Annotated in this window: 57 protein-coding genes and 3 tRNA genes (2 of these 60 running past the window's edge); 29 read left to right on the top strand and 31 right to left on the bottom strand. The window is 71.7% G+C overall.

Features of this window, described 5'->3' with window-relative positions; translation table 11 throughout:
* Positions 1 to 818, top strand: partial view of an alpha/beta fold hydrolase gene (locus tag KZI27_RS09745; RefSeq protein ID WP_222660917.1) — the 3' portion only. Its footprint begins 181 nt before the window's first position; 818 of the gene's 999 nt are visible here — the last part of the coding sequence; its start codon lies beyond the left edge, outside the window; it ends in the stop codon at positions 816 to 818.
* Here KZI27_RS09745 and KZI27_RS09740 read toward each other — a convergent pair.
* Both KZI27_RS09740 and KZI27_RS09735 read right to left on the bottom strand, forming a co-directional pair.
* Complete coding sequence (locus tag KZI27_RS09740; RefSeq protein WP_205462286.1) at positions 812 to 1,066, bottom strand: Rho termination factor N-terminal domain-containing protein; 255 nt, start codon at positions 1,064 to 1,066, stop codon at positions 812 to 814. The two genes, KZI27_RS09745 and KZI27_RS09740, sit on opposite strands and share 7 nt — an antisense overlap.
* A gap of 52 nt (positions 1,067 to 1,118) precedes the next feature.
* Positions 1,119 to 1,457 (bottom strand): DUF3140 domain-containing protein, encoded by a 339-nt coding sequence (locus KZI27_RS09735; RefSeq protein WP_222660916.1) that lies wholly within the window; start codon positions 1,455 to 1,457, stop codon positions 1,119 to 1,121.
* A gap of 108 nt (positions 1,458 to 1,565) precedes the next feature.
* Between KZI27_RS09735 and KZI27_RS09730 the strand changes: the two genes are divergently transcribed.
* The 3 genes from KZI27_RS09730 (at position 1,566) to KZI27_RS09720 (ending at position 3,711) form a co-directional block, all read left to right on the top strand.
* Positions 1,566 to 2,465: an SDR family oxidoreductase gene (locus KZI27_RS09730; protein ID WP_222660915.1), complete on the top strand. Its 900-nt coding sequence runs from the start codon at positions 1,566 to 1,568 to the stop codon at positions 2,463 to 2,465.
* A 100-nt stretch (positions 2,466 to 2,565) separates the two neighbouring features.
* On the top strand, positions 2,566 to 2,703 hold the full coding sequence (locus KZI27_RS09725) for a hypothetical protein (protein WP_222660914.1): 138 nt from the start codon (positions 2,566 to 2,568) through the stop codon (positions 2,701 to 2,703).
* Positions 2,704 to 2,745: 42 nt separating this feature from the next.
* A complete protein-coding gene (locus tag KZI27_RS09720) occupies positions 2,746 to 3,711 on the top strand; it encodes a methyltransferase family protein (protein WP_222660913.1) in 966 nt (321 codons plus the stop codon).
* Here the strand turns inward: KZI27_RS09720 and KZI27_RS09715 are convergent.
* From KZI27_RS09715 to KZI27_RS09705, 3 genes are all read right to left on the bottom strand, one after another.
* Positions 3,692 to 3,919, bottom strand: coding sequence for a VOC family protein (locus KZI27_RS09715; RefSeq protein WP_222660912.1), 228 nt, complete (start codon positions 3,917 to 3,919; stop codon positions 3,692 to 3,694). The two genes, KZI27_RS09720 and KZI27_RS09715, sit on opposite strands and share 20 nt — an antisense overlap.
* 212 nt (positions 3,920 to 4,131) lie before the next feature.
* Positions 4,132 to 4,713 (bottom strand): DapH/DapD/GlmU-related protein, encoded by a 582-nt coding sequence (locus tag KZI27_RS09710; protein ID WP_222660911.1) that lies wholly within the window; start codon positions 4,711 to 4,713, stop codon positions 4,132 to 4,134.
* 120 nt (positions 4,714 to 4,833) lie between these two features.
* Positions 4,834 to 5,769 (bottom strand): AraC family transcriptional regulator, encoded by a 936-nt coding sequence (locus KZI27_RS09705; RefSeq protein ID WP_261784228.1) that lies wholly within the window; start codon positions 5,767 to 5,769, stop codon positions 4,834 to 4,836.
* 104 nt (positions 5,770 to 5,873) lie between these two features.
* Here KZI27_RS09705 and KZI27_RS09700 point away from each other — a divergent pair, with 104 nt between their 5' ends.
* Together KZI27_RS09700 and KZI27_RS09695 are read left to right on the top strand one after the other, a co-directional pair.
* Positions 5,874 to 6,206, top strand: coding sequence for a hypothetical protein (locus KZI27_RS09700; RefSeq protein WP_222660907.1), 333 nt, complete (start codon positions 5,874 to 5,876; stop codon positions 6,204 to 6,206).
* A gap of 257 nt (positions 6,207 to 6,463) precedes the next feature.
* A complete protein-coding gene (locus KZI27_RS09695) occupies positions 6,464 to 7,300 on the top strand; it encodes an alpha/beta fold hydrolase (RefSeq protein WP_222660905.1) in 837 nt (278 codons plus the stop codon).
* An 83-nt stretch (positions 7,301 to 7,383) separates the two neighbouring features.
* Here KZI27_RS09695 and KZI27_RS09690 read toward each other — a convergent pair whose 3' ends face one another.
* From KZI27_RS09690 to KZI27_RS09660, 7 genes are read right to left on the bottom strand one after another with little or no spacing between them, the layout of a single operon-like run.
* Positions 7,384 to 9,000 carry an ATP-binding cassette domain-containing protein gene (locus tag KZI27_RS09690; protein WP_222660903.1) on the bottom strand — a complete coding sequence of 539 codons (1,617 nt, stop codon included), beginning with the start codon at positions 8,998 to 9,000 and terminating at the stop codon, positions 7,384 to 7,386.
* On the bottom strand, positions 8,997 to 9,893 hold the full coding sequence (locus KZI27_RS09685; protein ID WP_222660901.1) for an ABC transporter permease: 897 nt from the start codon (positions 9,891 to 9,893) through the stop codon (positions 8,997 to 8,999). The genes KZI27_RS09690 and KZI27_RS09685 overlap by 4 nt, the downstream gene beginning before the upstream one ends.
* Positions 9,890 to 10,873, bottom strand: a complete 984-nt coding sequence (locus tag KZI27_RS09680) for an ABC transporter permease (protein ID WP_111085670.1) — start codon at positions 10,871 to 10,873, stop codon at positions 9,890 to 9,892. The genes KZI27_RS09685 and KZI27_RS09680 overlap by 4 nt, the downstream gene beginning before the upstream one ends.
* Entirely contained in the window at positions 10,870 to 12,432 is a 1,563-nt protein-coding gene (locus tag KZI27_RS09675) for an ABC transporter substrate-binding protein (protein WP_222660899.1), read from the bottom strand. Before KZI27_RS09675 ends, KZI27_RS09680 begins: the two co-directional genes overlap by 4 nt.
* Positions 12,433 to 12,489: 57 nt before the next feature.
* Positions 12,490 to 13,812 carry an NtaA/DmoA family FMN-dependent monooxygenase gene (locus KZI27_RS09670; RefSeq protein ID WP_222660897.1) on the bottom strand — a complete coding sequence of 441 codons (1,323 nt, stop codon included), beginning with the start codon at positions 13,810 to 13,812 and terminating at the stop codon, positions 12,490 to 12,492.
* Complete coding sequence (locus tag KZI27_RS09665) at positions 13,809 to 15,179, bottom strand: LLM class flavin-dependent oxidoreductase (RefSeq protein WP_222660895.1); 1,371 nt, start codon at positions 15,177 to 15,179, stop codon at positions 13,809 to 13,811. Before KZI27_RS09665 ends, KZI27_RS09670 begins: the two co-directional genes overlap by 4 nt.
* Complete coding sequence (locus tag KZI27_RS09660; protein WP_222660893.1) at positions 15,176 to 16,216, bottom strand: LLM class flavin-dependent oxidoreductase; 1,041 nt, start codon at positions 16,214 to 16,216, stop codon at positions 15,176 to 15,178. Before KZI27_RS09660 ends, KZI27_RS09665 begins: the two co-directional genes overlap by 4 nt.
* Positions 16,217 to 16,451: 235 nt before the next feature.
* On the opposite strand from KZI27_RS09660, the gene KZI27_RS09655 reads away from it, so the two are divergent.
* Both KZI27_RS09655 and KZI27_RS09650 read left to right on the top strand, forming a co-directional pair.
* Positions 16,452 to 17,459 carry a helix-turn-helix transcriptional regulator gene (locus KZI27_RS09655; protein WP_222660891.1) on the top strand — a complete coding sequence of 336 codons (1,008 nt, stop codon included), beginning with the start codon at positions 16,452 to 16,454 and terminating at the stop codon, positions 17,457 to 17,459.
* Positions 17,460 to 17,535: 76 nt separating this feature from the next.
* Positions 17,536 to 18,039, top strand: coding sequence for a hypothetical protein (locus KZI27_RS09650; protein ID WP_222660889.1), 504 nt, complete (start codon positions 17,536 to 17,538; stop codon positions 18,037 to 18,039).
* A gap of 109 nt (positions 18,040 to 18,148) precedes the next feature.
* Here KZI27_RS09650 and KZI27_RS09645 read toward each other — a convergent pair whose 3' ends face one another.
* Entirely contained in the window at positions 18,149 to 18,496 is a 348-nt protein-coding gene (locus tag KZI27_RS09645; RefSeq protein WP_261784207.1) for an ASCH domain-containing protein, read from the bottom strand.
* Positions 18,497 to 18,524: 28 nt separating this feature from the next.
* On the opposite strand from KZI27_RS09645, the gene KZI27_RS09640 reads away from it, so the two are divergent.
* Together KZI27_RS09640 and KZI27_RS09635 are read left to right on the top strand one after the other, a co-directional pair.
* Complete coding sequence (locus KZI27_RS09640; RefSeq protein ID WP_222660885.1) at positions 18,525 to 19,226, top strand: HAD family hydrolase; 702 nt, start codon at positions 18,525 to 18,527, stop codon at positions 19,224 to 19,226.
* 56 nt (positions 19,227 to 19,282) lie between these two features.
* A complete protein-coding gene (locus KZI27_RS09635) occupies positions 19,283 to 20,449 on the top strand; it encodes a N(5)-(carboxyethyl)ornithine synthase (protein ID WP_222660883.1) in 1,167 nt (388 codons plus the stop codon).
* Between the two features lie 87 nt (positions 20,450 to 20,536).
* Here KZI27_RS09635 and KZI27_RS09630 read toward each other — a convergent pair whose 3' ends face one another.
* Positions 20,537 to 21,115, bottom strand: a complete 579-nt coding sequence (locus KZI27_RS09630) for a TetR/AcrR family transcriptional regulator (protein ID WP_222660881.1) — start codon at positions 21,113 to 21,115, stop codon at positions 20,537 to 20,539.
* An 81-nt stretch (positions 21,116 to 21,196) separates the two neighbouring features.
* Here KZI27_RS09630 and KZI27_RS09625 point away from each other — a divergent pair, with 81 nt between their 5' ends.
* On the top strand, positions 21,197 to 22,078 hold the full coding sequence (locus KZI27_RS09625; protein WP_222660879.1) for an NAD-dependent epimerase/dehydratase family protein: 882 nt from the start codon (positions 21,197 to 21,199) through the stop codon (positions 22,076 to 22,078).
* Positions 22,079 to 22,376: 298 nt separating this feature from the next.
* Here the strand turns inward: KZI27_RS09625 and KZI27_RS09620 are convergent.
* Positions 22,377 to 22,449, bottom strand: a tRNA-Val gene (locus KZI27_RS09620).
* A gap of 111 nt (positions 22,450 to 22,560) precedes the next feature.
* On the opposite strand from KZI27_RS09620, the gene KZI27_RS09615 reads away from it, so the two are divergent.
* Both KZI27_RS09615 and KZI27_RS09610 read left to right on the top strand, forming a co-directional pair.
* Positions 22,561 to 23,205, top strand: coding sequence for a SatD family protein (locus KZI27_RS09615; RefSeq protein WP_222660877.1), 645 nt, complete (start codon positions 22,561 to 22,563; stop codon positions 23,203 to 23,205).
* Positions 23,205 to 24,062, top strand: a complete 858-nt coding sequence (locus KZI27_RS09610; protein WP_222660876.1) for a hypothetical protein — start codon at positions 23,205 to 23,207, stop codon at positions 24,060 to 24,062. The genes KZI27_RS09615 and KZI27_RS09610 overlap by 1 nt, the downstream gene beginning before the upstream one ends.
* A gap of 167 nt (positions 24,063 to 24,229) precedes the next feature.
* Here KZI27_RS09610 and KZI27_RS09605 read toward each other — a convergent pair whose 3' ends face one another.
* Positions 24,230 to 24,985, bottom strand: coding sequence for a hypothetical protein (locus tag KZI27_RS09605; protein ID WP_222660874.1), 756 nt, complete (start codon positions 24,983 to 24,985; stop codon positions 24,230 to 24,232).
* A gap of 394 nt (positions 24,986 to 25,379) precedes the next feature.
* On the opposite strand from KZI27_RS09605, the gene KZI27_RS09600 reads away from it, so the two are divergent.
* Genes KZI27_RS09600 through KZI27_RS09590 form a run of 3 tightly spaced genes read left to right on the top strand, consistent with a single transcriptional unit; the run spans position 25,380 to position 27,496 of the window.
* A complete protein-coding gene (locus KZI27_RS09600) occupies positions 25,380 to 25,907 on the top strand; it encodes a hypothetical protein (protein ID WP_222660872.1) in 528 nt (175 codons plus the stop codon).
* A gap of 60 nt (positions 25,908 to 25,967) precedes the next feature.
* Positions 25,968 to 26,948 carry an aldo/keto reductase gene (locus KZI27_RS09595; protein ID WP_222660870.1) on the top strand — a complete coding sequence of 327 codons (981 nt, stop codon included), beginning with the start codon at positions 25,968 to 25,970 and terminating at the stop codon, positions 26,946 to 26,948.
* The gene (locus KZI27_RS09590; RefSeq protein ID WP_222660868.1) at positions 26,945 to 27,496 is read left to right on the top strand and encodes a hypothetical protein; all 552 of its coding nucleotides are present in this window, start codon (positions 26,945 to 26,947) and stop codon (positions 27,494 to 27,496) included. Before KZI27_RS09595 ends, KZI27_RS09590 begins: the two co-directional genes overlap by 4 nt.
* 33 nt (positions 27,497 to 27,529) lie before the next feature.
* On the opposite strand, the gene KZI27_RS09585 is transcribed toward KZI27_RS09590, so the two are convergent.
* Entirely contained in the window at positions 27,530 to 29,113 is a 1,584-nt protein-coding gene (locus tag KZI27_RS09585) for a CoF synthetase (protein ID WP_261784204.1), read from the bottom strand.
* Positions 29,110 to 30,159, bottom strand: a complete 1,050-nt coding sequence (locus tag KZI27_RS09580) for a hypothetical protein (RefSeq protein WP_222660866.1) — start codon at positions 30,157 to 30,159, stop codon at positions 29,110 to 29,112. Before KZI27_RS09580 ends, KZI27_RS09585 begins: the two co-directional genes overlap by 4 nt.
* 103 nt (positions 30,160 to 30,262) lie before the next feature.
* On the opposite strand from KZI27_RS09580, the gene KZI27_RS09575 reads away from it, so the two are divergent.
* The 5 genes from KZI27_RS09575 to KZI27_RS09555 all read left to right on the top strand — a co-directional run bounded on the left by KZI27_RS09575 (position 30,263) and on the right by KZI27_RS09555 (position 34,734).
* On the top strand, positions 30,263 to 30,640 hold the full coding sequence (locus tag KZI27_RS09575; protein WP_123312862.1) for a holo-ACP synthase: 378 nt from the start codon (positions 30,263 to 30,265) through the stop codon (positions 30,638 to 30,640).
* Positions 30,641 to 30,741: 101 nt separating this feature from the next.
* On the top strand, positions 30,742 to 31,029 hold the full coding sequence (locus KZI27_RS09570; protein WP_222660863.1) for an acyl carrier protein: 288 nt from the start codon (positions 30,742 to 30,744) through the stop codon (positions 31,027 to 31,029).
* Positions 31,026 to 32,201, top strand: a complete 1,176-nt coding sequence (locus tag KZI27_RS09565; RefSeq protein ID WP_222660861.1) for an acyl-CoA dehydrogenase family protein — start codon at positions 31,026 to 31,028, stop codon at positions 32,199 to 32,201. The genes KZI27_RS09570 and KZI27_RS09565 overlap by 4 nt, the downstream gene beginning before the upstream one ends.
* Positions 32,198 to 33,151: an amino acid--[acyl-carrier-protein] ligase gene (locus KZI27_RS09560; RefSeq protein WP_222660859.1), complete on the top strand. Its 954-nt coding sequence runs from the start codon at positions 32,198 to 32,200 to the stop codon at positions 33,149 to 33,151. Before KZI27_RS09565 ends, KZI27_RS09560 begins: the two co-directional genes overlap by 4 nt.
* The gene (locus KZI27_RS09555; RefSeq protein WP_222660857.1) at positions 33,148 to 34,734 is read left to right on the top strand and encodes an alpha/beta hydrolase; all 1,587 of its coding nucleotides are present in this window, start codon (positions 33,148 to 33,150) and stop codon (positions 34,732 to 34,734) included. Before KZI27_RS09560 ends, KZI27_RS09555 begins: the two co-directional genes overlap by 4 nt.
* A gap of 173 nt (positions 34,735 to 34,907) precedes the next feature.
* Here KZI27_RS09555 and KZI27_RS09550 read toward each other — a convergent pair whose 3' ends face one another.
* Positions 34,908 to 35,834, bottom strand: coding sequence for an alpha/beta fold hydrolase (locus tag KZI27_RS09550; protein WP_222660856.1), 927 nt, complete (start codon positions 35,832 to 35,834; stop codon positions 34,908 to 34,910).
* A 53-nt stretch (positions 35,835 to 35,887) separates the two neighbouring features.
* A complete protein-coding gene (locus tag KZI27_RS09545) occupies positions 35,888 to 36,376 on the bottom strand; it encodes a peroxiredoxin (protein ID WP_222660854.1) in 489 nt (162 codons plus the stop codon).
* A 242-nt stretch (positions 36,377 to 36,618) separates the two neighbouring features.
* Between KZI27_RS09545 and aceE the strand changes: the two genes are divergently transcribed.
* The 6 genes from aceE (at position 36,619) to KZI27_RS09515 (ending at position 44,324) form a co-directional block, all read left to right on the top strand.
* A complete protein-coding gene (aceE, locus tag KZI27_RS09540) occupies positions 36,619 to 39,363 on the top strand; it encodes a pyruvate dehydrogenase (acetyl-transferring), homodimeric type (RefSeq protein ID WP_222660852.1) in 2,745 nt (914 codons plus the stop codon).
* A 37-nt stretch (positions 39,364 to 39,400) separates the two neighbouring features.
* The gene (locus KZI27_RS09535) at positions 39,401 to 40,615 is read left to right on the top strand and encodes a PucR family transcriptional regulator (RefSeq protein WP_222661300.1); all 1,215 of its coding nucleotides are present in this window, start codon (positions 39,401 to 39,403) and stop codon (positions 40,613 to 40,615) included.
* Between the two features lie 78 nt (positions 40,616 to 40,693).
* Positions 40,694 to 41,635, top strand: a complete 942-nt coding sequence (locus KZI27_RS09530) for an ACP S-malonyltransferase (protein WP_222660850.1) — start codon at positions 40,694 to 40,696, stop codon at positions 41,633 to 41,635.
* On the top strand, positions 41,632 to 42,636 hold the full coding sequence (locus tag KZI27_RS09525; protein WP_222660848.1) for a beta-ketoacyl-ACP synthase III: 1,005 nt from the start codon (positions 41,632 to 41,634) through the stop codon (positions 42,634 to 42,636). The genes KZI27_RS09530 and KZI27_RS09525 overlap by 4 nt, the downstream gene beginning before the upstream one ends.
* 111 nt (positions 42,637 to 42,747) lie before the next feature.
* Positions 42,748 to 42,996 (top strand): acyl carrier protein, encoded by a 249-nt coding sequence (locus tag KZI27_RS09520; RefSeq protein WP_017886710.1) that lies wholly within the window; start codon positions 42,748 to 42,750, stop codon positions 42,994 to 42,996.
* 83 nt (positions 42,997 to 43,079) lie between these two features.
* Entirely contained in the window at positions 43,080 to 44,324 is a 1,245-nt protein-coding gene (locus KZI27_RS09515; protein WP_123312870.1) for a beta-ketoacyl-[acyl-carrier-protein] synthase family protein, read from the top strand.
* A gap of 100 nt (positions 44,325 to 44,424) precedes the next feature.
* On the opposite strand, the gene KZI27_RS09510 is transcribed toward KZI27_RS09515, so the two are convergent.
* The 6 genes from KZI27_RS09510 to KZI27_RS09485 form a co-directional block, all read right to left on the bottom strand.
* The gene (locus KZI27_RS09510; protein ID WP_222661298.1) at positions 44,425 to 44,904 is read right to left on the bottom strand and encodes a DUF3145 domain-containing protein; all 480 of its coding nucleotides are present in this window, start codon (positions 44,902 to 44,904) and stop codon (positions 44,425 to 44,427) included.
* A gap of 191 nt (positions 44,905 to 45,095) precedes the next feature.
* The gene (locus KZI27_RS09505; protein WP_222660846.1) at positions 45,096 to 45,920 is read right to left on the bottom strand and encodes a DUF1684 domain-containing protein; all 825 of its coding nucleotides are present in this window, start codon (positions 45,918 to 45,920) and stop codon (positions 45,096 to 45,098) included.
* Positions 45,917 to 46,990 carry an AI-2E family transporter gene (locus KZI27_RS09500; protein WP_311316883.1) on the bottom strand — a complete coding sequence of 358 codons (1,074 nt, stop codon included), beginning with the start codon at positions 46,988 to 46,990 and terminating at the stop codon, positions 45,917 to 45,919. Before KZI27_RS09500 ends, KZI27_RS09505 begins: the two co-directional genes overlap by 4 nt.
* Before the next feature lie 61 nt (positions 46,991 to 47,051).
* Positions 47,052 to 47,126 (bottom strand) — tRNA-Ile (locus tag KZI27_RS09495).
* A 10-nt stretch (positions 47,127 to 47,136) separates the two neighbouring features.
* Positions 47,137 to 48,348: a glycosyltransferase gene (locus KZI27_RS09490; RefSeq protein WP_222660843.1), complete on the bottom strand. Its 1,212-nt coding sequence runs from the start codon at positions 48,346 to 48,348 to the stop codon at positions 47,137 to 47,139.
* 145 nt (positions 48,349 to 48,493) lie between these two features.
* Entirely contained in the window at positions 48,494 to 49,408 is a 915-nt protein-coding gene (locus KZI27_RS09485; protein ID WP_222660841.1) for a DMT family transporter, read from the bottom strand.
* Between the two features lie 39 nt (positions 49,409 to 49,447).
* On the opposite strand from KZI27_RS09485, the gene def reads away from it, so the two are divergent.
* Entirely contained in the window at positions 49,448 to 50,023 is a 576-nt protein-coding gene (def, locus tag KZI27_RS09480; RefSeq protein ID WP_123312874.1) for a peptide deformylase, read from the top strand.
* Between the two features lie 17 nt (positions 50,024 to 50,040).
* Here the strand turns inward: def and KZI27_RS09475 are convergent, their stop codons facing one another.
* Positions 50,041 to 50,529, bottom strand: coding sequence for a hypothetical protein (locus tag KZI27_RS09475; RefSeq protein ID WP_123312875.1), 489 nt, complete (start codon positions 50,527 to 50,529; stop codon positions 50,041 to 50,043).
* A gap of 129 nt (positions 50,530 to 50,658) precedes the next feature.
* Between KZI27_RS09475 and KZI27_RS09470 the strand changes: the two genes are divergently transcribed.
* Complete coding sequence (locus KZI27_RS09470; protein WP_222660839.1) at positions 50,659 to 52,089, top strand: ArnT family glycosyltransferase; 1,431 nt, start codon at positions 50,659 to 50,661, stop codon at positions 52,087 to 52,089.
* A gap of 100 nt (positions 52,090 to 52,189) precedes the next feature.
* On the opposite strand, the gene KZI27_RS09465 is transcribed toward KZI27_RS09470, so the two are convergent.
* From KZI27_RS09465 to KZI27_RS09450, 4 genes are all read right to left on the bottom strand, one after another.
* A tRNA-Asn gene (locus KZI27_RS09465) sits at positions 52,190 to 52,262 on the bottom strand.
* Positions 52,263 to 52,388: 126 nt separating this feature from the next.
* A complete protein-coding gene (locus tag KZI27_RS09460; protein ID WP_261784199.1) occupies positions 52,389 to 53,390 on the bottom strand; it encodes a D-isomer specific 2-hydroxyacid dehydrogenase family protein in 1,002 nt (333 codons plus the stop codon).
* Positions 53,387 to 54,316, bottom strand: coding sequence for an ATP-binding cassette domain-containing protein (locus KZI27_RS09455; RefSeq protein ID WP_222660837.1), 930 nt, complete (start codon positions 54,314 to 54,316; stop codon positions 53,387 to 53,389). The genes KZI27_RS09460 and KZI27_RS09455 overlap by 4 nt, the downstream gene beginning before the upstream one ends.
* A gap of 148 nt (positions 54,317 to 54,464) precedes the next feature.
* Positions 54,465 to 55,893, bottom strand: partial view of an ABC transporter ATP-binding protein gene (locus tag KZI27_RS09450; protein ID WP_222660835.1) — the 3' portion only. Its footprint extends 248 nt past the window's final position; only the last 1,429 of its 1,677 coding nucleotides appear in the window; its start codon lies off the right edge, out of view; the stop codon is at positions 54,465 to 54,467.

Raw genomic sequence — 55,893 nt, 5'->3', positions numbered from 1 at the left:
TCCGCCCCTACGGCGAACTCGTCCCCGTCACCGGCGGCCGGGTGAACGTCGCCGTCACCGGGTCCGGGGCGTCGACCGTCGTGCTGCTGCCCGGCTTCGGCACGGCGTCCCCCGTCATCGACTTCGCCCCGCTCGTCGACCGGCTGGAGGACACCCACCGGGTGGTCGTGGTCGAGCCGCTCGGGTACGGCCTGAGCGACGGCACGGACCGACCACGGACCAGCGCGAACATCGTCGACGAGGTGCACCAGGCGCTGTCGACGCTCGGCATCGACCGGTACGTGCTCGCCGGGCACTCGGTCGCCGGGATCTACGCGCTCGAGTACACGAACGCGTACCCGGACGAGGTGCAGGCGTTCGTCGGCATCGACAGCAGCGTGCCGACGCAGCCCGGCATCGACGAGGCCGTCGGGTCCGGCCTGTTCCGCTTCGTGAAGGCCACCGGGCTCGCCCGCGTGCTCACCACCGTGTCCGGCGACGCGTACGCCGGGCTGCCCTACACCGATGCGCAGAAGGAGCAGATGACCCTGCTGTCACACCGCACCAGCATGCGCGCGACGTACCTGGACGAGTACGAGCACCTCGGCGCGAACTTCCGGTACGCCCGCAGCCTCGCGTTCCCCGCCGATCTGCCGGTCCGCCTGTTCGTCGTGGGCGACGACCCGGAGGTGCCGGGGTGGGAGCGTCTGCACCGTGAGCAGGCAGCGTCGGTGGTCGACGGCCAGGTTGTCCTGCTCGACGGCGGGCACTACCTGCACCACACGCACGCAGCGGAGATCGCCGAGGGCATCGACGCGGTCGCCGACCTCGGTCAGTGATCCCGGAGCGCCTCGACGAGTTCGGCCTTGCGCTTCGACGAGTACCCGGTCAGGCCGAGCTCCTTCGCCCGCTTCCGGAGGTCGGCGACGGTCCAGTCGTCGTAGGAGCCGGACTCGCCGCCCTTCTTCCCGACTGCCTCCTCGCCGCGGGCCGCTGCGGCGTTGCTGATCCGCGCGGACTTCTCCTTCGAGTTGCCCTCCTTGCGGAGCTCCTCGTACATGTCCGGCTTCTTGAGTTGGTTCGGCATGGTGCGTCACGGTACGCGCGCCGGCCCGGCGTCGTTCCGAGCCGGCGGCGGCTCAGCGCTTCTCGGGGTCGTGGCCCCAGTTCATCAGGGACCACCGCCACGGGGTGTCGTGCACGTCGCCGTCCGGCCGCTGCTCCGAGTGCCGGGCGACGTAGCCGATCACCTTCCGCATGTGGGCGTGGTCGTCGTCGGTCCGGTCCGCCTTGTGCTTCTCGAGGATCCGGATGACGTGCCGCCCGCTCTCGTGCCCGGTCGACTCGCCGCCCCCAGGGGGCTTCTGCCCGACGTGCTTCGACTCGTCGGAGTCGAGCCACGCCCGGAGCTCCGACGGGGTCATGTTCACCGCGTCGGCGAAGTCGCGCTCGGTCTGCTGGTCGTCGTCGTCGCTCATGCCCCGAGGCAACGCCCCGGCCCTGGACGAGTGCGCAGGACGGACGGCGCTCCGGCTTCCCCCAGCGCCGACGGGTTCGGTGGTCACGAGCCAGCAGGAAGGAACCCCATGCCCACCGACCAGTACGAACACGGCGACCCGCGCACCCGCTACCCCGATGTCCAGCCGGAGCCGCAGACCCAGGACGAGCCGGGCCTCCAGTCCGCCATGGACCCGGTCCCCGACCTGGGCGAGACGAGCTACCGGGGCACCGGTCGGCTCGCCGGCCGCAAGGCGCTGATCACCGGCGGTGACTCCGGCATCGGCGGCGCCGTCGCGATCGCGTTCGCCCGCGAGGGCGCCGACGTCGCGATCGCCTATCTGCCGGAGGAACAGTCCGACGCCGACCACGTGCTCGAGCAGATCCGTGCCGCCGGACGCACCGCCGTGGCGATCCCCGGCGACCTGCGCGACAAGGCGTACGCGCAGGAGCTCGTCGACCAGGCGGTCGCCGGACTCGGCGGGCTCGACGCCCTCGTGAGCGTCGCCGGCAAGCAGCGGTGGCAGCCCGACGTGCTCGACATCACGGACGACCAGTTCGAGGCGACCTTCGACGTGAACGTCTTCGGGCTGTTCCGCCTCGTGAAGGCGGCACTGCCGCACCTGCAGCCCGGTGCGACGATCACCACCACGGCCTCGATGGAGGCCTACAAGCCGGCGCCCGACCGGCTCGACTACGCGGCGTCGAAGGGCGCGATCAACAACCTGTCGAAGGGGCTGTCGCAGCTGCTCGTCGAACGCGGCATCCGCGTGAACGTCGTCGCTCCCGGGCCGACGTGGACGGTCCTGCAGCCGAGCGGCGGCGTCGACCCGTCGACGTTGCCGGAGTTCGGCAGCAGCGAGTCGCCGATGGGTCGCGCCGGGCAGCCGGCCGAACTCGCCCCGGCCTACGTGTTCCTGGCGTCGGACGAGTCGAGCTACGTGGTCGGCGAGACGCTCAACGTGAACGGCGGCATGGTCACGCCCTGACCGGCACCGCTCGCCGACGACACGGCAGCGGGTGGGAATGGATCGGACCCGCCCGCTGTCGGACTCTGCACCGATCACGAAGACCACGAAGGAGCACACCATGAGCCTCGAACCCCACAAGGGCGCAGCGATCGTCGACGAGCGCACCTGCACGCCGAAGCCCGTCCTGACCAAGCTGCACGACGCCCGCACTCCGGCGTTCGGCCGGTGGCTCGGGCAGATCAACCGCCAGGACTGAGGCGCCGTCCGGCGCACCGCGTCGCCCTGCTAGCGTGCAGACGTGTCCCGGGGCCGGCTCTACTTCGCACTGCAGGCCCTCGGTGGCGCTGTCTGGTGGATCACCGTCGCGACCGTCCCGGGCATCCAGACGCTCACCCTCGGCTCGCTCGACCCGGTCGCCGTCGCGGCCGTCGACGTCCCGTTGTTCGTGGTCGCGTCGGCGATCGCGGCGTCGTCGGCCAGTGCCCTCGGCCGGGCCGCAGCGATCGTCGCCACCGGCTGGACGGCGGTCGTCCTCGCGGCTCTCGCCGTCTGGGCCACCGTCACCGGTGAGGCCGGCTGGGGAGTCCTGGTCATGGCCGCGGCCACCGTCGGCTCCGGGCTGGCCCTCGCGCTCGTCCTGCTCGGCCGGGTGCCGACCGAGTGGTTGACGTCCGGTCCGCTGCGGTTCCGCACCGCCGACCCGGGTGCCGCGACGTCACGGCACGTGGTCGCGACGGCGCTGCAGATCGTCGTCTTCTGGGGACTCTTCCTCGGCGTGTTCCCCGTGGTCATCGCCGCCGCCGAGCACCGCTGGCGGCTGCACCCGGCACTGCCCGGACCGGTCGTGACCGCGCTGCTGGTGGCCGGGCTCGTCGTCCTCGCGCTCGCCAGCGCCCTCGGCATCGCGTCGGCGGCGGCGATGTCGACGAAGGGGGCGGGGACGCCGCTGCCCTCCGCCAGCGCGAACCGGTTGGTCGTCGCCGGCCCGTACCGCTCGGTCCGCAACCCGATGGCACTCGCCGGCATCACGCAGGGCGTCGCCGTCGGGCTGCTGCTCGGGTCGTGGATGGTCGTCGTCTACGCGCTCGCCGGCTCGATCGTGTGGAACTGCGTCGTCCGACCGCTCGAGGAGGCCGACCTCGAGGTCCGCTTCGGCGACGACTTCCGCCGCTACGCCGCGCGGGTCCGGTGCTGGGTGCCGCGGTGGCCGATCGCCGCGAGCGTGGGCGGCGTGCCCGTCGCCGTCAGCTCGTCGAGCCGCTGATGTCCACGAGCCACGTGACCCGGAACCGGTCGGTGAGCGTCCCGAACGTGTCGCCGCACGGCGCCTTCGTCAGCGGTTCGATGATCGTCGCCCCGTCGGCGAGCCCGTTCCAGTAGCGGGTCAGCGCCTCGTCGTCGTCGCCGCTGAGCGACAGCGAGATGGTGCTCTCCGACGGCGTCTCCATGCCGGTCGGCGCGTCCGACGCCATCAGCAGCAGGCCGTTCTCGCCCTCGAGCGGAAGCCGAGGTACGGGTTGAGACGCACGGACACGGAGGACTCCTCACGACGGGCGGGCGTCGTCGCCCGCTGCGCGCCCATCGTCGCAGACGGCGGGTGTGCACGGAAGGACGCGGGGCACTGGGACGCTCGCGGAAGGCGGACGGGAGGCCCGTGGCGGGGCCGCCCCGCGCCTCCAGGCCGTCAGGTGGTCGCGGTGCGGTCTGTGGCCGCGTCCGCACCGGCCAGGTCGCGGATGCGCTTCGCCGGCACGCCGGCGTAGACACCGTGCGCCAGCAGGCGCCCGGTGACGACCGCGCCGGCCGCGACGACCACGTCGTGCTCGATGTGCGCGCCGGGCAGGACCGTCGCACGGCCGCCGATCCACACGCGGTCCTCGATGACGACCGGCCGACCGGTCGCGGTGTCGCTCCACCGGCCGTCGGCGTCGATCGCGTGGTGGCTCGTCATGATGAGGACCTGCATGCCGATCGCGGCGTTCGCACCGATGGTGACGGGTGCGATGGCCTCGATGGTCGTGCCGCGGTTGAAGTAGACGCCGCGCGCGACCGACAGGTTGCGCGGGTCGCCGGTCAGTGAGAACCCGGGACCGGGAGCCGACTCGGCACGGGCGCCTGCGGCGTTCAGCAGCAGCCGTCGCACCACCCGCGGCAGGAACGGCGAGCCGAGCAGGGCGGTGAGGAGGACGTGCTCCCGGGCGTGCGCGGCGTCCTCGCGCAGGCGTCGGACGAACGTGGAGGGGACGGGGACGGCTGGCGCGGTCATGCGGCCTCCTGGGTTCGACGGTTCGTGCGATGTCGCACAGCCGAAACGTAGGCGCTGCCGGGCGACCCGACAACGGACACCGAGGCGGTTGCGTGATCCTTGCGGTAACGCCCCGGCCCGCTACTCCCGCGCCGCCAGCGCCGTCTGCCGCGGCAGCTCCCCGAACTCCTGCCGGTAGCTGCCGGCGAACCGGCCCAGGTGCGCGAACCCCGTCGCCCGGGCGATCTCGGCGACGCTGCGGCCGTCGCCGGCCTCGAGCTGCTCCCGGGCGAGCAGGAGGCGGATCCGGCGCAGGTACATCGTCGGCGTGATGCCGTGGTGCCGCTGGAACGCAGCCTGGACACCGCGGACGCTCAGGCCCGCGGCCTCGGCGACGTCGTTGACCGTGATCTGCTCGGTCGCGTGGTCGAGCAGGAACGTCTCGGCGCGGGCGAACCGGGCGGTCGAGGCCATCACCGGTTCGTGCTGCCCCACCGGCCAGTGCGGGATCGCGGTCAGCAGCCCACCGGCGGCGAACCGGGCGAGCTCGCGCTCACGTTCCACCGGCACGTCGGCCGGGCCCTGCAGCACCTCCTGCGCGACCGACCGGACCATCAGCCACCACGCGGCCAACGGCGCACCCTCGGGTACGTGTCGCGGACGGAACTCCAACGGACCCGGTGCCCAGTCGCCACGCTCGGCGGCGACCTGCTCGACGATCGTCCGGTCGATGCGCAGCACGTCGTGCTGGACGTCCACCCACCGGAAGCGCTGGGGGTCCTGCCGGTAGAGCACCGGGCGGCCGACCTTGACGGGGTTGTCGTCGACGACCGCGGAGCCGGACTTCACCCAGACGATCATCATCGCCCGACCGGGCTCGACCGCGCCGCTCAGGATGCCCGTGCACCGCGTCGACTCGAGCGACAACAGGGCGGTCCCCCGCACGCGTTCCTCGAAGACGAACCCCTCGCCGGTGCCCTCGACGGTGAGGCCGTGGGTCACGTGGGTCACCGAGAGTGCCTCGGCGGCGACCGACGGCTCGTCGGTCCGGACCTGCCGCTGCGTGCGGTGCATCATCTCGGGCACAGGACGATCCTCGCGACATGTCGGCATCCGCGCAACGCACGACGCGCCGGGTTCCTCGGAAGACAGCCAGCATCCGCGCGTTTGACTGATGGGCCATGAAGTACATCCAGTACGACCGCTCGACGATCCTGACCAGCGACGACGTCGCCGATGCCGTGATCGAGTACGCCGCGGCGCTCGCCGGCGGCAACCGGGCCGACGCCATCGCGATCCCGGCCGTGGCGGAGGACGGCACCATGACCACGACGAAGATGCTCATCGGTCCGTCGAGCGAGATCGTCGTCGCCGATGCGGACGAGGACGAGCTCGAGGTCGAGAACGGCGAGTTCGTCGCCCGTCTGCGTGCGGCAGCGAACACGTTCGAGCACCCGGAGACGATCCACGCGGACACCCGCTCCGACCTGACGGGCGAGACGCCGGTCGCCTGACCGCAGCGCGGTCGTCGCCGGACGGACCCCGCGGAGTCGACGCACTTCATCGGTGCTCCCTCGTGACGAGGGGCACCCGCCGCCCTGACGGTTCCCCGATCCTGCTGGACAGGAGAACGTGGTCACCGCGCGCGTCACGGACAGCGCCTCCGGCGACGGCCCCGAGGGGTCTGTCCACTCCGCGCTGTCGCTCGGGATCCCGCTGGTAGCAACGAGGTGCGTGCCGCCACCCGTGCGGCGCGGGAAGGAAGCGACTCTTGACCGAGATCACGGCCCACCACGGGCTCTTCAAGGACACGAACCTGCACGTCGACGACACCGGCGGTTCCGGCCGCACCGTCGTCCTGATCCACGGCTGGCCGCTGTCCGGCGAGTCCTGGAGCAAGCAGGTCCCGGCGTTCGTCGACGCCGGCTACCGCGTCGTCACGTACGACCGTCGCGGCTTCGGTCGCAGCGACAAGCCGAAGACCGGCTACGACTACGACCACCTCACCGAGGACCTGCACACGATCCTCACCGAGCTCGACCTGCAGGACGTCACCCTCGTCGGCTTCTCGATGGGCGGCGGCGAGGTCGCCCGCTACTTCTCGAAGTACGGCACCGAGCGGCTGCACAGCGTCGTCTTCGCCTCGGCCGTGCCGCCGTACCTGCTGCAGACCTCGGACAACCCGGACGGCCCGCTGCCGAAGGAGCAGGCGGCCGAGATGACCGCGGGCCTGACCAAGGACGAGGACGCGTTCTACGACCAGTTCACGACCGACTTCTTCTCGGTGGACGGCACCCTGGTCGTCTCCGAGGAGGACCGGCAGCAGGCGCTCACGCTCGCGAAGCAGGCGTCGAAGACCGCCGCGCTCGAGGCGATGGCGTCCTTCGCGAACACCGACTTCCGTGACGACCTGCCGAAGGTCACCGTGCCGACGCTCGTCATCCACGGTGACGGCGACGCGACCGTGCCGTACGAGGGCTCGGGGGCCCGCACGCACGCCGCGGTCGCCGGCTCCGAGCTGCACGTCGTCGCCGGCGGCCCGCACGGCGTCAACGTCAGCCACCCGGACGAGTGGAACCGCGTCGTGCTGGCGTTCCTCGCGAAGTAGCGGCGAGACGGGGCGGACGGGAGGCCCGTGGCGGGTCCGCCACGGGCCTGCCGTCCGCCCCGTGCGCACGTCCCGGGCCCCGCTCAGGCCGCGGGAGCCACCAGACCGGCGCGCCGGCGCAGGTCGAGCGCGGCCGCGACGAGCTCGCGGGTGCGCGGGTGCGCGCCCGCGTCGAACAGCCGCTCCGCGGGGCCGACGTCGACGACGCGACCGCCGTCGAAGACCGCGATGCGGTCGGCGACCCGGCGCACGACGGCGAGGTCGTGTGAGATGAACACGCAGGTCGTGCCGGTGGTGCGCTGCAGGTCGAGCACCAGGTCGAGGATCCGTGCCTGCACCGAGACGTCGAGGGCGGACGTGGGTTCGTCGCACACCACGAGCGGCACCGGTCCGGCGAACGCCCGGGCGATGGCCACGCGCTGCTTCTGCCCGCCGGACAGCTGGGCGGGCCGGCGGTCCAGGACGTCGGCGGGCAGGCCGACACGCGCCGCGAGCTGTTCGGCGGTGCCGTCCCCGTGCAGCAGCCGGATCGCCCGTCCGAGCACCTGTCGGACCGTGCGCCGCGGGTTGAGCGAGGCGTCCGCGTTCTGGAACACGACCTGCACGGGCGGGGTGCCGGTCGGCATCTGGTCGCCGGCGTCCAGCGTGATCGTGCCGTCGTGTCGGACCAGTCCGGCGAGGGCTCGGCCGAAGGTCGTCTTGCCGGAGCCGGACTCCCCCACGACGCCCAACACCTCACCGCGGCGCAGCTCGAGGTCGATGCCGTCGAGGGCGACGGCGCCGTCGTACTCCTTGCGGAGGCCCCTGATCGTCGCGAGCACGTCGTGCCGCGCGGTCTCGGCCGACGGGCCAGCCTCGCCCGTCGTTCCCGCCTCGCCCGTCGTTCCCGCCTTGCCCGTCGTGATGTCGGGCAGGGCGTCGACGAGCTGCTTGGTGTACGGCTCCGTGGGGTGGAGCAGCACCTGGGTCGCGGTGCCCTCCTCGACGAGCACCCCGTGGCGGAGCACCCCGACCCGGCCGCAGTGCGCCGCGACCAGGGGCAGGTTGTGGCTGATGAGCAGGGTCGCGAAGCCGATCTCGGTCCGGAGCTCGTCGATGAGCGCCATGATTCCCGCCTCGACCGTGCTGTCCAGGCCGGTGGTGGGTTCGTCGAGCACGAGCAGGCGCGGGCGCGCCACCAGTGCCATGGCGATCGCGACGCGCTGCTGCTGACCGCCGGACAGCTCGTGCGGGTACCGCACGCCGATCGTCGTCGGCGAGGGCAGCCCGACCCGCGTGAACGCCTCGATCGTCGCGGTGTCCGCCGCCGCGCGGCCGGAGCCCGTGGCGCGCAGGACCTCGGCGACCTGGCGTCCGACCGTCATCGTCGGGTTGAGGGCGAGACCGGGTTCCTGGTGGACGACCGCCACGACGTCGCGCCGGAACCGCCGGAGGCGCTCTCCGCGCAGGGACGCGACGTCGACGCCGTCGACGACCAGCGCCGACGACCCGACGGCGGCGTCCGGGCCGAGCGACGCGGTCAGCGTGCCGGCCACGGTGCTCTTGCCGGAACCGGACTCGCCCACGAGCCCGTACGAGCCACCGGGCTCGATCACGAACGCGACGTCGTCGACCACCCGGGTGCCGCGGTACGACACGGTGAGCCCCTCGACGCGGACCAGTGCGTCGGTCGTACCGGTGGCCCGGGGCTGCTCGCTCACTCGGAGACCTCCTTGAGGTTGTCGGCGATCAGGTTCGCGGACACGACGATCGACGCCACGGCGACACCCGGGAACACGACGGTCCACCACGCGGCCTGCAGGTAGGCGCGGTTCGCGTTGATGTCGAGCCCCCAGTCGGCGGCCGGTGGCTGCGAACCGAGCCCGAGGAACGACAGCGACGCGGTGATGAAGATCGCGGCACCGAGGCTCAGGACCGCCTGGATCACGAAGACCCCGATCACGTTCGGCAGCAATTCGCTGACCATCGCCCGGACGGCGCTCTCGCCCTGCAGCCGTGCGGCCTGGACGTAGGACTTGCCCATCTCGACGAGCACCGCGGCCCGGACGATCCGCGCGATGCCCGGGGCGAAGAGCACGCCGACGATGAGGACGAGCGCGGGCGTCGACACCCCGAACGCACCGACGAGCACGACCAGGAAGATCAGGCTGGGCAACGCGAGCAGCACGTCGAAGAACCGCATCAGGGCGGTGTCGACCCAGCCGCGGTGGTAGCCGGCGAGCAGACCGAGGGTGCCGCCGACGACGGTCGCCAGCGCCGCGCCGAACGGGCCGATGACGAGCGCCGGCCGGGCTCCGGCGGCGACGCGGGCGAAGACGTCGCGGCCGAGCGAGTCGGTGCCGAACCAGTGCGCGGCGCTCGGTGCCTGCAGGAGCTCGCCGGTGCGGGCGAAGGGCTGCAGGCCGAGCAGGTGCCAGCCCACGGCCAGGACGACCCACCAGAGCAGGATCGCCACGGAGACCAGGAATGTGGGACGCCGGAGGAGTCCGCGCCATCCGCGGCGCGTGACCCGCGCCGTGCCCGTGCTGGTCGACGCCGACGGACGTCCGGCGAGGGCGTCGGTCTCGACGGCACCGGGGACGACGGCGGTCATGCGGTGGCCGCCCGTTCGAAGCGGATCCGGGGATCGACCACCACGAACAGCAGGTCGGTGAGCAGGAGCGCGCCGAGCGAGAGCGCCCCGGCGAGCATCACCCCGCTCTCGAGCAGCAGGGCGTCCTTGCGCTCGGCGGCCGACACGAGCAGCGCGCCGAGGCCCGGGTAGGAGAACAGGGTCTCGACGATGACGCTGCCGCCGAGCAGGGTGCCGAGGTAGATGCCGAGCACCGAGAACGTCGGGATGAGCGCGTTGCGGACGACGTGGCGGCGGACGACCTGGCCGGTGGTCAGCCCCTTCAGCACGGCGGTGCGGTGGAACTGCGACCGGATCGTCTCGATCGTCCCCGCACGCACCATCCGGGTCAGGACGGCGAGGTACGCCAGGGCGAGCACCACGGCGGGCAGCGTGAGCACCCGGAGCCGCTCGCCGAACCCGGCGTCGAGCGCACCGGACGCCTGCACGGGCACCACCCGCAACCAGACCGCGAAGACGAGCAGCAGCACGATCCCGACGACGAACTCCGGCACCGCCGAGATCGTCAGCAGCCCGACCGTGACGGCCCGGTCGGAGCGGCGACCCTGCCGGTACGCCTGCACGGCGCCGAGGGTGATCGCGACCGGCACCATGATGACGAACGCGTACGCGCCGAGCAGCAGGGAGTTGCCGAGACGGCCGAGCACCAGGTCGCGGACCGGCTCAGAGTAGACGAAGCTCGTGCCCCAGTCCCCCGTGACGAACCCGCCGATCCAGTGCAGGTACCGGCTGACGAGGGACCCGTCGAGCCCGTGGTCGACGTTCCACGCGCGCACCTGCGCCGCCGTCGCGTACTGCCCGAGGGCGTTCCGGCCCGGGTCACCCGGCACGACCTGGACGAGCCAGAACGTCAGGACGGAGACCACGACCAGGACGAGCGGGATCTGGACGACCCGTTGCCCGACCAGGGTCAGCAGACGACGGCGGCGCGCGGTGCTCATGACGCGGTGACCCCGATGCCCCGGAAGTCGAACCCGCCCGGGAAGTCCTGCCCCGACCGGAAGGTGCCCGTGACGCGCTTCTGCAGCAGGATGCTGCTCGACGCGAACGCGGGGACGATCACGGGCAGGTCGGTCCACTCGATCTCGGCGATCTGGTTCGCCAGGTCCTGCCGCTCCGAGTCGTCGGTCGTCGACTCGTACCGGTCGGTCAGCTGCTCGAGCTCCGGGCTCGAGTACTTCGACGCGTTCCAGACGGCGCCGTCGCGGTAGATCAGGTCGACGTACTGCGCGGGCAGGCGCTGCGCCCAGTTCGTGATCGTCACCGGGGCGTTCAGCCACGGGGTGTCGTCGCCGTCGGCGTAGTACTGCGCGCTCGTCAACACCTTGAGGGTGACGTCGAACCCGCCGACCGCCTCGAGCTGCTGCTGCACCACCTGGGCGAGGGCCTTCTCGGCGTCGAGCGTCGTGATCTCGAAGGACACGGTCGTGCCGCCGAGCAGGTCCGCGACCTTCGCCTTGTCCTGCTCGCGCTGTTCGAGCCCCTTCGGCTGGATCGCCGAACTCGGGAAGAACGTGGTGTCGTTGCCGACCTCGGCTGCGCCGCCGTAGACCGTCTTGACGATCTCCTCACGGTCGAGCGCGAGGGCGAAGGCCTCACGGACCTTCGGGTCGTCGAAGGGCGCCTTGGTGACGTCGAGGAAGATGCCGTCGAACTTGTTGAAGTACGGCTCGGTCTCGGTGTAGTCCGAGGCCTGCAGGGTCGACGTCGCGGTCGGGCTGGCGGCGATCTGGTCGATCTCCCCGCTCTGGAACGCGAGCAGCTGGGCCTGGTCGTCGGCGTAGAACTTCACGTCGACCTGCTGCAGGTCCACGTCCTTCGCGTCCCAGTAGTCCGGGTTCTTCGTGAACGTGGCGCCCTGGCCGGCCGCGTACTTCGTCAGCACGAACTGTCCGGCGCCGACGGGCTGCTTGGCCCAGTTCGTCGACGCGTCGAAGCCCGCCGGCTGGATGGTCGTGTTCGAGCCCGTGAGCAGGGAGGGGAAGTCGGCGTACGGCTTGGCGAGCGTGAAGTCGACGGTCGAGGCACCGTCCGCGGCGACCGACTGCAGGATGCCGTCGAAGCTCGACTTGCCGGGCGACTGGCTGTCCTTGCCGATGATCGAGTCGAACGTCGCGACGACGTCCTTGCTCGTGAGCGCTGCGCCGTCGGAGAACTGCAGGTCGTCGCGGAGCTGCACCGTCCAGGTGCGTCCGTCGGACGACGCCTTCCACGAGTCGGCCAGACGGCCCTCGAGCTTGCCCTTCGCGTCCTGACTGAGCAGGCCCTCGGACGCCAACCCCACGATGAACATCGCGTTGTAGTCCGAGGTGGTGAGGGGGTTGATCGTGCTGTCGGGCTCCTGGAGTCCGAGCGTGTAGGTGCCGGTGTCCGAGGACGATCCGGGCGAGGCGTCGCCGCCGGACGAGCACGCGGCGAGCGTGAGGGCGAGGGCGGACGCGGTGGCCGCGAGGGCGAGGCGCTTGAGGCGACGCCGCCGCGACGTGAGGTCGACGGTCACGGATGACTCCTAGGGGGTTCGGGTTGCAGGGGTGCGGTGCTGGGAGGGGTGGGGCGGTCAGCGGTGCGCGCGGTCCGGCACCCGGGGGTGGTCGAAGCGCTCGCGCAGGGTGCGGTCGTCGTACGCCGTGGCGGTCCGGCCGCGGCGCTGCAGTTCTGGCACGACGTGGTCGACGAACCGGTCGATCCCGCCGGGCAGGTACGGGAACTGCACGATGAAGCCGTCGGCGCCACCGTCGTCGGCGAGCTCCTCGAACCGGTCGGCGATCTCCGGTCCGGTGCCCGTCAGCAGGCTGCGGCGGTACGACCACGCGTAGACGTCGCGGGGCGTCGCGGGGCCGTCGGCGAGCAGCCGATCGACCGCGGGCTTCGGCGAGCGGGTCTCGTTCGAGGTGTCGAACTCCTCGGCGTAGTCGAACGGCACGTCGACGTCGCGGCCGGACAGGTCCTGCCCGATCTGGTGCGACACGTCCTCGAGGATGAGGGCGTCCGGCGTCAGGGCGAGGATCGCGTCCGCCTCGGCTCGGGCGTCGGCGGCGGTCTCCCCCACGACCGGCATCACCGACGGCATGATCTTCACCGCGTCGGCGGAGCGGCCGTGCCGGACGGCGCGGGCGCGCAGGTCGTCGACGAAGCGTCGGACGTCCGCGGTGGAACCGCCACGGGTGAACACCGCGTCGGCCGTGTTCGCGGCGAGCTCCAGCCCGGACTCGGACCCGCCGGCCTGGAACAGCAGCGGGTGACCCTGCGGCGGCCGGGCGATGTTGAGCGGCCCGCGCACCCGGAAGAACTCGCCCTCGTGGTCGAGACGGTGCAGGCCGTCGCGGTGCGCGAAGACCCCGGACGCCGGGTCGGCCACGATCGCGTCGTCGTCCCAGCTGTCCAGCAGTCCGTTCACGACGTCGACGAACTCGCGACCGCGCTCGTACCGCCGGGAGTGGTCGATGTGGGTGTCACCACCGAAGTTGCGGGCCTCTTCGTCGTACCGGCTCGTGACGAGGTTCCACGCGGCCCGCCCACCGCTGAGGTGGTCGAGCGAGGCGAGGGTCCTGGCCACGTGGTACGGCTCGTTGTACGTCGTCGACACGGTCGCGGCGAGGCCGATCCGCGACGTCACCTGGGACAGCGCGGCGAGCAGCGTGAACGGTTCGGGCCGCAGTGCCCCGTAGTGGTCGACGCCCGACGGGTACCGGTCCCAGAAGTACAGGCCGTCGGCGAGGAAGAGCGTGTCGAACACCCCGCGCTCGGCGGTCTGCGCGATGTGCCGGTGGTGCCGGATGCTCAGGTGCTCGGCGGGGCGCGAGGACGGGTGCCGCCACCCGGTGACGTGCGCGCCACCCGGGTGGAAGGCGAAGGCGCCCAGCAGGATGCGGTCGCTCATGCTGACGCCTCCTGGTCGACCGCCGCGGGCGCGGGCGCCGAATCGTCGTACCGACTCGCCGGTCGCGCCAGTCCGAGGTGCTCCCGCAGGGTGTCGCCGCGGTACGTGCGGTCGTACACGCCACGGCGTTCGAGCTCCGGCACGACCTGGTCGACGAACCGGTCGACGCTCACCGGGATCGACGAGAACGCGAGCATGTAGCCGTCGGCGGCGTCCTGCTCGTAGCGCTCGGTCAGCCAGTCGGCGATCTGTTCGGGCGTGCCCGGCAGGAACCGACGGCGCAGGATCGTCCGGTAGACCTCGCGGAGCGTGGTGGCCTCGGCGGCGATGCGGCGGATCGACTCGTAGACGGACTTCGACTGGTTGATCGCCGTCTCGTCGAAGACGTGCTCGAACGGTGCGTCGAGCGGCCGGTCGGACAGGTCGGTCTGCAGGTAGTGCGACAGCAGGTCGAGCGAGACGCGGTCCGGTGTCAGCTCCTCGATCTCGTCGAGCTGCCGCAGCGCGTCGGCCTCGGTGTCGCCGATCACCGGCGACACCGCCGGCAGGATCAGCATCGACGACGCATCACGTCCGTGCTCGACGGCGCGGCGCTTGTAGTCGGCGTACAGGGCCTGCGCGTCGGCGAGGTCGTCCTGCCAGAGGGTGAAGACGCCCTCGGCCTTCGCACCGGCCAGCGCACGGCCGGCCTCGGACGCCCCGGCTTGGAACAGCACCGGGTGGGCCTGTGGCGGCCGGGCGATGTTGAGCGGCCCGCGCACCCGGAAGAACTCGCCCTCGTGGTCGAGCACGTGCAGTCCGTCGCGCTTCGCGAAGTAGCCGGACTCCTGGTCGTACAGGAACGCGTCGTCGTCCCAGCTGTCCCAGAGGCCCTGCACGACGTCGACGAACTCGGCACCCCGGCGGTAGCGGACGGCGTGGTCGAGGTTCGCGTCGCGACCGAAGTTCCAGGCTTCTTCGTCCGAGGCGCTCGTGACGAGGTTCCAGGCGGCGCGGCCCTCGCTCAGGTGGTCGATCGAGGCCAGCTTCCGGGCCACGTGGTACGGCTCGTTGTACGTGGTCGAGACCGTCGCCGCGAGCCCGATGTGCTCGGTCCGCTGCGACAGGGCACCGAGCAGGGTGAAGGGCTCGGTGCGGATGTTCACGGCGTGGTCGATGCCCGACGCGAAGCGGTCCCAGACGTACAGCTCGTCGGCGATGAACAGCGTCGCGAACCCACCGCGCTCGAGGGTCTGCGCGAACCGGGCGTAGTACTCGACGTCCAGGTAGGCATCCGGTTCGCTGCCCGGCAGGCGCCAGCTCGTGACGTGCTCGCCGCCGGGGTAGAACACCATGCCGCCGAGCACCAGGCCGTTGTCGCGGGTCATGCCGTCACCGCCTCGTGGGCCAGGACGGCGCCCAGCTGCGGGGCAACCTGTTCGGCGAACAGGGCGAGGGCGTCCGAGCGCGCGCCGACGTCGGCGTAGCCGTCGTCGACCTGCACGTTGAGCTGCGTCGCGTACCGGGCGTACGGCTTCGACGCGATCGACTCCGCGATGTCGTCAGCCGTGCCGTAGTGCAGGTTGAGCGACGCGGCCTTCTCGGCCAGGGTGGTCGCCGGTGGCAGGAACGACTCGCCCCACGCGTACTTCGCCTCGATGCCCGCACGCGCCTCACGCAACGCGGTCTCGCGGTCCGGGGCCGGGTAGATCGCCGTCGAGAGTGCGACCCGGGGAACCGCACCGTCCGGCAGTGCGGCGTAGTAGGCGTCCGCGGTGACCTCGGCCGGCACGGTCTGCGTGGTGCCGATCAGCACCCCGTGCCCCCGACGAGCGGCGATGGCGGCGCTCTCGGCGCTGAGCGTGGCGTCCCAGATCCGGTCGAGCAGCCCGCTGCCGTCCGGGTTGAGGCGTGCGGTCCCCGTGCCGAGTGACGCACCGCGCAGTGCGTCGAGCAGCCGTGCGAGCTGCTCGTCGAACGCGGCACGACGGACGTCGTGGTCGGCCCCGACCAGACCGGGCGCGAAGACGTCGAGGGTCTCCGGGCCGCCGCCGTTCGCGACGCCGAGTTCCACCCGTCCGTCGCTGATCGCGTCGAGGACCGCCGCGTCCTCGGCGACACGGACCGGGTCCTCGTGCGGCAGCGTGACCGCGCCGAGCCCGAGCCGCAGGGTGGAGGTCCGTTCGGCGAGGGCGGCGAAGAAGACGAACGGGGACGGCAGCCCGCCGCGAGCCGGTGCGTCGTCGTGCCGGAAGTGGAACTGGCGGACCCAGGCCCCGTCGTACCCGAGGCGTTCCGCCGCGGTGAACAGCTCGAGCTCCTCGCGGTACGCCCGGGTCGCCGGCGGCGCCTCGGTACCGTGCGAGAACACCGCGATCCGCAGCGGCACCGTGGCCGCGCGGGCGGTGCGTTCGACGTGCGTCATGCAACACTCCCTCGTCAGTGCAGCGATGCAAACACGAGCGAGCGACGCGCACGAGCGGCGACGTAACGCAGCGCAGTGATTCGTCACGGAACGTAGGAGAGCGCGCGCAGCTCGGGACAGGAGCATGATCGCCGCTCTTGTGCCCGGAGCAGGACCGACGTAGCTTTGCGGCAGCTGCCCCGGACCCTGGTCGCCGGAACTCCTGTGTTCCTCGAGACGATCAGGGATACCCATCGTGCCGCAGCAATCCGTCGACGAGACGTCATCCGCGAACACCACCGAGCAGACCACCGTGACCGCGGTCGCACCGGTCCGCCTGGAAGCCTCGGCGTCCTCGCCCGAACAGGCCCTCGAGCAGTTGCCGGGCCTCGTCACGGGCACCGCCTGGCAGACCCGTCCGACCACCGGGGCGTACTCGTTCCGGTACCTCGCCGTCGGTGACGGCAACGTGACGCTCCGCCGGTCGCAGATGCGCGGCTACGTCCGCGGCACCGTGGCTCCCGACGACGCGTTCGTCGTCGTCCTGGTGCTCGGCGGGGTCGTCACGCTCGACCTGCTCCGCGGGGCCGGGCCGGTCGACAACGGCGTGCCGGCACTGATGCCGACCGAACGACACGCCGTGGTCGAGGCGCGCAACCACGACGCCGTTGTGGTGCACCTCGACCGTTCCTTCGTCCGGACCGTCGCCGAGGAGCGCCACGGCCTGCCGTCCGGCGGTCTGCACCTCGACGAACGCGCGGTCCCCTCCGCCGACGCCGTCGCCCACTGGCGGCAGGTCCTCGAGTCCGCTCGTCGGGCCCTCGCGGAACACGGTGTCGCCTCCAGTGCCTGGTCGGACGCCACCCGGGCCGTCGCCGTGGCGTTCCTCACGCTGTACCCGCCCAAGGCCGCCGGGCTGTCGAGCGCCCTGTGGGCTCCGCGGAACGCCCGGATCCGGCGAGCCGTCGACCACGTGCACGAGCACGCGGCGGAACCGATCGCCGTGTCGGACCTCGCCGCCGTGTCGGGCTTGAGCGTCCGCGCCGTGCAGGAGTCGTTCCAGCGGCTGTTCGGGATGCCGCCCTCGGCCTACGTCCGCTCCGTGCGTCTCCAGCGCGTCCGAGGTGATCTGCTGCGACTCGACTCCACGTCCACCTCGGTGAGCGAGGTCGCCCGCCGCTGGGGGTTCGCCCACCTCGGCCGGTTCTCGGCGGAGTACACGAGCCGCTACGGGGAGTACCCGAAGGCCACGCTGCACCGGTGACGGTCGGATCGCCGCACCACCGGCCGTCGCGGGCACCTGGGTCGCCGCGCACCCGTGCTCGCCTACCGTCACGTCCATGTCCACGCTGACGAAGACCGCCACGGCGCTGTTCGGTGCCGCCACCATCGCACTGCTGCTCACCGCCTGCGACCCCGGCGGCGCCCAGAACCCGAACCCCGTCGGGCAGCTGCCCGGTTCCGAGGAGAAGTCCCAGGCCGCCGAGTGCGACCTCGCCTCGGGTGCCGCGGTCGACCTGATCGCGGACGCCGTCGGGCCGGACGACACCGTCACCGCCGCCAACATCCAGAAGGGCGACGGCGGCTGGTACCTCGGTGCGACGATCATGCCGAAGGGCGACGACGACACGAACGAGGACGACGAAGAGGACGCCGTGTCGGTCTGGGCGAGCACCGCCGACCCGACCGCAGACGACTTCGACGGCCCGCTCTACGCCGTCAACGACACCGCGCGGGACGCGGTGTCGGACACCGCCGCGACCGCGGCGCCGAGCTCGTTCAGTGACGACTCGCAGCTCGCGCAGCAGGTCGAGAACTGCGTCGACGGCGAGACCGACGGCTGATCGCCACCACGCGCCCTGGGCGCGACCGACGGGCGGACGGGAGGCACGGGGCGGGCCCGGACCGCGCCTCCCGTCCGTCAGGTCGTGGCGTCCACCGCCCTGGCGGACGTCATGCAGGCGGTGTCGCGTCGAGCGCGATGACCGCGACCTGGACCACCGCGTCGTCCGGCATGTCCGGGTAGTAGTTGGCGCGCAGCTGCCGGGCGAAGTCGACCATGTCGGTGTCGGCCGGCTGGTGCGCCGCCCGAGGGGTGAGTTCCGTCAACCGGTGGTCGGTCACCTCGGTGACCTGGCCGGCCAGCGGGGTCGCCGAGGGGCGCTCGTCGAAGACGAACACCGCGGGGCCGGTGCGGACGTTCTCGTTCCAGCGCACCGTCGTGACCTTGTCGCCGCGCTGGACGGCGTCGTGGTGCTTCTGGTGGAAGTGGATCGTCTGTGGTGCTGCGGTGGGAGACACTGCTCCAGTCTTGCGCCATCCTGGGCTCATGACGAACCGATCGCCGTCGGGGCTCCGCGCGGTCGGGTTCGACCTCGACGGGACGCTGTTCGACCACCGTGGCGCAGCGACCACCGGTGCCGCCCGGTTCCTCGAGTCACTCGGCATCCCGGTCTCGGTGTCCGCAATCGACCGCTGGTTCGCCGCCGAGACCGAGCAGTTCGAGCGGTGGCGAGTCGGGCAGATCAGCTTCCCCGAGCAGCGGCGCGAACGGCTGCGGGCCGTCCTGCCCGCGCTCGGTGTCCCGACTCCCACTGACCGGCAGGAGCTCGATGAGCTCTTCGACGCGTACCGGCACCACTACGAGGCATCGTGGCGCGCGTACCCGGACAGCTTGCCGCTGCTGCGGACGCTGCGAGCGCAGGGGTACCGCATCGGCGTGCTGACGAACGGCACCGAGACGCAGCAGGTCGACAAGCTGCGCCGGACCGGCCTGCTCGACGCGATCGACGTCGTGTGCACCTCGGAGCGGATCGGGGTGCAGAAACCGGACCGCCGAGCATTCGAGACCCTGTCGGCCGAACTCGGCGTCGAGCCGAGCGGCTGCTTGTTCGTCGGGGACAGTGTCGCGCACGACGTGGAGGCGGCTCGGGCCGCCGGGATGCACGGACTGTTGATCGACCACGGGGCTCAGGACGGCCCCGACATGGAGACCCTGGTGCTCACGGCGCTCGCCGACCGCCGCGGGTGACGTGGCCGCTCGGCCGCTCGGCCGCTCGGCCGCGGCCAGCGGCCGTAGAGTGCACCATGACCCAAACACCGGCAGCATCGCCGCTGCTGCACCTCGGGGTGCTGGCCGAGTCGCGGAAACCCGACGAACGCCGCCTCCCGATCCATCCCGCCCACTTCGAGCGCATCGACCCCGACCTGCGCGCGAACATCATCCTGGAACGCGGGTACGGTCGACGCTTCGGCGTCACGGACGACCAGCTCGAACCCGTCGTCGGCGCCATGGCGGACCGTGACGAAGTCATCGCCGCGTCGGACGTCGTGCTGCTGCCCAAACCCCAGGTGTCCGACCTCGAGGACCTGCGGGACGGACAAGTCCTGTGGGGCTGGCCGCACTGCGTGCAGGACCCCGCCCTCACCCAGGTCGCGATCGACAAGCGCCTGACCCTCATCGCGTGGGAGTCGATGAACCACTGGCGGTCGGACGGCGGGTTCGGCCTGCACGTGTTCCACAAGAACAACGAGCTCGCGGGCTACTGCTCCGTCATCCACGCCCTGCAGCTCTGCGGCTCCACCGGGGACTACGGCCGCCGCCTCACCGCGGTCGTGATCGGCTTCGGGGCCACCGCCCGCGGTGCCGTCACCGCGCTGAACGCCCACGGGATCCACGACGTCCGCGTCCTGACCAACCGCGACATCGCGGCCGTGGGGTCGCCGATCCCCTCCGTCGACATGCTGCAGATCAGCCAGGACGACCACGACCCCAGCGGCAACACGGTGAAGACCGAGGACGGTCCGGTGCCACTGGCGCCGTACCTGGCCGAGAACGACATCGTCGTGAACTGCACGCTCCAGGACCCGAACGCCCCGCTCACGTACCTGCGGACCGAGGACCTGGGCGTGTTCCGTCCGGGCAGCCTCATCGTCGATGTCTCGATCGACGTGGGGATGGGGTTCGAGTGGGCGCAGGCGACGACCTTCGCGGAACCGATGACCACCGTCGGCGAGAGCACGAACTACTACGCCGTCGACCACAGCCCGTCGCTGCTCTGGAACTCGACGACGTGGGAGATCAGCGAGGCGCTCATGCCGTTCCTCCGACCGGTCATGGAGGGCCCGTCGTCGTGGGCAGACTCGGACACGGTCCGACGCGCCGTCGAGATCGAGGACGGCCACGTGCGCAACCCGGCGATCCTCGCGTTCCAGGGGCGTTCGGACGAGTACCCGCACGTCGTGGCCGGCTGACGCGGGCGCTGGTCGGCACTGACCCGATGCGGAACGACGAGGTCGACGTCGTGCGACAACGGCCTCGTCGTACCGCGTCGGCGGTGCTCACCGGAGCGCCGCAGCAGCCTCCCGCAGCTCGGCGAACGCTGCGAGCGCATGACCCGCGAGTCCGTCGTCATCAGCGCGTGCCGCTCCGGCCCACCGGTCGAACCCCTGCTTGAAGGCGAGCACGCCCATCTCGCTCGCGAGCCGGGCCGTCGGTTCCGCGACCCCGCGCTCGATGAGCGCATCGGTCATCGCGGCGGCCATCCCGACGCTCTTCAGGGCATCGCGCTCCTGCAGCTCGCCGCTCGCGGCGACCGCGGCCTTGAGTCGCGGTCCCAGCTCGCGGTTCATCGGACCCATCTCGCCCGATGCTCGTTCGAGCCCAGCGGCGACGGCGTCGAGCGGTGAACGTTCGGGCGCTGCGTCGGTGATCCCCTCGGACAACAAACGGCTCAGCGTCTCCTGCCCGGCGACGAGCAGTTCGCGCTTGTCCGGGAAGTGTCGGAAGAAGGTGCTCTTCGTGACCCCCGCTCGCTCGGCGATCTGCGTCACGGTCGTCTCGTCGTACCCCTGCTCGGAGAACAGGTCGACGGCGGCCAGGACCAGCCGTTCCCGAGCTCCCGGTTCCCATCGCGCCATGGGAGCATCCTACGCGACGGGACAATTGTCTCATCACGGGTGTACGGTGATGAGACACTTGTCCCATCACTGGAGGATCCCATGCGCGTCTTCATCACCGGCGGCACCGGCACCATCGGAACGGCCGTCGTCGCCGAACTCATCGCCGCAGGCCACAGCGTCACTGCGCTCGCCCGCTCGGAACGCTCGGCTGCAGCCCTCACCGCGGCGGGCGCCGAACCGGTCCAGGGCGGTCTCAGCGACCTCGACGTCCTCCGTGCCGGTGCGCGCGCCGCCGACGGCGTCGTCAGCCTCGCGTTCTCGAACGACTTCAGCTCGCCGGAAGCCCTGAGCCGGGGCATCGCCGAGGAAGCGGCTGCGATGGCCGTACTCGGCGAGGAACTCGTCGGCTCCGACCGCCCGTTCGTCGTCGTGTCCGGCACGCCGTGGGTCCCGGGCAGGGCGTCGACCGAGGCCGACCCCCTGCCCCTCGAGGGACCGGTCGCAGGCCGCGCCCGATCGGTCCTCGCCGCACTCGAGCTCGCGGAGCGCGGCGTCCGGGTGTCGGCGATCCGCCTGCCGCGGACCGTGCACGCCGACGGCACGGGCGGCTTCGCAGGCATCCTCACCGAGACAGCCCGAGGCAGCGGTGTGGCCGGGTACCCCGGAGACGGCGAACAGCGCTGGCCCGCCGTGCACGCTCGGGACGCTGCCGTGCTCTTCCGGCTGGCACTGGAGGTCGCACCGGCCGGCACGGTCTGGCACGCCGTGGCCGACGAGGGCGACCGGGTGCGCGACCTCGCCGAGGTGATCGGCCGACGGCTCGGACTGCCGGTCGAGCGGGTCGCGGACGAGACGTTCGGGGCGTTCGCCCCGATCTTCGTGATGGACCAGCCGGCGTCGAGCGAGCACACGCGGCGCACGCTCGGTTGGGAGCCGGTCCACGAATCACTGCTGGCGGACCTGGAACACGTCGAGCGCTGACGTCGCGCCCTGGGCGCGACGTCAGGGACGGACGGGAGGCGCGGTGCAGGCCCGCACCGTGCCTCCCGTCCGCCGTCGGCGCACGCCACCCGCCCCGCGTCGGTCGCGCGGACCGGTGCGGTCGGTCAGGCGGTGCGGTCGGTCAGGCGTGACGGATGGGACCCTGTCCGGGCTGGTGGTCGCGCTGGAACGGCGCGACCGGGTTCCCACTCGTTCCCGGCAGGAAGTCAACCGAGTGCTGTCGGACCGGTTCGTGTCGTCGGCCGTTCATCGGACTCCCCCGTGATCGCGTCTGCGGTGGGCTCTGGCGGGCTCGAACCGCCGACCACTTCGGTGTAAACGAAGTGCTCTACCAACTGAGCTAAGAGCCCGCGACTCGATCCTAGAGGTCGATCCCCCGTATCGTTGCGCTGGACAGCCCGGTCGCGAGCTAGTTCAGCGCTCGGCTTCATTTCGCCGATAGTAAGCCGTACACTTAACCCATGTCGGACGAGCCCATCTACGCCGTGATCCTCGATCTCGTCGACTCCCGCACGCTCGACGACCGCCCCGCCGCACAGCGCGACGTCGAGCGGGCGTTCCGCGAGACGACCGACGTCACCCCGGTGGACCCGGTGCACGCGACCGTCGGCGACGAGTTCCAGGTGATCTACGCAACGCTCACCGACGCGCTCGTCGCCAGCACCGCCGCGATGCTCGCGCTGCCGCCGACGGTGCAGGTCCGACTCGGGATGGGGCGCGGGACCGTGCGGACCGTCGGCTCCGGTACGAGCGGCCCGCTCCAGGACGGCCCGGCGTGGTGGTCCGCCCGCGACGCCATCAACGAGACGCACCGCCGCGAAGACGGCCGGACGTCCTTCCTCCGGTCGTGGTTCCACGCGTCCGACGACCGCCACGGCACCGAGGAGCGACTCGTGAACGCCTACTTCCTCAGCCGCGACCACGTCGTGGCCCGCCTGACACCACGGGCCCGACGCATCGCGCTCGGACTCGTCCAGGGCCGGACCCAGGCGCAGATCGCCGCGGCCGAGGGCATCACGCCGTCAGCGGTCTCCCAGTCGGTGCAGAAGTCGGGCGTGGCCGCGATCGTCGAGGGTCTCCGGGTCCTCGCGGGACAGGAACGCTGATGCTCGCCGGGATCCTCCTCGCACTCATCGGGCTGGGCGACGTCGTCCGGGCACGCACCGGTACTGACACGCACCGACCGCGTACGTTGACCACCATCGCGGTCGTCGTGCTGTGGGCCGGGGTGTCCGCCGTGGCCTGGCTCGGTCTGGGTGTCCCCGTGTGGAGCGTCCTCGTCACGGTGGTGCTCGCGGCGGCGTGGATCGCCACGACCGCGCCGGTCCGAGCCGGTGGCGGGACCGCGGACGGCGACCGTGGTGAACCGGCGGCCCAGGGGCTGCTGCGACGGTCGGGGTCCTGGCCCGCGGTCCTGCTCGCCGTCGCCGTGGCCGTGTTGCTGCTCTGGGGGCCGCTGCCCGACGGCACGGGCTTCGTGGTCGACTGGCACGACGGCTCGGGCCTGGCGTTCGTCGACGCCGTTCCGCTCGCCGCCGTCGTGGGCGGAGTCGGCTCGGCGCTGTTCCTCGTCGACTCCGCGAACGTGGTCGTCGCCCAGGCACTCCCGCCGGGACTCCAGCGCGGAGCCGTCACGGGCGCCGAGGCCGACGACCTCCGCCGCCGGTTCGGGCGACGCCGACGCTCCGACCCCGACGACGAACAGCCCGCGGACAGCACGGTGCGCCTCAAGGGCGGTCGCCTGATCGGCCCGATCGAACGACTGCTGCTGGCCGGGTTCGCGGTGGCGGGGGCCTTCCCGGTGGTCGCTGCGCTGATCGCGGCCAAGGGCATCGTCCGGTTCCCCGAGATCCGGCGCGAGACGACCGGCTACCAGGCGGAGTACTTCCTGATCGGCAGCCTGGTGAGCTGGGCGATGGCCTTCGCCGCCGCCGGCATGTGCTGGCTCCTGGCCCACAGCTGACCCCCGCCGAGCCCGTCGGCCACTTCCGCCCGTCCCCCGAGGTTCCGAAATCTTGGCATCTCGTGGCCCCGAGCACGCCGCTGTGGAACCTCGGCGACGAACGCACGGCGAGTTGTGGAACCTCGGCGCAGCGAGTCAGCCCGGCATCGGGCCGCTTCGGAGCCGCGTCAGGCCGCGCGGCGAGCCCGACCCTCGACCTGGCGCTGGACGAAGGCCTGTCGCAGTCGCTCGAACAACACTGCCGGACGCCCGGTGTCGGCGGATGTTGCGTGGATGACGATCCAGCCGTTCACCGCGAAGCCGTTCGCCCGGCGTTGATCGTGCTGGAAGGTCCGGCGGTCACGGTGGTGGTCACCGTCGTACTCGAGGGCGATCCGGAGCGCCGGCCAGGCGAGGTCTGCTCGGCCGAGGAAGGAACCGTGGTCGTCCACGACGTCGACGTTCACCTCGGGCTCCGGGAACCCCGCATCGACCACGCCGAGCCGGAGTCGGGTCTCCATCGGCGACTCGACTCCGGTCCGCACCCTGTCGAGTGCGGCTCGCGCTCGTCGTGCGGAGCGACTCCCGGCGACGATCGCGGCCGCCAGTCCGTCGATGGTGGCGAGCCCGCTCGGACCGACGAGATAGTCCCCCAGGACGACGAGTTCGACGACGGTGAGCAGTGACGCGGATTCGAACCACGCGCGCGCTGGCGGGCTGACAGGGATGCCGCGGACGCGTTCCGGCCGGAAGCCCTCGATCCGAAGCCGGTGCGGGACGACCTGCGGACGACGCATGATCGGCGCGGTCCCGATCGACGTCACGTGCACGAGTTCGTCGTCGAGCCGCGACGGGAGCGGCGCGCCCCAGAGCCGAGCGGCCGTGGTGTGGCTGACGAACTGGTCACTCCGGAGGACGACGGCGATCGCTTCCACGACCGTCACGGGGACGTCTGCTCGGACTCGGACGCCGTGGACCGGAGCCCTGAGGTCGCGGCGGGTCAGCCGTGATGGGCTCACTCCGGCCGCCAGCGCCTCTCGCACCGGGAACGGATTCGGCGATTGGTCGACGCGTGCTCGGTTCCCCATGACGAGAGCATCGCGCACGAGGTGCCGGGCCCGGCCACGGTCGGACGCATCTGTGGAGAACGACGCGGGACGGGCCTCCAGTCCGAACCCGACGGACGCGGTGAGGTTTCAGGACATGCCGCGCGATGATCACCGAGGTGCCGATCCCGGCCGAACAGCGGCCCGAGATGCCGAGATTTCGGAACCTCGGGGCAGCACGGACCGACGGACGGACGACGGGCGGGCAGCAACGGCGCGTACCCTCTCCCTCGTGAACGGTGCCGATGTCCTCGACGAATCCGGGCGGCTGCGGCTCCTCGGCTCCGGGGTGACGGGTGCCGCGTTCGCGGTCGTCCTCGTCATGCTCGTGTTGTCGTCGTGGACCGAGGCGACCACCACCGTCCTGGTCTCCGTCGGCATCCCGTCCGCGGTGGCGGGTGCGGCCATCGCCGTGTACCTGCAGCTGCGCGCCTGGCGCGCCGAGGGCGGGTACGAGCGCTCGGTCCTCGTCCGCGACTGGATCGCCGAGGGCCGGATCCCGGTCGGAGTACCCGCCGAGCTGTGGATCCCGCTGGTCCAGGCGCAGGCCGACCGCGAGGGCGCTGGCTGGGGCAAGGTCGTCCTCGGCACGCTGTGGATCGCGATGACGTGGTCGATGCGCGACCAGCACGATGCCCTCATCACGACGATGTTGATCCTGCTCTGGGCCGGCATGGTCCTGTGGGCGGCCGTCTGGGTCATCCCCCGCGCTCGGGCAGCCCGTGCGCTGCTCCGCCGCGGGGTCTCGACCATCGGCTGAACGACCGCGCGAAACCATCGGCTGAACGACCGCGCGAACCCGCTGACTACGATCGGCGCCATGCAGAGTCGCACCCTCGGCCGTACCGGCCGCGAAGTCTCCCCCATCGGTCTCGGCACGTGGCAGTTCGGCGGTGACTGGGGTCCGGTGAGCGACGCGGACGCGAACGCCGTGATGGACGCCTCGGTCGAGTCCGGTGTCACGCTCTTCGACACCGCCGACGTGTACGGCGACGGTCGCAGCGAGCAGCTCATCGGTGCGTGGCGTGCGACGAACCCCGACGTGCCGCTGACGGTCACGACGAAGATGGGCCGCCGCGCCGAGCAGGTCCCGTCGAACTACGTGGCGGCGAACTTCCGCGAGTGGGTGGACCGCTCGCGCACGAACCTGCGGCAGGACACGCTCGACCTGGTGCAGCTGCACTGCCCGCCGTCCGAGGTCATCGGCGACGACGCCGTGTACGACGCCCTCGACGCGCTGGTCGCGGACGGCTCGGTCGCCGCCTACGGCGTCAGTGTCGAGACGGCCGACCAGGCGTTGGCCGCGATCGCCCGGCCCGGCGTCGCGAGTGTCCAGATCATCCTCAACGCGTTCCGGCTCAAGCCGCTGGACCGCGTGCTGCCGGCAGCCCGGGAGGCAGGGGTCGGCATCCTCGCGCGCGTCCCGTTGGCCTCGGGGTTGCTGTCCGGCAAGTACACGACGGAGACGTCGTTCGCCGAGGGTGACCACCGCAACTACAACCGGCACGGCGAGGCCTTCGACCAGGGCGAGACGTTCAGCGGTGTGGACTACGACGACGGCGTGCGCGCGGCGCAGACCTTCGCGGCATCCCTGCCCGACGCCGTCTCCGTGCCGCAGGCGGCGCTGGCGTGGGTCGTCGCGCAGGACGGCGTCACCGCGGCGATCCCCGGCGCCCGCAACCCGGAGCAGGCCCGGTCGAACGCGGCGGCCGGCGATCTGCCGGAGATCGACGGCCTGGACGCCACGGTCCGCGACCTGTACGACACGTGGTTCCGCGCCACGGTCCACGACCGCTGGTGAGGACCCGCGTCGTCGCGGTCGCGGTGGCCGCACTCCTGCTGCTGTCGGGCTGTGCCGCGCCGGGGGCGGAGACGTCGCGCGACGCTCCGCCCTGGCCACGGCCGACCGACCTGTCCGCCCGTGCCGACGCGGCGGGGCTGCGGAACGTGTGGGGCGAGCGGCTCGCCGAGCACGTCCACACCCACCTGACGATCCTGGACGGCGACACCCCGGTGACGGTCCCGGCGAACATCGGGCACTCGGACCGGGGGAAGTTCGCCGCCGAGATCCACACGCACGACACCTCGGGCATCGTGCACGTCGAGTCCCCCACCGAGCAGACCTTCACGCTCGGGCAGTTCTTCGACGAGTGGGGTGTCTCGCTCGGTCCGGAGCACGTCGGGGGCCTGCGTGGCGAGCTCACCGTGTGGGTGGACGGCCACCGCCGGATCGGGAACCCGCGTTCGATCGAGCTGACGAACCGGCGCGAGGTCGTCCTCATCGTGACGACGATCGGCGAGGTCCCGCACCTGCCCGCCCCCTTCGACTGGCCACCGCAGTACGGCTAGCGAGCACCGGCCCGCCCCGCGCGGCGTGCCCGCTCAGGCCTCCTGCGGCGCGACCCATGCCAGGTCGAGCTCCCACTGGTCCACCGAGCCGGCGGGCAGCTGCCAGACGTACTCGTTCTTGAGCTTCTTGCCGTCCTCGCGGAACGGCCCCGTCCGGTACGGGTAGAACGCCACCGTGGGCAGGGTGCCGGGCGGCGCCGTCCGGATCGCGTTCGAGAAGTCCTTGTTCAACCGCCGCAGCTCGGCGATGACCGCAGGGCGCGCCGCGTCCGAGTCGAAGGACCCGGCGCCCGCAGCGAGCTGGAACGCGATGTGCAGTTGTCGGTCGCCCCGGTCGTCCTCGTAGCTGATCAGCCGGTGGTTCTCGACGGCCTCGAGCAGCTCGGGGTCGTCGTAGACCACGTCGCGCACGACGTCGGGCGCGACGACCGCACCGTTGTAGTCGACGGACAGGTCGGAGCGGCCGTAGTGGAACAGCAAGGGCAGGTCGAGCTCGGCGGCGTCAGCGAGCTCGTCGAAGCCGTGTGCGCGCAGCGTCCGGCGCAGCGACCGCATCCGCACGACGTGCCCGCGGTCGTGGATGTTGTACCGGATCCGTGGACTGATGTTCTCGGACCGGGTGATGGTGACGACGAGTTCGCCGAGGTCGTTCGTCTCGATCAGGTACCCGAACGGGTTGAACTGGAACACCATCGGCAGCACGCCGTACTCGGCCTGCTTCGTCAGCGCTGCGGACAGCTCGGATGAGGCTGCGATCGCCCGGCGCAGCTGCACGCTGAACGGCGTCTCGATGCCGAGGTTGATCTCGAGGTCGCTCGCCCCGTAGGAACCGAGGACGGCCTGCGCGTACTGCTCGATGTGGGCGCGCATGTTCTCGCTGATGCCCTCGCCACCGAACGCCGCGACGATCGTGTACTCGCTCCAGTCGAGCCGGTCGTCCTCGAACAGCGCCTTCAGGAACGGCGGGTAGCTGCAGATGATGTAGGTGAAGTCGGTGCCGAACTCGCGCATCGTCTGCACGATCTTGTCGCGGTCCGGCCCGATCGACTTGATCATCGACGACTCGGTGAGCGACGCGGTCACGTTCATGCCCGTGGCCCACGCCCCGAGCGAGAAGGCGTTGAGCACGAACGGCTGCTTCGGCAGGTCCTTCGCGGTGCGCGAGAACCCGAGCTGCAGCAGTTGCCGGGTGGCCTGCCGTTCGTCGGGACCGCGGACCCAGCTGGTCGGCGTGCCGCTCGACCCGCTCGACTCGTCGACGACCACGCCGCGCCGTGGCAGCCGCCCGTCGACGCAGCGTTCGGGGATGCTCCACCGCTTGACGTAGGAGTCCTTGTCCATCTCGGGCAGGCCCGAGATCGCCGCGGCGATCCCGCCACGCGTGTCGAGACGGAACGGACGGGAGGCCCGTCCCGCCTCCGCCAGGAACGCCCCGTAGGCGGGTACCCGCTTCGCAGCCCGCTCCACGGTCCGCCAGGCACGCCAGCGTCCGAGGGTCCAGCGGAGCGGCTCGATGCCCGGCGTGAGCAGGAGCTTGTGGGTGCCGACGCGGGGCATGAACAGCGCCACGAAGGTCTCGACGACCCACACGACGGTGAAGACCGCCGCGCGCTTCACCGTGCACCCCCGAGCGTCATGGCGGCCGCCGGTCTGCGGTGCGCCAGGGGCGGTGGATCGCTGTGTCCGAAGCGGAACAGCATCCAGGCCATCCGGCCGTCGGACTCGTCGACGCCGGCACGTGCGACGAAGGCGGCGTGCGACCGTGGGTTCGTGATCACGGTGCCGAACGGGTGCAGGGCGATCCCCCGCGTGCTGAACTCGAGCCAGATCCGCATGAACACCCGGCCGGCCTCGACGTAGTCGGCCGGCGTGCGGAAGGGCCCCTCGAGCCACCCGAGCTGCCGGACCCCGCGCATCGTCGACAGGTACACCCGCTTGAAGACCGCGCCGACACCGGGTGCCTCCCACAGCCCACGGTGCTCCATCGCGAACCGCAGGACCGGTCCGGGCATGAGCATCGTCTCCGCCGACAGCCCGTCGCCGGTGGTCACCGCCTGCCGCTTCGAGAACCGCAGCCAGTGCAGGATCTCGTCGTGCACGGCGTCGTGCTGCAGGTCGTCGAACAGGGTCTCCTGGTTGACCCGGACGATCTCGTCGACGGTCGGCCGGTCGGACGTGGTGCGGAACCGCTGCCCGGCGGCCGACGCGATGGCGGACGCGGCGTCCACGGCGGCGTCGTCCACCAGGGTCGCGTCGTAGGGCCTGCGCGAGGTGCGCCGTGCCAGGAAGACGGCCAGGGCCTCCCGGTCGTCGGCGGTGACCGCCCGCGGACGCAGGCGCACCGTGCCCAACCGGTGCAGGTGGTCGTCCGCCGCCCCGGAGTCGCCGGCGTCGAGCCGGCCGAAGTCCATCTCGGCGTGGTCGAGCCGCTCCTGCACGGCGAAGCCGTGCGCTCGGGCCACGACCTCGAGCCCGGCCAGGAACACCCCGGCGCAGACGTGCCCGAACGGGATGCCGAACGACTCCGCCGGCAACCCCCGCCGCAGGTCGTAGAAGACGGTCGCGGTGCGGTCGTCCTCGACGCGCACGACGATCGGTTGCGAGTTGTGCGGCGACGGGTAGTGTCGCGCGTCCTCGATGATGCCGGTCCACGGTGATGCCATCGGTTCCCCCTCGGTGGTCTCTCGCACCGATCATACGAACCGCCCCCGACGCCCATGCCGCTGCGGGCATGCGGTGCCGCCGCGACCTGCGTAGCCTGCAGCCATGAGCACGATCCGGACCGGGACCGACCTCGCCGCGGTCGAGGACGTGGTGGCGGGCATCTCGGCGCACGGCGAGCGGTACCTGGACCGGCTCTTCACCGTCCGGGAGCGCACCGACGCGGGCGACGACCCGGAGCGCCTGGCCGCCCGGTTCGCGGGCAAGGAGGCCGTGGTGAAGCTCCTCCGCCCCGCACCGGACCAGGCGATCCCGCTGCGCGAGGTGGCGATCGTCCTCGACGACCACGGCGCGCCGACGGTGGAGCTGACCGGGACCGCCGCTGCCCTGGCCGATGCGATCGGGTGCGGCGCGATCGCGGTGTCCCTCGCGCACGAACGGGGTCTGGCCGTCGCCACGGCGGTGGCGCTCTCCGACCGCTGACGTCCCCGCCTGTGCCGCGGCACAGGCGGTGCGGATCGCGTGCGGTTTCCCGCACCCGCACGGCGGTTTCCCGAGGCCCGGTTCTCCTTATGGTTGCCAGCATGGACCAGGAACCACAGCACTCGAGCACGACCGCGACGCTGCTCGACCCCACGATCGAACAGGCCGTGCGCCGCGCACTCGCCGACCACGGGCGCCTGACCGTGGACGCACAGGACGTCGCCTCGATCGCCGACCTGTACGCACTCGGGCTGTCGTCGCACGCCACCGTGAACGTCATGCTCGCGGTCGAGTCCGAGCTCGACGTCGAGTTCCCCGACTCGGTCCTGAACCGCTCCACCTTCGCCACCGTCGAGTCGATCGTCGCCGCTGCGGAGCTCGCCTCGTGACCCTGACCCTGCCGACGACACCGATCGTCGACCGCTTCGCCGAGCGCGCCGCCGCCGTGGCCGCGGTCGCCGCCCAGTTCGCGGACGAGGTCGACCGCGACGCCCGCCCGCCGCGCGAGGCCATCGCGGCCATGCGCGAGTACGGTCTGCTCGCCGCCGCGGTCCCCACGGAGCACGGTGGCGAGGGCGCGTCCGTGTCCGAACTCTCGGCGATCGCCACCGAGCTCGGCCGGGCCTGCGCCGCCACCGGCATGGTCTTCGCGATGCACCAGGGCCAGGTCATGGCGCTCTGGCGGCACGGCGGCGACGGTGCCGGCGTGCTCGACACGATCGCCGCGGTCCGGGACGGCGCGCTCGTCGCCTCGGCCACGACGGAGCGCGGGGTCGGCGGCGACGCCCGCCGTTCGACCTGCTCGATCGAGGCCACCGACGACGGCCGCATCCGCCTGCGCAAGGACGCGCCGGTGATCTCGTACGCGACCGAGGCCGACGCGGTGTTCGTCACCGCCCGCCGCGACCCAGACGCCCCGGCCTCCGACCAGCGCCTGCTCATCTGCCGGACCGACTCGATGGTGCTCTCGCAGACCTCGACCTGGGACACGATGGGGCTGCGTGGGACCTGCAGCAACGGCTGGATCCTCGACACCGAGACCACCGTCGACCGGGTGTTCCGCGACGACTACGCGGCGATCTCGGCGCAGACGGTCCTGCCGGTCTCGCACGTGCTCTGGGCCTCGGTCTGGCTCGGCATCGCCGCCTCGGCGAGCGAGCGCGCCCGGACCGCGGTCCGCGAGCAGGCGCGTGCCGCGATCGGGACGACCCCGCCCGGAGCGCTCCGGCTCGCCGAGCTCCTGGTCGACCTGCAGGCCCTCGCCGACTCGGTCCGGCACGCCGCGGAGCGGTTCGACGCTGCGGCCGACGACCCCGAGGTGCTCGCCTCGAGCGCCTACGCCCTCGCCGCGAACGCCCTCAAGATCGGTGCGTCCGAGCGCGTCACCGACATCGTCACGAAGGCGCTCCGCATCGTCGGGATCGCGGGGTACGCGGCCTCCGGCCCGATGAGCATCGCCCGACACCTCCGAGACGCCCACGGTGCCGCCGTCATGGTGAGCAACGACCGTCTCCTCAAGAACGACGCCGACCTGGCCCTCATGACGGGAGTGATCCTGTGACCATCACGGACCCCACCACCAGCACGACCACCGCGCCGGACCTCGACGCCGCGCGGGCCGCCCTCCGCGCCCGCCTGCTCGCCGACCGCGTGCTCATCGACCTCGGCTCCCCCGGGCTGTACGGCCGGACCGGCGTGTTCGAGCGCGTGTACACGGCCGTCGACGCCGCGGCCGTCCGCAGCCAGCAGGACCTCGACGCCGAGGTGCTGCGGTTCCCGCCGGTCGAGCCGCTCGCCGCGTTCGAGCGCACCGACTACATCGCGTCGTTCCCGGACCTCGCCGCGTCGATCTCCGGCTTCACCGGCGACGACCGCACGCACCGGGCACTGCTCGCCGCCCGCGAGCGCGGTGAGCGGTGGGAGGGCTTCCTCGAGCCCGCCGACCTCATGCTCACCCCCGCGGTCTGCCACCCGGTGTACGGCCTGGTCGGCGACACGATCCCGCAGGAGGGCCGGTTCTTCGACATCGTCGGCGACTCGTTCCGCCGCGAGCCGTCGCTCGACCCGATGCGCCTGCAGGCCTTCCACATGCACGAGTTCGTGCACATCGGCACGCCGGCGTCGGCCCAGCAGCACCGCGACGGCCGGATCCCGGTGATGCGCGAGCTGCTCGAGTCGTTCGGGCTCGAGATCGACGTGGTCCCCGCCAATGACCCCTTCTTCGGTCGCGTCGGGCAGATGCTCGCCCGCAACCAGGTCGAGCAGGCGCTGAAGTTCGAGTTCGTCACGCCCGTCTACGGCGACGACCACCCGACCACGGCGATCAGCTCGGCGAACCTGCACGAGGACCACTTCGGCACCTCGTTCGGTCTCCGCACCGCCGACGGCGAGGTCGCCCACAGCGCCTGCATCGCCTTCGGACTGGAGCGCATCACCATCGCCCTGTTCGCCGCACACGGCACGGACGTCGACGCCTGGCCGGCGCCGGTCCGCGCGGCGCTCGCGCTGTGACGACGCTGCACGGGTGGTCCGGTTCGCCGGCCGTCCGCGCCGCCGTGCAGCTGCCGCCCGCTGCGCGGGCCGGGGTCGTCATCTGCCCGCCGCTCGGGCAGGAGGGCGTCATCGCCTACCGCACGCTCCGCCTGCTCGCAGACCGCCTGGAGGCCCGTGGCATCGCCTCGGTGCGCTACGACCCGTCCGGACGTGGTGACGGCGCACCCGACACCGACCCCGACGCGCAGGTCCGGTCCGCGCGCCACGCGGCCGCCGTGCTCCGCACGTCCGGGGTCCGGCACGTCGCGTTCGTCGGACTCGCCTCGGCCGCCCTCGTCGCCGCGACCGCCGCCGAGGAGACCGACGCCCTGCTCGTCTGGGACGCCCCGGCCTCGGGCCGCGGCTGGCTCCGCCGGCAGCGCGCGCTGGCGACCATCACCATCGGCACCGAGCGGTTCGTGGACGGCGTCGAGAGCCTGATCGGCATCGAGGTCGAACCGGACGAGGCGGCAGCGCTCTCCGCCCTGGCGTTCGCGCCGCGCACCGGTCCGACCGTGGCGCTCGTGCGACCGGAGACCCGTGCCCCGAAGACCCTCGGGCCCGTCGAGACCGTCGAGGTGCCCGGCAGTGCCGAGCTGCTCGACGGCACGAGCATCCACGCGCGGATCCCGGGAGCCGCCGTGGACACCGCCGTCGCCTGGCTCGACGCCTGGGCGCCTGCGGCGTCGGGACCGGTCGTGCCACCCGTGCTCGACGAGGTCCTGGACGTCGACGGGCGGGTGTCCGAGCGCATCGTCCGCCTCGGTCCGGACGAACTGTTCGCCGTCGAGACCGTCTCGTCCGCACAGCACCACGACGCGCCCCTGGTGGTCCTGCACAACGGTGCCGCCGAGCACCGGGTCGGTGCCACCGACTACCAGGTCGACCTCGCCCGGGCGCTCGCCCGTGACGGTGCCCGCGTCGTCCGGGTCGACCGCCGGGCCACCGGTGAGAGCTCCACCGTGCGCGACGACGAACGCAGCTTCCTCTTCGCCCAGGAGTGGGTCGAGGACCAGTCCGCCGTCGTCGCCGGCCTCGGCACCCCGTCGGACCGCCTGGTGCTCGTCGGGATGTGCGCCGGCGCCTGGCTCGCCGGTCGGTCCGTCGACGAGGCACCCCGCCTGGTCGTCGAGATCAGCCCGAACGACTACCGCCGGCAGCCGGCGGCCCCCGGCAGCTACGAGGACGCCGTGCGGGCGATCGACGCCCCCTCGCCCGGTCGCCTGTGGGTTCGCCGGCGGTACAACGCCGTCGTGCCGAAGGCCCTGCGGGAGTGGATCGCCCGGCGGGACCGCGTCGGCGGCGTCGTCGAGCACGTCCGACCGCTGGTGGAGCACGGCACCGACGTCGTCGTGATCGCCGCTCCGGACGACGCCGACCTGTTCGACCGGCTCGGTGGCCAGAAGGCCCTGCGCCGCTACGGCGGGGTCGGCCGGCGCGGCTCGGTGTCGATCGTGCGGGTCGAGGACGGCGACCACTCGCTGTTCTCCCCCGTGATGCGCCGAGCCGTCCGCGCCGAGGTGCGTTCGCGCGTCGCGGCGACGTTCCCCGTCCCCGCCTGATCCGCGCGTCCCGACTCCGAACGACATCCTCGACGTCGTGCGACATCGAGAGCGTCGTAGCCGCGCGGCCGCAACTGTCGCGGCCACGCGGGGACGACATAGTCGATGTCGTACGACAGCCGCTTTGTCGCGCGGGGGCACGCACGGATCGAGCACAGCGGCGCCGGACGCGGTCAGGTGAGCCCGAGCTCGCGCGCGACGGCGTCCGGGTGCTCGACGTGGGCGAAGTGCCCGCAGTCGTCGAGCAGCACCGTGCGGAGCTGCGGCACGAGCTCCCGCACGGCCTCGAGGTCCGAGGCGCGCGCGAACACGTCGTCGCGCCCGGCGATCGCGGTGACCGGGCAGGCGATCCCCCGCCAGCGACCGAGGTCGTAGCCGGCCGCGGTCCGTGCCGCGTCCGTGAACCGGGTCGGTCGGAGCTCCTGGACGAAGGCGTCGAGCACGCTCCGGTCGAGGCGTCGCACGTGCGTGAACACCGGCGCGGCGAGCAGCGGCAGCAGCCCGACACGGGACAACGCGCGGAGCACCGGCCGCGCGGCCTCACCGGTGATCGACAACCCCGCACGCAGCAGGGTGAACGCCGGCAGCGTCCGGAGCGCCCGGACGGGGTGCCGTGCGGCGTCCGCCGTCGCGACGGTCGTGCCGGACACCAGGGCCACCGACCGCACGCGCAGGGGCGCCACGACCGCGAGGTGCATCCCGACGAAGGCGCCCATCGAGTGCCCGAGGACGTCCACCGTCGCGATCCCGAGCGCGTCCAGCACCGTGGTCAGCGACCCGGTGACGTCGTCGAGGTCGAACGGGTGTGCCGGTGCCGGCGACGATCCCCACCCCGGCAGGTCGACGAGCACGAGTCCCCGGTCGCGGACGCCGTCGGCAGCGGTCAGCAGCGGGGTCCAGGTCGACCAGGATCCCGCGACGCCGTGCAGCAGCAGGAGCGGGTCGGGGCCGGGCCGGTGGTGCACCACGACGGGTCCGGCGGGCGTCGGGACCTCGGTGCGCCGGAGGTGCCACGTGGCGGGCGTGGGCGACACCGGGTACGGGGCGTAGGCCTCGGTGGTGACCACACGGTCACGTGCGTCCGTGTCGATGGCGTGCACCGTGCCTCCTGTCCGCTGTCGACGCGGATGCGTCGCAGGAGGGGTTCGGAACGCTAGCCGACCGGGACGGGTGCGGCGCAGGCGGCGAGCCGGTCGAGGGCTGCCTTGTACTCCGCGACGTCGCGCTGCAGGCCGGGCTCGGTGATGATCGAGGCCTTGATGCGGCCCTGCACGTCGATCACGAAGGTCGCGCGGGTGGCGAAGCCCTTGTGCTCGAGGAAGACGCCGTACTCCTTCGAGACCGCGCCGTGCGGCCAGAAGTCGGCGAGGAGCTCGAAGTCGTACCCGTTGAGCTCGGCGAACGAGCGGAGCGTCGCCTTGGAGTCGACCGAGATGCCGATGAGCTCGACGCGCTGGTCCTGGAACATCGCGACGTTGTCCTGCAGGGCGCAGAGCTCGTTCGTGCAGTTCGACGAGAACGCCAGCGGGAAGAAGACGAGTGCGACCGGGCGGTTGCCGCGGAAGTCGCTGAGTCGGACGTGCTCACCGAACTGGTTCGGGAGCTCGAAGTCCGGCGCGAGAGAGCCGATCTCGAGTGCCATCGGTACGTGTGCTTCTTCCTCGGGTGTGGGGTGTGCCCGTCGGGTCCGTACGCACGCGGGTCGCGTGTGCACGATCGGCCATGCTACGCCGACGACACGCGAAAGCAAGCACCCGTCCACCTGCACGGCACCATCAGCATCCGAGTCGGTGCTGGGGCCTAGAGTGGACGGGGCCCCATCCGGTCGCGACCCGACCACCGGAGCCACCATGTCCACCACCACGAGAACGAACGAGGTCAAGGGTGACGGTGAACGACCAGGACCCGTACAGCACCGGGGCGAACGACCAGGACCCGCAGGAGACCGCCGAATGGCGTGAGTCCCTCGACGGATTGGTCCAGACCCACGGACACCAGCGCGGTCGCGAGATCATGCTGAGCCTGCTCAAGCGGTCCAAGGAACTGCACCTCGGTGTGCCGATGGTCCCGACGACGGACTACGTGAACACCATCGCGCCGGAGAACGAACCCGAGTTCCCCGGCGACGAGGAGCTGGAGCGCCGGTACCGCCGGTGGATCCGCTGGAACGCGGCCATCACGGTGCACCGCGCGCAGCGTCCGGGCATCAGCGTCGGCGGCCACATCTCGACGTACGCGTCGAGTGCCGCGCTGTACGAGGTGGGCTACAACCACTTCTTCCGTGCGCAGGACCACGCGTCCGGCGGCGACCAGGTCTTCTTCCAGGGCCACGCCTCCCCCGGCATGTACGCCCGCGCCTACATGGAAGGGCGTCTCGGCGAGGACCAGCTCGACGGGTTCCGTCAGGAGAAGTCCCACGCCGGCGGCGGCCTGTCGTCGTACCCGCACCCGCGCCTCATGCCGCACTTCTGGCAGTTCCCGACCGTGTCGATGGGCATCGGCCCGATCAACGCGATCTACCAGGCGCAGCAGGCCAAGTACCTGACCAACCGCGGCATCAAGGACGCCTCCGACCAGCAGGTCTGGGCCTTCCTCGGCGACGGCGAGATGGACGAGGTCGAGTCGCGCGGACAGCTCCAGGTCGCCGCGAACGACGGTCTCGACAACCTGAACTTCGTCATCAACTGCAACCTGCAGCGGCTCGACGGTCCGGTGCGCGGCAACGGCAAGATCATCCAGGAGCTCGAGGCGTTCTTCCGCGGCGCGGGCTGGAACGTCATCAAGGTCGTCTGGGGGCGTGAGTGGGACGACCTGCTCGCCCGCGACACCGAAGGCGCGCTGCTCAACCTGATGAACCAGACGCCGGACGGCGACTACCAGACGTACAAGGCCGAGAACGGCGCGTACGTCCGCGAGAACTTCTTCGGGCGCGACCCGAAGGCGCTCGAGCTCATCGAGGGGTACAGCGACGACCAGGTCTGGAACCTCAAGCGCGGTGGCCACGACTACCGCAAGGTCTACGCCGCGTTCAAGGCCGCGACCGAGCACAAGGGCCAGCCGACGGTCATCCTGGCGAAGACGGTCAAGGGCTACGGCCTCGGCCCGAGCTTCGAGGGGCGCAACGCGACCCACCAGATGAAGAAGCTCACGCTCGACAACCTCAAGCAGTTCCGCGACGAGATGCGCATCCCGGTCACGGACGCGCAGCTCGAGGAGAACCCCTACACGCCGCCGTACTACCACCCGGGCAACGACGACGAGGCGATCCAGTACATGCACGAGCGTCGTCAGGCGCTCGGCGGCTACGTGCCGGAGCGTCGCACGAAGTACACCTCGATCACCCTGCCCGAGGACTCGAAGTACCAGGTCGTGAAGAAGGGCTCCGGCAAGCAGGAGATCGCCACCACGATGGCGTTCGCCCGACTGCTGAAGGACCTGCTCCGCTCCCCGGACTTCGGCGACCGCGTCGTCCCGATCATCCCGGACGAAGCGCGCACGTTCGGCATGGACGCGTACTTCCCGTCGGCGAAGATCTACAACCCGAACGGCCAGCACTACACGTCGGTCGACCGGGAGCTCCTGCTGGCCTACAAGGAGAGCCCGCAGGGCCAGATCATCCACGTCGGCATCAACGAGGCGGGCGCCCTGGCGGCGTTCACCGCGGTCGGCACCTCGTACTCGACGCAGGGCGAGCCGCTCATCCCGGTCTACGTCTTCTACTCGATGTTCGGGTTCCAGCGCACCGGCGACGCGATCTGGGCGGCGGGCGACCAGATGGCCCGCGGCTTCATGATCGGCGCCACCGCCGGTCGCACGACCCTGACGGGTGAGGGCCTGCAGCACGCCGACGGCCACTCGCTGCTCCTCGCGACGACGAACCCGGCCGTGGTGTCCTACGACCCCGCGTACGGGTACGAGATCGGGCACATCGTGCAGGCCGGCCTCGACCGGATGTACGGCACGAACGAGGACGGCTCGCCCAAGCACAGCGACCCGAACGTCATGTACTACCTGACGGTCTACAACGAGCCGATCGTCCAGCCGGCGGAGCCCGAGGGCGTCGACGTCGACGGGATCGTCAAGGGCATGTACCTGCTCAAGCCGAGTGAGCACGACGGCCCGAAGGCCCAGCTGCTCGCGTCCGGCGTGGCGGTGCCGTGGATCCTCGAGGCGCAGCAGCTCCTCGCCGAGGACTGGGGCGTCTCCGCCGACGTCTGGAGCGTCACGAGCTGGGGTGAGCTGTACCGCGACGGTCTCGACGCGGAGCAGCACGCGTTCCTCAACCCGAACGAGTCGCCGCGCACGCCCTACGTCACCGAGCGCCTGCTCGCCACCGAGGGGCCGGTCGTCGCGGTCAGCGACTTCATGCACCAGGTGCAGGAGCAGATCCGTCCGTTCGTGCCGACCGACTACGCCACGCTCGGCGCCGACGGCTTCGGCTTCTCGGACACCCGTCCGGCCGCGCGCCGCTTCTTCCACATCGACGGCCCCTCGGTCGTCGTGCGGACGCTGCAGCAGCTCGCTCGCCAGGGCAAGGTCGACGGCGCACTCGTCCAGCAGGCGATCGACAAGTACCGCCTGCACGACGTGACCGCCGGCACCACGGGCAGCGCGGGCGGCGAGAGCTGATCAGCCGGTGACGCCAGTCCGACCGGACACCGAGGGCCTGTCCAAGACCCAGAGCCAGGAGAGTGCGCGCGAGCGGGCGCTCTCCTGGCTCCGTCAGGTGTCCGGGGAACTCTCCACCGCCACCATCAAGCGGCTCGAGGACACCCTCCCCTGGTACAGCGAGATGCCACCGGGGCGCCGTTCGGCCGTCGGGCTCGTCGCCCAGGCGGGCATCACCTCGTTCATCAGCTGGCTCGAGGGCACTGCGTCGACGCCGTGGATCGCCGCGGCGGACGTCTTCGGGTCGGCTCCGCGTGAACTCCTGCGCTCGGTGAGCCTGCAGCAGACCCTGCAGCTCATCCGCGTGGTCGTCACCGTGGTCGAGGAACGCGCCGCCGACGACGAGATGCTGCAGGAGGCGATCCTCAAGTACTCGCGTGACATCGCCTTCGCGGCGGCGGACGTCTACGCCCGCGCCGCCGAGGCCCGCGGGCTGTGGGACGCCCGACTCGAGGCGCTCGTGGTGGACTCGATCCTGTCGGGCGAGTACGACGACGAGCTCCCGTCCCGGATCGCGGCCCTCGGCTGGCACGGACACGGCGAAGTGGCGGTGCTCGTCGGCACGGCGCCGAAGCAGCTCGAGGTCGACCAGGTGCGCCGCACCGCCCGCCACATGGACGCCGACGTGCTCGTCGGGGTGCAGGGCTCTCGGCTCGTCGTGGTGATCGGCCGCTCCACCCCGCGGGACGACGTGCCCGAGGGCGAGGACCCGGTGTCGTTCACCGCCATCGCGCAGGCGCTCGAACCGCTGTTCGGCGAGGGCCACCTGGTCCTCGGCAACGAGGTCCCCGGGGTCGTCGACGCCTCCACCAGTGCGAAGGCGGCCCTCGCCGGGTTCGCCGTCGCACGCGCCTGGCGGGGCGTGCCGCGTCCGGCACTGGCCGACGACCTGCTCCCCGAGCGCGCCCTGGCCGGCGATCCGCTCGCCCGGTCCGCCCTGGTGCAGCGCATCTACGTGCCGTTGAAGGACCAGTCCACCGAACTCCTGCAGACCCTGTGGTGCTACCTGGACACCGGGCGGTCGCTCGAGGCCACGGCGCGCGAGCTCTTCGTGCACCCGAACACCGTCCGCTACCGCCTGCGCCGCGTCGCGGACATCATCGGGTGGGACGCCACGCACGCGCGGGACGCCCTGATCGTGCAGTCCGCCCTGATCCTCGGCGCCATGTCGGAATCGGCCACGGGTCGTCGCCGGATCACCCCGCGCCGGTAGGGAACCGACAATGTCACGCGGGGTTTCGTGTGGGAAGCCCACACGGGCCCCGCGGTGCATGAGCGACAGGATTGTCCGGTGATCGTCGTCGTCGCGCCCGGACAGGGCTCCCAGACCCCCGGCTTCCTCGCCCCCTGGCTCGAGGACGCCGCCGTTCGTGAACGTGTCGGGCAGTGGTCCGAGTCGATCGGGGTGGACCTCGCCGCGCACGGCACCACGTCGGACGCCGACACCATCAAGGACACCGCGCTCGCACAGCCGCTCATCGTCGCCGCCGGTCTCGTGACCGCCGACGCCCTGTTCGCCGACGGCCGCCGTGCGCTGGTCGGCGGGGTCGCCGGACACTCGGTCGGCGAGTTCACCGCCGCCGCGGTCGCCGGGATCCTCGAACCGACCGACGCCGTCGCGCTGGTCGCCGAGCGTGGCCGGGCCATGGCGGACGCCGCTGCGCTCGAGCCGACCTCGATGGCCGCCGTCCTGGGTGGCGACGCCGAGGCCGTCGCGGCCGCACTGCAGCAGCACGGACTCGTCCCCGCGAACCACAACGGTGGCGGCCAGACCGTCGTCGCCGGCGCCGCCGACGCCATCGCCGCGCTCGTCGCCGACCCGCCCGCCAAGGCCCGCGTGATCCCGCTCGCGGTCGCCGGTGCGTTCCACACCCGGTACATGGCCCCCGCCGTCGAGCGGGTCGCCCCGGTCGCCGCTGCGGCCACGGTGCAGGAACCGACCCTGCCGATCTGGACGAACGCCGACGGTTCCCGGGTCGACGACGGCCGCCGGTTCGTCGACCTGATGGTCCAGCAGATCGCGAACCCCGTGCACTGGGACGCGGTGATGGAGTCCTTCGCCGCCGCCGGGGTGACCGGCATCATCGAGCTCGCACCGGCCGGTGCCCTCGTCGGCCTGGCGAAGCGCGGCCTGCGCGGCACGCCGTCCGTCGCCATCAAGACCCCCGAGGACCTGCCCGCAGCGATCGACCTGCTGCAGCGCGCGGGCCAGGAAGCAGACGCATCCGCATGACCGAACGCCCCGCACTCTCCCAGCGCCGCGGCCACGAGTTCACCCGCATCCTGGCGTTCGGCGCCGCCCGCGGCGAGAACGTCGTGCCGAACGACGACCTCGTCGGCCCGATCGACTCGTCCGACGAGTGGATCCGCCAGCGCACCGGGATCATCACCCGCAAGCGCGCCGGCAAGGACGTCGAGGCCGTCGACCTCGCCGAGACCGCCGCGCGCGAGGCGATCGAGAAGGCCGGCATCGAGCCGTCGCAGATCGGCGTCGTCCTGGTCAGCACCGTGACGCACACCGTCGCGACGCCGTCGATGGCGTCGCTGCTCGCCGAGCGGATCGGCGCCACCCCCGCGGCCGCGTACGACATCAGCGCCGCCTGCGCCGGGTACGCCTACGGCATCGCCCAGGCGGACTCGTTCATCAAGTCCGGACTCGCCGACCACGTCCTGGTCGTCGGGGCCGAGAAGCTCAGCGACGTGGTCGACCCGACCGACCGTTCGATCTCGTTCCTGCTCGGTGACGGCGCCGGTGCGGCCGTCGTCGGCCCGAGCGACTTCCCCGGCATCGCCCCCACCGTCTGGGGTTCCGACGGCTCCAAGTGGGACGCCATCGGCATGACGGCGACCTACAACGAGTGGGAGGCCGGCGCACCCCGCCCGACCATGCGCCAGGCGGGCCAGACGGTCTTCCGCTGGGCCGTGTGGGAGATGGTCAAGGTCGCCCGCGAAGCCCTCGAGACCGCCGGCGTGCGGCCCGAGGACCTCGCCGCGTTCGTGCCGCACCAGGCCAACATCCGCATCATCGACGAGTTCGCGAAGCAGCTCGGCCTGCCCGAGTCCGTCACGATCGCCCGCGACATCACCACCACCGGCAACACCTCGGCCGCGAGCATCCCGCTCGCCACGCACCGCCTGCTCGAGGAACACCCCGAGCTGTCCGGCGGGCTCGCCCTGCAGATCGGCTTCGGTGCCGGACTCGTGTTCGGCGCGCAGGTCGTCGTGCTCCCCTGAACCCACCCGGCCGCGCACCCGCGCGACCACCCCGACCAGCCTCCGGGCGCGAGCACGCTGCGTGCCCTAGGCTGGTCCACGGTCAAACGACACCCCCTCAAGGAGAAACTCATGGCCCTGTCCAACGAAGAAGTCCTCGCCGGCCTGGCCGAGCTGATCAACGACGAGACCGGTATCGCCACCGACACCGTCGCCGCCGACAAGTCCTTCACGGACGACCTCGACATCGACTCCATCTCGATGATGACCATCGTGGTCAACGCCGAGGAGAAGTTCGACGTGAAGATCCCGGACGAAGAGGTCAAGAACCTCAAGACCGTGGGCAACGCGGTCGACTACATCGTCAAGGCCCAGGCCTGACACGAGCTTCCTGAGCGCCGCGGCCAGCGGTCACCGTCGGCCGCGGCGCTCATCTTGTTCCCCAACGAAAGAACCGTCGTTCCATGACCAAGAAGACCGTCGTCGTCACCGGGATCGGTGCGATCTCACCCCTCGCCGCGACTGCCCCGGAAACGTGGGACGCGCTGCTCGCCGGCAAGTCCGGCATCACCCGCATCGAGGACCCGCGCTACGCCGAGCTCGAGCTCCCCGTGGAGTTCGCCGGCCAGGCGCGCCGGTTCCTCACCGACCAGCTCACCCGCCCCGAGTCGAAGCGCCTGGACCCGTCCTCGCAGCTGTCGCTCGTCGCGGCGCGTGAGGCGTGGGCCGACGCCGGCATCGACGCCGAGTCCGTCGTCCCCGAGCGCCTCATCGTCGACTGGGCGACCGGCATCGGCGGCGTGAACACCCTGCTCGACGCCTGGGACACCCTGCGCGAGAAGGGCCCGCGTCGGGTCCTGCCGATGACGGTCCCGATGCTCATGGCGAACGGCCCGGCCGCGGCCATCGAGATGGAGTTCGGCGCCCGTGGCGGCGCCCGCACCTACCTGTCGGCCTGCGCCTCGTCGACCGAGTCGCTGGCCGAGGCCTACCGCCACGTCGCCGACGGGGACGCCGACATCGTCATCACCGGTGGCGCCGAGGCCGCCCTGCACCCGCTGCCCCTGGCGGCGTTCGCGGCGATGCAGGCCCTGTCCCGCCGCAACGACTCCCCCGAGACCGCGTCGCGTCCGTACGACGTCACGCGTGACGGCTTCGTGCTCGGTGACGGCGCAGCGGCGCTCATCCTCGAGTCGAAGGAGCACGCCGAGGCCCGCGGGGCGACGATCTACGCCGAGGTCGCCGGAGCCGGCATCACCTCGGACGCGTTCCACATCACGGCACCGGACCCCGAGGGCAGCGCGGCCGCCCGTGCGGTGCTGCAGGCGCTCGACCACGCCGGCGCCAGCCGCGAGGACGTTGTGCACGTCAACGCGCACGCCACCTCGACGCCGGTCGGTGACGTCGCCGAGTACCACGCGATGCGTCGCGTCTTCGGCGACCACCTCGACGACATCGTCGTGTCGGCGACCAAGGCGTCGACGGGTCACCTGCTCGGCGGTGCCGGCGCGATCGAGGCCGCGTTCACGGTCCTCGCCCTGCACAACCGCGTCGCACCGCCCACGATCAACCTGCACGACCAGGACCCGGAGATCGTCATGGACGTCGCGCGCGAGCCGCGTGCGCTGCCCGACGGCGACCTGCTCGCGGTGAGCAACTCGTTCGGCTTCGGCGGCCACAACGCCGTGGTCGCGTTCCGCAGCGTCTGATCCGTCGCACCCTGCCAGGAGGCCCGTCCCGCGTCGTCGGGGCGGGCTTCCGTCGTCCGGTGGCGCTGTCCAGGGCCCGGCCCGCGGGGCCGTGTATCCGTCAGCCGACGCGGTGCAGCCAGACGACGGGGTTGCCCTCGGCCGCGTGGCGGAAGGGCTCGAGCTCGTCGTCCCACGCCTGGCCCAGGGCGAGTCGGAGCTCGCGGTGGAGTTCGAGCGCGTTGCTGCCCGCGACCTCCATGGCGTAGCGGACGCGGTCCTCGGGGATGACCATGTTGCCCGTGACGTCGGTCTGCGCGTAGAACACCCCGAGGTCGGGGGTGTGCATCCAGCGGCCGCCGTCGGACTCGGTCGTCGGTTCCTCGGTGACCTCGTAGCGCAGGTGCTCCCAGCCGCGCATCGCGGAGGCGATCGCCGCACCGGCACCCACCGCACCGGTCCACGTGAACTCGGTCCGACGTGCACCGTCCTGTGCCGGCTGGTCGAGCCACGAGAAGTTCACGGCGCGGTTCATCGCGCGACCTGCTGCCCATTCGACGTGCGGGCAGAGCGCGCGGGGTGAGGAGTGCACGTAGAGCACTCCTGTCGTCGTTCCGTTCACGGTTCCTCCGATACGTCAGGTGCGACTTCCCCATCGACCTGGTGCGGAGGATCCGAGCGGCTGCGAGCCACGGAACCATTCGGTATGCGATTGTGATGTCCGGACAGGACACGCCCATTATGCAGCGTTCCGGCTGGGAACGGCAAGGACCTCGCCGGGTGCGATCCGGTTCAGTGCAGGACGGTGCCCGCGGCGTCGACGGGGTGCCGCTCCCCCGCCGTGATCGGCACGGGGACGCGGTTGTCCTCGGGCGGGATCGGGCAGGCGAACTGGTACGAGAACGCGCACGGCGGCAGCACCAGCAGGTTCCAGTCGAGCGCGACCTGGCCGGCAGCACCGGGGTCGTCGAGGTACAGGAACCGGCCCATCGAGTACGTGCTGCCGGGGTCGTCCTCGGGCAGGGCGCTCGTGGCGTCCTGCACGATGAGCTGCAGCCGGGGAGCACCCCGGAACGCTGCCGACCGGACCGCGACGAACCGGACCGTGGTGCCACCGACGGCCGTCTCGATGTGCCCGGCGACCGGCAGGGCGTCGCCGGCGGCGTCGAGGACGCTGCCACGGGCCTCCCGGTCGCCACCGGGACCATCCCCCAGCGGGACGTACGTGCCGGACCGCACCCAGTCGTCGGACCGGTCGAACCGGGCGATCCGCGCGAACCGCTGGATCGGCTCCGCCGCCGGGTCCCAGACGCGCAGCGTCGAACCGGACACGGTGCCCGCGAAGCCGTCGGGGAACACGACGACGGACGGCACCACGGCGGTGTCACCGGCGACGAGGACGGTACCGTCGACCGGCACGTCGTCCACGACGACGCCGTCGGCGGCCGCAGCCGTCACGGTGAGGCCGCCGGCCGTCGGCGCCCAGGTGCCCGGCACCGGCCACACCGGCTGCGGGTGGTCGACGCGCTGGGCGTTCACGAGCGCGAGCGGGCCACGGGGGCCGCGCGCCCAGCGATCGCGTTCGGCGACGTGGGCGGCGAAGGCGGCGTCGGTCACGCCAGCTCCTGACGCGGGTAGATGACCTTCTGCACGATGATGATGACCGACGCGGCGACGGGCAGGGCGACCAGGGCACCGAGCACGCCGCCGATCGTGCCGCCGGCCACCGCGGCGATGACCACGAGGGCACCGGGCACCTGCACGGCCCGCGACATGATGCGCGGCGAGATGAGGTACGCCTCGACCTGCATGTAGACGAGGTAGTAGATCGCCGCGGCGAGGGCGGTCGCGGGCGACGCGAACAGGCAGAGCAGCGAGATCACGACCGCGGCGCCGAGGGTGCCGACGAGCGGGATGAGCGACCCGAGGAACGCGAACGACGCCAGCAGCACCGGCAGCGGCGCACCGATGATGAGCAGGAACACCAGGCTCAGGATGCCGTTGATGAGCGCTTGCGACACCTGTCCGACGACGTACCGACCGACCGCCTGGGTGATCTGCTCGCTGACGTCGATGAAGTTCTCACGGCGGGACGCCGGCACGAACCGGTACGCCGCACGCTTCATCCCCCGCATCGACGCGAGGAAGTAGAGCATCAGGATGAGGACGATGAGGACGCCGGTGAGCCCGGACAGGATGCCGCTGCCGACCGCCAGGATCCCGCCGCCGACGCTCAGCAGGTTGCCCGGGTTCTCGACGAACGACTGCACGGACTCGAGGGCGTGGTCGATGTCGAACGACCCGGCGAACTGCTTCGACAGGTCCTGCACCCACTGCTGCTTCGAGATGTCGTCGACGACCTCGGGGAAGTTCTGGATCAGGTTCGTCGCCTGCTCGACCAGGATCGGGACGACCGCGAACACGACGGCGGCGAACACCCCGAGGACGCCCACCACGACGATCGTGATCGCCGCCCACCGCGGGATGATCCGCTCGAGGAACGACACCAGCGGGTCGATGCCCAGCGCGAGGAACAAGGCGACCCCGATGTAGACGAGGACGGTGCTGAGCTCGCCGATGATGGTGCCGGCGAGCAGCGCGACGAGCACACCGATGGCACCCATGAACCCGATGCGGAACGCGTTGACGCGTACGCCGGTGCCACCACGGGTCACCTCGAACGTCACGTTGGGCGTCGGGCTGTGGTCCTCTTGCTGCGGTGTGTCGCGCTTTCTCGGCAGGTGCACGTAGGGCGGGCGGGACTTGAACCCGCGAATCGTTCGGTTATGAGCCGACTGCCTTGACCAGCTTGGCTACCGCCCCTCGACGACCCTCAGGCCACCGGTTCCCCACGATACAGCGCCTCGAACGTCGAGAGCGTGCGGTTGATGTCGTGTGCCTCGATCATGGCCGTACTGCGCTGCCGCATCGCCGTGTACTCCGCTTCGGGGGCCGTGAGCACGGCCTCGAGCTTGGCGGCGAGGTCGTGCTCGTCGCCCGGGACGAACAGGTACCCGTTGCCGTCGATCAGGTGGGGCAACGCCATCGAGTCCGCGGCGACGACCGGCAGTCCGGACGCCATCGCCTCGAGCGAGGAGATGCTCTGCAGCTCGGCGGTCGAGGGCATCGCGAACACGGTGCCGTTCGTCAGGGCGGTGCGCTTGGCCTCGTCCGACACGAACCCGAGGAACCGGACGCGGTCCTCGAGCCCGAGCTCCTTCGCCAGGGCGGTGAGCTTCGGGATCATCTCACCGTCGCCGACGATCGTCAGGGTCGCCGCCAGCGAACCGGGCAGCAGGGCTACGGCGCGGACCAGGACGTCGAGGTTCTTCTCCGGCGCGACCCGGCCGACGAACACGATGTCGTTGTTCGCCGGTCGACCCTCGCGTGCGACGTAGCGGGACGCGTCGATACCGCACGAGATGGCGAGCACGCGCTGCCCGGCGATGGCCTTCCGCAGGTAGTCGGCGGCCAGGTTGGTCGGCGTCGTGATGGTGTCCGCGAGCCGGTAGGTCTTCGCGGCGTCGCTCCACGCGATCTTCAGCGCGAGCGGCAGCGTCCACTTGCCGAACGGGGTGTACTCGAGCAGGTTCTCCGGCATGAAGTGGTTCGTCGCGACGACCCGGATGCCGCGCGCGTTCGCCTCGGGGACGATGCCGCGGCCGATGACGACGTGGGACTGGATGTGCAGGACGTCCGGCTTGACGGCGTCGAGGATCGGGCCGGTCCACTTCCTGACGCTCCACGGCCACACGAAGCGGAGCCAGGCGTGCAGGGGCCACTTGTACGACTTCAGGCGGTGCACGACGAGGGTCACGCCCTGGTGCTCTTCGTCGAAGGTGCCGTACTGGCGGCTCGACGCCGGGGCGACGACGTGGACCTCGTGCCCGCGCTCGGCCAGGCCGACGGCGAGCTGCTCGGCGAAGGTGGCGGCGCCGTTGACGTCCGGCGGGAAGGTGTCCGCGGCGATCAGGACGCGCAACGGTCGGTGCCCGCCCGTCGCACCCGTCGGTTCGGCGGTGGCGGTGGTGACGTCTCCTGACACGGCGGGCGTCGTCCTCTCGTGGGCGATTGCTGGTCGGACTGCGACGGTACCGCACCTGGTTCCGCTGCCGCGTCAGCCGCGCGGAGGACCCCGTGGTCCCCCGGGGTGACCGGGTCGTCGCCGCCGCGCCGCGGTGCGACCGTGGTCAAGCGCGGGTCTGCGGGTGGTGCTTGGCGAGCAGGAACACCCCGGTGATGGCGATGCCGGCCGCGACCACGAACCCGGCGACCGCACCCCACGGTGCCCCGGACGCCTCGTCGAGGACGATGACGCCGATCCCGACCGCGACGATCGGGTCGATGACCGTCAACCCCGCGATCACCAGGTCGGCCGAGCCGCTCGAGTACGCGTTCTGCACGAAGTACCCGCCGAGCGATGCCGCCACGACCACCCCGACGATCGCGAGCACCGTCAACCAGTCGAACGTGCCGTTCACGAACCGGTTCAGCACGACCTTCGCCAACGTCGCCACGAAGCCGTACAGGACGCCGGCGCCGACGATGTAGTAGAGCGCGCTCTTGTGCTTGGCCACGAGCCGGAACGACACGAGCACCAGGACGAGCACCACGGCCAGGATCACCAGGACGGTCACGAGCTGCTGGCGGGTGATGGCGCTCTCGTGCCCGACGAAGGCCGCGATGCCGACGAAGATCGCGACACCGATGATGCAGGTCCACACCGCGCGCCGCGCGCGACGGCCCAGCGGCACGCCCGACGCGCGGGACGAGAACCACGTCGTGATCACGAGCGCGACGGCGCCGAGGGGCTGCACCACGATCAGGGGCGCGAAGGTGATGCTCACCAGCTGCAGGACGACCGCGATGCCGAGCATCAGCGTGCCGAGCACCCAGGAGCCGCTCGAGAGCAGGCCGACCACGTGCCGGACGCTCAGCCCCTTCGACTGCCGGCCGAGCCGTGCCTCGACCCGCTGCACGCCGCGACTCTGGAACTGCGCACCGAGGGACAGGAACACCGCTCCGATCAGCGCGACCGGGATCATGAGCGCCTGGAACGGCGTGAGGTTGCTCACTGCGTCCGGCAGCTGGAGGTCCGTCGTCACGCGTCGAGGCTACCGTTCCGCGCCGGATAACCTGGGTGAATGGCCGTTCTCCCGATCCGCATCACCGGCGAACCCGTCCTGCACGAGCGTGCAGCCGAGGTCACCGAGTTCGATGACGACCTCCGTTCGCTCGTCGCCGACATGTTCGAGACCATGGACCTCGCCCCGGGCGTCGGGCTGGCCGGACCCCAGGTCGGCGTCGGCAAGCGCCTGTTCGTGTACTCGTACACCGACGACGACGAGGTGCTGCACCGTGGTGCCGCCGTGAACCCCGTCCTGTGGATCAGCCCGCCGGTCCCCGAGTCGGTCGACGAGCTCGACGAGGACGACGAGTCCGAGGGCTGCCTGTCCGTGCCGGGCGAGCGCTTCCCGCTCCGACGCTCCGGCAGCGCGCTGCTCCGCGCGTTCGACGAGCACGGCGAACCGTTCGAGGTCCGCGCCGACGGCTGGCTCGCGCGTGTCTTCCAGCACGAGTACGACCACCTGGACGGCTGGCTCTACGCCGACCGCCTGGTGCACCCCTACGGCAAGCAGGTCGCCAAGGCGATCCGCAAGAACAGCTGGGGCGGCCCCGGCCAGTCGTGGCTGCCGGGTCGCGACCACCCCGAGGGCTGACGGCCAGGAGGCCCGGCTCAGCTCCGGTACGTCGACAGCGCGTCGCGCAGGTGGTCGGTCTCCGGGTGCCCGGGGCAGTACTGCAGGAGCCCTGCGGCGACGTGCGCGGCGCCGTCGTCGGCCACGGCCGACGTCCACGGGTCCGTCCCGGTCACGGCGCACGTGCTCGCGAGCTCGACGAGCGTCGCGTCACCGCGGGCCGCGTCGACCGCGGCCTGCTGCTGCGCCGACGGCACCGAGCCCGTGAGCCGCTTCGCGGTGCACGAGGTCCGTTCGTCCTCCCACACCGCGGAGTACGTCGTGTAGGTCTCGGGGTCGCCGTCGTCGCACACGAACGCGAACACGACCGGCGAGGCACCCGACCCGAGCCCGGTCTCCGAACTCGTGGGTTCCTCGGACGAATCGGTGTCCGGTCCGGCACCGCTGCACCCGACCAGCACCGGCGCGACCACGACCGCGAGCAGCACGCCGAGGAGCGCGGCGCGGGGCGGACGGGATCGGTGCACCTGTGAACGCTAACAGCAACTGCCCGGCAGGACCCGCACGGCCGCTCCTGCGATGATGGTCGGGCACGCCCCGCCCTGGAGGTCCTCATCCCCCGCCTGCACTCCCGCCCCGTCCGCGTCGCCGCCCTCGTGGTCGTCGCCGCGGCTGCCCTGTTCGTCGCCGTCTGGCACCTCGGCCGCCCGACCATCGTCAACGACGAGTTCGTCTACCTGCGGGCGAGCTGGGCCTCCGTGCACGGCAACTTCTCGCTCAACCTCGAGCACCCGCCGACGGCGAAGTACCTGTACGGCATCGCGCAGCTCGTCGTCGGGCAGGGACCGCTCGGGCCCCGCCTGGTCGCCGCGGCCGCGATGCTCGGCACCGGCGTGGTCCTGCTCGTCTGGTTGCGGCGCGAGGTCGGCTTCTGGACGGGGCTCCTCGCCGCCGGCGCGTGGTGGCTGACGCCGCGCGGGTCCGGCGCGAGCTGGGCCGAGGCCGGCTCGGTCATCGGCGCGCGGATCGACCGCTTCGCGATGCTCGAGCCCCTGATGGTCTTCTTCGCGGTCGCCTCGCTCGCGGCCGCCTGGACCTGGATGCGCACCGGCAACCGCTGGTGGATCGCGGCCGCGGGTGCGCTGCTCGCGATGTCGGTGACGTCGAAGGTCTCGACCGCGGTGCTCGTGCTCGCGATCGGCGCGTTGCCGCTGCTGTTCCGGCGCTGGCGCGACCTGGGCGTCGGTGCGCTGTTCGGCGGCGGCGCGTTCGTGGTCGTCTTCGTGCTGCTGTACCTTCCGGTGGGGCTGTTCACCGCCATCGGGCACATGCTGAAGTTCCAGGCGCAGCAGAACGCGCACGGACACCCGACGACGATCCTCGGCACGATCTACCCCGCGGCCCCGTGGTGGGCGAACTTCGCGTTCCTGGCGGCCGGCACCGGCTGGTTGCTGCTCTCGGTGCTGCTCGTCGGCGTCGTCTGCGCGTTCGCGATCCGGCCGGACCGGCTCGTCGCGTTCCTCGGCATCGCGCTCGGCGTCTTCCTCGTCTTCTACGTCATCGTCGCGAACGTCTCGCTCCCCTACTACTACGACGCGTGGATGCCACTCATCGTCGCGCTCGCGGCGATCGGGTACGCCCGGCTGGCCGCGGTGCGCCCGCCCGTCGGTCGCATCGTGGCCACGGTGCTCGTGGCGTCGTTGCTCGTGCCGGCGGTACGACTCGGCGTCGCGGTGGCGCAGTCCCGTCCGAGCGGCATCGCACTGCTCTCCGACGCGCTCCAGGTGCGCGGCAAGGACTCCGAGGGCGTGCTGTTCGCACGGTTCAGCGCGAACACCTGGCGGATCTACCTGCCCGAGCGTGGCACGCAGAAGCCGCAGTACGGACCCTTCGACGCGATCGTCGTCGGGCACGACGACCGCCGCGCCATGCCGCACCAGGTCACGGAGTTCCTGTCCGAGTACGCCGACCAGCTCGACCACTTCCGGCTCGACTACCTCGACGTCTACGTGACCAAGACCGGCACGATCGACGACAACAACCGTGACGGCACGCTCCGCATCGAGCCGGACACCCCCGCGTCCTGACCGACGCGCCCGCGCGACGGGCGGCCGTGGGCACCGCCCCTGGAACACAAACGCCCCGGAAACGCAAACGGCCCGGATCCGTGAGGATCCGGGCCAGACGCTCCCCGAGTTGGACTCGAACCAACAACCTGCCGGTTAACAGCCGGCTGCTCTGCCAATTGAGCTATCGAGGATCACTGTCCGCTGGCGAATGTCGTGCGAACAACGGGTAACAGCATAGCAGCACCGCGGGGCCACTCACCGCATCGGACACGCCGCCCGGGCGCGCCGCGACGCGCACCCCGGTGCAGCGCTGTTCCTCAGTACCCGGCAACCGGATCGACGACGCCGACGAACCCCTCGCCGCTGCCGTCGAGGAACGCCGTGGTGTTGAGCCGCACACGCTCGGCGAGCAGCGGCGCGACCATCTCCGGGGTGTCCGCCTGGTGCGGCGTGATGACCGCGCCGGGCTCGGACCACAGCGGGTGGCCGTCGGGCAGCGGCTCGGGGTCGGTGACGTCGAGCCCCGCGCCGGCGATCGCACCCGTTCGCAGGGCGTCGACCAGGGCGTCGGTATCGACGAGTCCCCCGCGGGCGATGTTCACGAGCCGGGCGGACGGCTTCATGATCGCGAACTGCCGCGCGCCGAACAGCTTCGCGGTGCCCGAGGTCATGGCGGCGGCGATCATCACGACGTCGGCGTCGGGCAGGACCGCGTCGAGCTGGTCGGTCGTGACGGTGCGGGAGGCGCCGTCCACCGTGTCGGCCGAGCGACGCACCACGGTGACGTCGACGTCGAACGGGGCGAGCAGGCGGATGTACTCGAGCGCGATCCCGCCCGCACCGATGACGACGACGTTGCGGCCGTACAGCGACACACCCTCGGGCTCGGTGACCCACGAGGACGCACGGGCACGCTTCGGCAGCACCCGCAGCGTCCCGAGGGTCAGCGCCAGGGCGTGCTCGGCGACGGGTTCGGCGTACGCGCCCTTCGCCGAGGTGAAGAGCACGCGGTCCCCGTGCTCCTGGATGAGGTGCGCGAAGGCGTCGACCCCGGCGAAGGGCAACTGCACCCAGCCGACACCCGGAGCGGCGTCGAGCGCGTCGGCGAGCCCGGACGGGTCGCGGGGGTCCAGCCAGACGAGCCCGCGGGTCTGGGCGTCGAGTGGCGCGACGGTCCCGCCGGCCTCGGTCACCGCGGTGACGTGCAGGTCGGTCGGTTCCGGCAGCACGGCGACGGGACCGGACTGCGGCGCGTCGATCGGCAACGGTGCGCCGGAGGTCGGGACGACGGCGCGGTGGCCTCGGGTGGCGGTGCTCACGGGTTCTCCTGTCGGTCCGTGCGGAGGCCGGTGCCGGCGGCGACCGGTCGGCGCGGCGCCGTCGAGCGGCGCGGGGCGGTGGGTGCCGGACGTCGCTTGACGCCGCGGGCCGCGGTCGCGGCCAGGGTCTTCACGTAAGGGTCGACGGGGTTGTCGAGGACCTCGTCGAAGGTGCCGAGGCCGACCAGCCGGGCGTCGGCCATCACGGCGACGCGGTCCGCCAGAGCACCCGCTTCGCGCAGGTCGCTGGACACCACGACGGCGGAGAACTGCCGGTTGCGCTGCAGGGTCGCCAGTGCCTCGAGCACCGACTGGCGCACGAGCACGTCGACACCGCGGGCGGGCTCGTCGGCGACCAGGAGCTGGGGTTCGAGCACGAGGGCCCGCGCCAGGGCGACGCGCTGCCGCTGCCCGCTGGACAGCTCCCACGTGTTCAGGCGCATCACGCCGAGCGGCAGGTGCACGGCGTCGACCAGTCGGGCGACGATCAGGCCCGCTTCCTTGCGGTCGAAGCGGCGGTCGCGCTGGTAGATCGGTTCGGCGATGGCCTCGCCGACGGTGAGGTCCGGGCTGAGCCGGTCGGCGCCGTCCTGCGGCAGGTAGCCGATGCGTCCGCTCAACCGCTCGAGCTTCCGTGACGAGCCGCGCAGACCGCGGGTCTTCTGGCCGAGGACGGTGAGTTCGCCTCCGACGATGTGGCGACGGAGCGCACCGTCGCCCTCGCCGTGCGACCCGAGCTGGCCCGCGATCGCGGCGGCGAAGGTCGACTTGCCGGACCCCGACTCACCGAGCAGCGCGAGGATCTCGCCCTGCCGCACGGTCAGGCTGACCCCGTCGACCGCTCGGATCGACTCGGACCCCCGTCCGCCCCGGTACTCGATCGACACGTCGTCCGCGACGACCGCCGGTCCGTTGACCGCGATCATGGGTCCCCTTCCACGCCGCCCCCTGGCGGCGGTTCGCGACGGACCGCGCTGGCAGGACCGTCGTGCGTACAGCTGTGGAGGCGACCGCCCAGGAGGCCCGACCTGCGTCGACGACGCAGGTCGGGCCTCCTGGGCGGGTCACGTCGGGTCAGGACCCGGCGTTCTCCAGTTGCTCCAGCGTACGCCGTCGCTCGGCCTGCTCCGCAGGGTCCGGCACCGGGAGCGACGCCAGCAGGCGCTGCGTGTACGGGTGCTGCGGGGCGCCGAGGACCTGCGCCGTCGTCCCCACCTCGACCAGGTCCCCGCGGTAGAGCACGGCGATCCGGTCGGACAGCGCGCCCACGACCGCCAGGTCGTGGCTGATGAACAGCGACGCGAAGCCCAGGTCCTGCTGGAGCTCGAGGAAGAGCTCCAGCACGCGCGCCTGCACCGACACGTCGAGCGCGCTCGTCGGCTCGTCGGCGATGAGCAGCTTCGGCCGGAGCGCGAGCGACCGGGCGAGCGAAGCGCGCTGACGCTGGCCGCCGGAGAGCTCGTGCGGATAGCGGTCGCCGTACGCCTTCGGCAGCTGGACCGCCTCGAGGAGCTCGTCGACGCGCTGGCGGGCCGCACGGGGGCTCGACACCTCCTTGTGGACGACCAGCGGCTCGGCGACGCACTCGGCGATCGTGAGCAGCGGGTTGAACGAGGTCGCCGGGTCCTGGAACACGAACCCGATGTCCTTCCGCAGGTGCTTGAAGTCCCGCTCGCGGTAGCCGAGCATCTCCGCACCGAGGACCTTCAGGGACCCGCCGGTGACCTTCGTCAGGCCGGCCATCGCGCGCCCGATCGTGGTCTTGCCGGAACCGGACTCGCCCACCAGCCCGAGGACCTCGCCGGGACGGATCGCCAGGTCGACGCCCTTCACGGCCTTGAACGCGGGCGAACCGAGGCGGCCCGGGTACTCGATCTCGAGCCCCTTCGCCTCGACCAGCGGGGTGACGTCCTCGGTGATCGCGGCACGGCGGGCAGTCCCCGTCGACGCCTCGAGCCGGGGCACCGCGGCGAGGAGCCGCTTCGTGTAGTCGGCCTGCGGCCGCGCGAAGAGGTCCGTCGCCGACGCCTCCTCCACGATCTCGCCCTGGTACATCACGGCGACGCGGTCGGCGAGGTCGGCCACCACGCCCATGTTGTGGGTGATGATCACGATCGCCGTGCCGAACTCGTCGCGGCACCGGCGGAGCAGGTCGAGGATCTCGGCCTGCACCGTCACGTCGAGCGCCGTGGTCGGCTCGTCGGCGATGATGACGCTCGGCTCGAGCGCGAGCGCACTCGCGATGACCACACGCTGCTTCTGCCCACCGGAGAACTGGTGCGGGTAGTGGTCGACGCGGGTCTCGGGGTCGGGGATGCCGACGCGACCGAGGTAGTCGATCGCCTTCGCCCGTGCCTCCTTCTTCGACATCCCGCCGTGGGCGCGGAGCCCCTCGGCGATCTGCCACCCGACGGTGAACACCGGGTTGAGGGCGGTCGACGGCTCCTGGAAGACCATCGCCCCGGCGGTCCCCCGCAGGCCGCGGAGCTTCTGCGCGCCCACG

The organism is Curtobacterium sp. TC1, assembly GCF_019844075.1.
Classification (GTDB): domain Bacteria; phylum Actinomycetota; class Actinomycetes; order Actinomycetales; family Microbacteriaceae; genus Curtobacterium.
Note: the sequence above shows the minus strand (reverse complement) of the source record. Positions and strands in the feature narration are given on the sequence as shown.

Coding starts and splice junctions, on each gene's coding strand:
- KZI27_RS09740 (WP_205462286.1), bottom strand. CDS start 1,066: ATGCCGAACCAACTCAAGAAGCCGGACATGTACGAGGAGCTCCGCAAG.
- KZI27_RS09735 (WP_222660916.1), bottom strand. CDS start 1,457: ATGAGCGACGACGACGACCAGCAGACCGAGCGCGACTTCGCCGACGCG.
- KZI27_RS09730 (WP_222660915.1), top strand. CDS start 1,566: ATGCCCACCGACCAGTACGAACACGGCGACCCGCGCACCCGCTACCCC.
- KZI27_RS09725 (WP_222660914.1), top strand. CDS start 2,566: ATGAGCCTCGAACCCCACAAGGGCGCAGCGATCGTCGACGAGCGCACC.
- KZI27_RS09715 (WP_222660912.1), bottom strand. CDS start 3,919: ATGGCGTCGGACGCGCCGACCGGCATGGAGACGCCGTCGGAGAGCACC.
- KZI27_RS09710 (WP_222660911.1), bottom strand. CDS start 4,713: ATGACCGCGCCAGCCGTCCCCGTCCCCTCCACGTTCGTCCGACGCCTG.
- KZI27_RS09705 (WP_261784228.1), bottom strand. CDS start 5,769: ATGATGCACCGCACGCAGCGGCAGGTCCGGACCGACGAGCCGTCGGTC.
- KZI27_RS09700 (WP_222660907.1), top strand. CDS start 5,874: ATGAAGTACATCCAGTACGACCGCTCGACGATCCTGACCAGCGACGAC.
- KZI27_RS09685 (WP_222660901.1), bottom strand. CDS start 9,893: ATGACCGCCGTCGTCCCCGGTGCCGTCGAGACCGACGCCCTCGCCGGA.
- KZI27_RS09680 (WP_111085670.1), bottom strand. CDS start 10,873: ATGAGCACCGCGCGCCGCCGTCGTCTGCTGACCCTGGTCGGGCAACGG.
- KZI27_RS09670 (WP_222660897.1), bottom strand. CDS start 13,812: ATGAGCGACCGCATCCTGCTGGGCGCCTTCGCCTTCCACCCGGGTGGC.
- KZI27_RS09665 (WP_222660895.1), bottom strand. CDS start 15,179: ATGACCCGCGACAACGGCCTGGTGCTCGGCGGCATGGTGTTCTACCCC.
- KZI27_RS09660 (WP_222660893.1), bottom strand. CDS start 16,216: ATGACGCACGTCGAACGCACCGCCCGCGCGGCCACGGTGCCGCTGCGG.
- KZI27_RS09650 (WP_222660889.1), top strand. CDS start 17,536: ATGTCCACGCTGACGAAGACCGCCACGGCGCTGTTCGGTGCCGCCACC.
- KZI27_RS09640 (WP_222660885.1), top strand. CDS start 18,525: ATGACGAACCGATCGCCGTCGGGGCTCCGCGCGGTCGGGTTCGACCTC.
- KZI27_RS09635 (WP_222660883.1), top strand. CDS start 19,283: ATGACCCAAACACCGGCAGCATCGCCGCTGCTGCACCTCGGGGTGCTG.
- KZI27_RS09630 (WP_222660881.1), bottom strand. CDS start 21,115: ATGGCGCGATGGGAACCGGGAGCTCGGGAACGGCTGGTCCTGGCCGCC.
- KZI27_RS09625 (WP_222660879.1), top strand. CDS start 21,197: ATGCGCGTCTTCATCACCGGCGGCACCGGCACCATCGGAACGGCCGTC.
- KZI27_RS09615 (WP_222660877.1), top strand. CDS start 22,561: ATGTCGGACGAGCCCATCTACGCCGTGATCCTCGATCTCGTCGACTCC.
- KZI27_RS09610 (WP_222660876.1), top strand. CDS start 23,205: ATGCTCGCCGGGATCCTCCTCGCACTCATCGGGCTGGGCGACGTCGTC.
- KZI27_RS09595 (WP_222660870.1), top strand. CDS start 25,968: ATGCAGAGTCGCACCCTCGGCCGTACCGGCCGCGAAGTCTCCCCCATC.
- KZI27_RS09580 (WP_222660866.1), bottom strand. CDS start 30,159: ATGGCATCACCGTGGACCGGCATCATCGAGGACGCGCGACACTACCCG.
- KZI27_RS09575 (WP_123312862.1), top strand. CDS start 30,263: ATGAGCACGATCCGGACCGGGACCGACCTCGCCGCGGTCGAGGACGTG.
- KZI27_RS09570 (WP_222660863.1), top strand. CDS start 30,742: ATGGACCAGGAACCACAGCACTCGAGCACGACCGCGACGCTGCTCGAC.
- KZI27_RS09545 (WP_222660854.1), bottom strand. CDS start 36,376: ATGGCACTCGAGATCGGCTCTCTCGCGCCGGACTTCGAGCTCCCGAAC.
- KZI27_RS09525 (WP_222660848.1), top strand. CDS start 41,632: ATGACCGAACGCCCCGCACTCTCCCAGCGCCGCGGCCACGAGTTCACC.
- KZI27_RS09520 (WP_017886710.1), top strand. CDS start 42,748: ATGGCCCTGTCCAACGAAGAAGTCCTCGCCGGCCTGGCCGAGCTGATC.
- KZI27_RS09515 (WP_123312870.1), top strand. CDS start 43,080: ATGACCAAGAAGACCGTCGTCGTCACCGGGATCGGTGCGATCTCACCC.
- def (WP_123312874.1), top strand. CDS start 49,448: ATGGCCGTTCTCCCGATCCGCATCACCGGCGAACCCGTCCTGCACGAG.
- KZI27_RS09455 (WP_222660837.1), bottom strand. CDS start 54,316: ATGATCGCGGTCAACGGACCGGCGGTCGTCGCGGACGACGTGTCGATC.